General features: G+C 71.7%; 36 protein-coding genes. 14 read left to right on the forward strand and 22 right to left on the reverse strand.

Going from position 1 to position 42969, the window contains the following annotated elements; all coding sequences use genetic code 11:
* The 15 genes from bchI to bchF all read right to left on the reverse strand — a co-directional run.
* Nucleotides 1-929, reverse strand: a 929-nt coding sequence (gene bchI, locus FV230_RS04505) for a magnesium chelatase ATPase subunit I (protein ID WP_147841433.1), incomplete at its 3' end; no start/stop codon positions are given.
* A 309-nt stretch (nt 930-1238) separates the two neighbouring features.
* Nucleotides 1239-2456, reverse strand: coding sequence for a 5-aminolevulinate synthase (gene hemA / locus FV230_RS04510; RefSeq protein ID WP_147728026.1), 1218 nt, complete (start codon nt 2454-2456; stop codon nt 1239-1241).
* A 45-nt stretch (nt 2457-2501) separates the two neighbouring features.
* The gene (gene puhE, locus FV230_RS04515) at nt 2502-3365 is read right to left on the reverse strand and encodes a putative photosynthetic complex assembly protein PuhE (RefSeq protein WP_147841434.1); all 864 of its coding nucleotides are present in this window, start codon (nt 3363-3365) and stop codon (nt 2502-2504) included.
* 10 nt (nt 3366-3375) lie between these two features.
* The gene (acsF, locus tag FV230_RS04520) at nt 3376-4428 is read right to left on the reverse strand and encodes a magnesium-protoporphyrin IX monomethyl ester (oxidative) cyclase (protein ID WP_187275384.1); all 1053 of its coding nucleotides are present in this window, start codon (nt 4426-4428) and stop codon (nt 3376-3378) included.
* A gap of 20 nt (nt 4429-4448) precedes the next feature.
* Nucleotides 4449-4751, reverse strand: a complete 303-nt coding sequence (locus FV230_RS04525) for a hypothetical protein (protein ID WP_187273562.1) — start codon at nt 4749-4751, stop codon at nt 4449-4451.
* Nucleotides 4748-5221: a photosynthetic complex assembly protein PuhC gene (gene puhC / locus FV230_RS04530; RefSeq protein WP_147728029.1), complete on the reverse strand. Its 474-nt coding sequence runs from the start codon at nt 5219-5221 to the stop codon at nt 4748-4750. The genes FV230_RS04525 and puhC overlap by 4 nt, the downstream gene beginning before the upstream one ends.
* 269 nt (nt 5222-5490) lie before the next feature.
* Entirely contained in the window at nt 5491-6192 is a 702-nt protein-coding gene (gene puhB / locus FV230_RS04535) for a photosynthetic complex putative assembly protein PuhB (protein ID WP_147728030.1), read from the reverse strand.
* Nucleotides 6189-6965 (reverse strand): photosynthetic reaction center subunit H, encoded by a 777-nt coding sequence (gene puhA, locus FV230_RS04540; protein ID WP_147728032.1) that lies wholly within the window; start codon nt 6963-6965, stop codon nt 6189-6191. The genes puhB and puhA overlap by 4 nt, the downstream gene beginning before the upstream one ends.
* Nucleotides 6966-6996: 31 nt before the next feature.
* Nucleotides 6997-8427 (reverse strand): BCD family MFS transporter, encoded by a 1431-nt coding sequence (locus FV230_RS04545; protein WP_147841436.1) that lies wholly within the window; start codon nt 8425-8427, stop codon nt 6997-6999.
* The gene (gene bchM, locus FV230_RS04550; protein WP_147727571.1) at nt 8424-9131 is read right to left on the reverse strand and encodes a magnesium protoporphyrin IX methyltransferase; all 708 of its coding nucleotides are present in this window, start codon (nt 9129-9131) and stop codon (nt 8424-8426) included. Before bchM ends, FV230_RS04545 begins: the two co-directional genes overlap by 4 nt.
* 11 nt (nt 9132-9142) lie before the next feature.
* Nucleotides 9143-10036: a ferredoxin:protochlorophyllide reductase (ATP-dependent) iron-sulfur ATP-binding protein gene (gene bchL / locus FV230_RS04555; RefSeq protein ID WP_147727570.1), complete on the reverse strand. Its 894-nt coding sequence runs from the start codon at nt 10034-10036 to the stop codon at nt 9143-9145.
* Nucleotides 10033-13752: a magnesium chelatase subunit H gene (locus FV230_RS04560; RefSeq protein ID WP_147841437.1), complete on the reverse strand. Its 3720-nt coding sequence runs from the start codon at nt 13750-13752 to the stop codon at nt 10033-10035. Before FV230_RS04560 ends, bchL begins: the two co-directional genes overlap by 4 nt.
* The gene (gene bchB / locus FV230_RS04565) at nt 13727-15289 is read right to left on the reverse strand and encodes a ferredoxin:protochlorophyllide reductase (ATP-dependent) subunit B (RefSeq protein ID WP_147841438.1); all 1563 of its coding nucleotides are present in this window, start codon (nt 15287-15289) and stop codon (nt 13727-13729) included. Before bchB ends, FV230_RS04560 begins: the two co-directional genes overlap by 26 nt.
* A gap of 4 nt (nt 15290-15293) precedes the next feature.
* Nucleotides 15294-16595, reverse strand: a complete 1302-nt coding sequence (locus FV230_RS04570) for a ferredoxin:protochlorophyllide reductase (ATP-dependent) subunit N (RefSeq protein WP_147841439.1) — start codon at nt 16593-16595, stop codon at nt 15294-15296.
* On the reverse strand, nt 16592-17107 hold the full coding sequence (gene bchF / locus FV230_RS04575; protein WP_147841440.1) for a 2-vinyl bacteriochlorophyllide hydratase: 516 nt from the start codon (nt 17105-17107) through the stop codon (nt 16592-16594). The genes FV230_RS04570 and bchF overlap by 4 nt, the downstream gene beginning before the upstream one ends.
* A gap of 335 nt (nt 17108-17442) precedes the next feature.
* Here bchF and FV230_RS04580 point away from each other — a divergent pair, with 335 nt between their 5' ends.
* The 11 genes from FV230_RS04580 (at nt 17443) to FV230_RS04630 (ending at nt 30824) form a co-directional block, all read left to right on the forward strand.
* Nucleotides 17443-18273: a cobalamin B12-binding domain-containing protein gene (locus tag FV230_RS04580; protein ID WP_243932077.1), complete on the forward strand. Its 831-nt coding sequence runs from the start codon at nt 17443-17445 to the stop codon at nt 18271-18273.
* Between the two features lie 35 nt (nt 18274-18308).
* Complete coding sequence (gene ppsR / locus FV230_RS04585; RefSeq protein WP_147728497.1) at nt 18309-19757, forward strand: transcriptional regulator PpsR; 1449 nt, start codon at nt 18309-18311, stop codon at nt 19755-19757.
* Between the two features lie 203 nt (nt 19758-19960).
* Complete coding sequence (gene chlG, locus FV230_RS04590) at nt 19961-20842, forward strand: chlorophyll synthase ChlG (RefSeq protein ID WP_147841441.1); 882 nt, start codon at nt 19961-19963, stop codon at nt 20840-20842.
* Complete coding sequence (locus tag FV230_RS04595; RefSeq protein ID WP_147841442.1) at nt 20842-22209, forward strand: BCD family MFS transporter; 1368 nt, start codon at nt 20842-20844, stop codon at nt 22207-22209. Before chlG ends, FV230_RS04595 begins: the two co-directional genes overlap by 1 nt.
* Before the next feature lie 136 nt (nt 22210-22345).
* Nucleotides 22346-23530 (forward strand): geranylgeranyl diphosphate reductase, encoded by a 1185-nt coding sequence (locus tag FV230_RS04600; RefSeq protein ID WP_147841443.1) that lies wholly within the window; start codon nt 22346-22348, stop codon nt 23528-23530.
* 11 nt (nt 23531-23541) lie between these two features.
* On the forward strand, nt 23542-24009 hold the full coding sequence (locus tag FV230_RS04605) for a TspO/MBR family protein (protein WP_147841456.1): 468 nt from the start codon (nt 23542-23544) through the stop codon (nt 24007-24009).
* Complete coding sequence (locus tag FV230_RS04610) at nt 24009-24365, forward strand: hypothetical protein (RefSeq protein ID WP_147728830.1); 357 nt, start codon at nt 24009-24011, stop codon at nt 24363-24365. Before FV230_RS04605 ends, FV230_RS04610 begins: the two co-directional genes overlap by 1 nt.
* A gap of 42 nt (nt 24366-24407) precedes the next feature.
* Complete coding sequence (locus FV230_RS04615) at nt 24408-25997, forward strand: c-type cytochrome (protein ID WP_147841444.1); 1590 nt, start codon at nt 24408-24410, stop codon at nt 25995-25997.
* A 123-nt stretch (nt 25998-26120) separates the two neighbouring features.
* The gene (locus FV230_RS04620; RefSeq protein ID WP_147841445.1) at nt 26121-27515 is read left to right on the forward strand and encodes a dihydrolipoyl dehydrogenase; all 1395 of its coding nucleotides are present in this window, start codon (nt 26121-26123) and stop codon (nt 27513-27515) included.
* Nucleotides 27516-27630: 115 nt separating this feature from the next.
* On the forward strand, nt 27631-30240 hold the full coding sequence (locus FV230_RS04625; RefSeq protein ID WP_147841446.1) for a histidine kinase dimerization/phosphoacceptor domain -containing protein: 2610 nt from the start codon (nt 27631-27633) through the stop codon (nt 30238-30240).
* A complete protein-coding gene (locus tag FV230_RS04630) occupies nt 30237-30824 on the forward strand; it encodes a biliverdin-producing heme oxygenase (protein ID WP_147841447.1) in 588 nt (195 codons plus the stop codon). The genes FV230_RS04625 and FV230_RS04630 overlap by 4 nt, the downstream gene beginning before the upstream one ends.
* Before the next feature lie 13 nt (nt 30825-30837).
* Here FV230_RS04630 and gmk read toward each other — a convergent pair whose 3' ends face one another.
* The 5 genes from gmk to mutM all read right to left on the reverse strand — a co-directional run bounded on the left by gmk (nt 30838) and on the right by mutM (nt 35364).
* Nucleotides 30838-31509 carry a guanylate kinase gene (gene gmk, locus FV230_RS04635; protein ID WP_147728705.1) on the reverse strand — a complete coding sequence of 224 codons (672 nt, stop codon included), beginning with the start codon at nt 31507-31509 and terminating at the stop codon, nt 30838-30840.
* A 45-nt stretch (nt 31510-31554) separates the two neighbouring features.
* Nucleotides 31555-32418 (reverse strand): YicC/YloC family endoribonuclease, encoded by an 864-nt coding sequence (locus tag FV230_RS04640; RefSeq protein ID WP_244031353.1) that lies wholly within the window; start codon nt 32416-32418, stop codon nt 31555-31557.
* A gap of 63 nt (nt 32419-32481) precedes the next feature.
* Entirely contained in the window at nt 32482-32832 is a 351-nt protein-coding gene (locus FV230_RS04645) for a VOC family protein (RefSeq protein WP_147841449.1), read from the reverse strand.
* 49 nt (nt 32833-32881) lie between these two features.
* On the reverse strand, nt 32882-34264 hold the full coding sequence (gene mltG / locus FV230_RS04650; protein ID WP_147841450.1) for an endolytic transglycosylase MltG: 1383 nt from the start codon (nt 34262-34264) through the stop codon (nt 32882-32884).
* A gap of 173 nt (nt 34265-34437) precedes the next feature.
* Nucleotides 34438-35364 carry a bifunctional DNA-formamidopyrimidine glycosylase/DNA-(apurinic or apyrimidinic site) lyase gene (mutM, locus tag FV230_RS04655; protein WP_147841451.1) on the reverse strand — a complete coding sequence of 309 codons (927 nt, stop codon included), beginning with the start codon at nt 35362-35364 and terminating at the stop codon, nt 34438-34440.
* 206 nt (nt 35365-35570) lie between these two features.
* Between mutM and ubiE the strand changes: the two genes are divergently transcribed.
* Together ubiE and ubiB are read left to right on the forward strand one after the other, a co-directional pair.
* Nucleotides 35571-36365, forward strand: coding sequence for a bifunctional demethylmenaquinone methyltransferase/2-methoxy-6-polyprenyl-1,4-benzoquinol methylase UbiE (gene ubiE, locus FV230_RS04660; RefSeq protein WP_147841457.1), 795 nt, complete (start codon nt 35571-35573; stop codon nt 36363-36365).
* A gap of 25 nt (nt 36366-36390) precedes the next feature.
* Nucleotides 36391-37947, forward strand: coding sequence for a 2-polyprenylphenol 6-hydroxylase (ubiB, locus tag FV230_RS04665; protein WP_147841452.1), 1557 nt, complete (start codon nt 36391-36393; stop codon nt 37945-37947).
* 37 nt (nt 37948-37984) lie between these two features.
* Here ubiB and FV230_RS31185 read toward each other — a convergent pair whose 3' ends face one another.
* Both FV230_RS31185 and senA read right to left on the reverse strand, forming a co-directional pair.
* Complete coding sequence (locus FV230_RS31185) at nt 37985-40378, reverse strand: EAL domain-containing protein (RefSeq protein WP_147841453.1); 2394 nt, start codon at nt 40376-40378, stop codon at nt 37985-37987.
* A gap of 310 nt (nt 40379-40688) precedes the next feature.
* Nucleotides 40689-41978, reverse strand: a complete 1290-nt coding sequence (gene senA, locus FV230_RS04675) for a selenoneine synthase SenA (protein WP_147841454.1) — start codon at nt 41976-41978, stop codon at nt 40689-40691.
* Between the two features lie 27 nt (nt 41979-42005).
* Here senA and senB point away from each other — a divergent pair.
* Nucleotides 42006-42969: selenoneine biosynthesis selenosugar synthase SenB (gene senB / locus FV230_RS04680; RefSeq protein ID WP_147841455.1), on the forward strand; the 964-nt coding region annotated here is incomplete at its 3' end.

Below are 42969 nucleotides of genomic sequence, written 5' to 3' on the forward strand. Positions count from 1 at the left end.
ACCATGTCCGCCGGCGCGATCCGGCGGACATGGTCGATCGTCACGTCGTCCGCGCCGTCGAGCGCCGCCAGCGCGCGGGCGGTGCGCATCAGGGTGAGCTCGCCGCGCAGGCCGTCGGTGCCGAGCGCCACGCAGAGCCTCGCGCAGGCCTCCAGCACCGCGTCGGGGATCGTCACGGCACTCAGCCGTTCGCGGGCGAGCGTGATCTGCTTGGCCTGCGCCCGCTCGGCCTTGGCGTAGGTGGCGCAGAACGCTTCCGGGTCGCGCTCGTAGGCGTCGCGGCGGCGGACCACGTCGATGCGGGTCGCGATGTCGGTGGGCGTCGCCACCTCGACCGCGAGGCCGAACCGGTCGAGGAGCTGCGGCCGCAGCTCGCCCTCCTCCGGGTTGCCGGAGCCGACGAGCACGAAGCGCGCCGGGTGGCGGATCGACAGGCCCTCGCGCTCGACGGTGTTGACCCCGGAGGCCGCCACGTCGAGCAGCAAGTCGACGAGGTGGTCCTCCAGCAGGTTGACCTCGTCGATGTAGAGGAAGCCGCGGTTGGCCCGCGCCAGCAGTCCCGGCTCGAACGCCTTCTCGCCGAGCGCCAGCGCCCGCTGCAGGTCGAGTGCGCCGACCACCCGGTCCTCGGTGGCTCCGAGCGGCAGGTCGACCACCGGCACCGGCACGAGCGCGCTCTTGCGCTCCGCCTGGCCACGGCAATGCGGGCACGATTCGGCGGGTGCGGCCGGATCGCAGGCATAGGGGCAGCCGACGACCGCGCGCATCCGCGGCAGCAGACCGGCCAGCGCCCGGATCGCGGTGGACTTGCCGGTGCCGCGATCCCCGAACACCAGCACGCCCCCCACCGACGGATCGACCGCCGCGATCAGCAGCGCCCGACGCATCTCGTCCTGGGCGACGATGGCGGTGAAGGGGAAGGTGGTCACGCGCGGGGGCACTCGCGATTGCGAAGATGTTGTCACGCCGATCCGTGGCTGGGGAGGTGCGGCGCGAGCGGCGCGATCGAGAATGGCACCCTGGCCTTCGAAACGCACGGGCAGTTCCCTTCTTCCGATGCGACTCGTCAGGGCCGCACGCTATGCAGGGTCAGGCGCGGGTCCCCTCTCCCCATGGAAGAGGGGGCCCCGCGGTGCTTCGGACGCACCATCCGGCGCCGTCACGCAGAGGCGTCGGAATTTGGTAGGGCCCGAGGACGCGAGCGAAACTCGCCGCACGGATTGTCGGCGGCGTGTCCCCTACTCCGCCGCCACCCGCTCCAGCCCGATCCGGCCCCAGATCGCGGCCAGCGCCCCGACGAGGTGGTCGATGTCGGCGTCCGTGTGCAGGGGCGACGGGGTGATGCGCAGGCGCTCGGTGCCGCGGGCGACGGTCGGGTAGTTGATCGGCTGCACGTAGATGCCGAACTCGTCGAGCAGGGTGTCGGAGATCGCCTTGCACAGCACCGGATCGCAGACCATCACCGGGACGATGTGGCTGTCGTTGGGCAAGGTGGGGATGCCGGCGGCGTCCAGGCGCTCGCGCACCCGCTGCACCCGCTCCTGGTGCCGTGCGCGCTCGACGTTGCTCCGCTTGAGGTGGCGGATGCTGGCGGCCGCGCCCGCCGCCACCGCCGGCGGCAGCGAGGTGGTGAAGATGAAGCCCGAGGCGAAGCTGCGGACGAAGTCGCACAGCGTCTCGCTCGCGGTGATGTAGCCGCCATGCACCGCGAAGGCCTTGCCCAGCGTGCCCTCGATCACGTCGAGGCGGTGGGCCAGCCCCATGCGCTCCGAGATGCCGCCGCCGCGCGCGCCGTAGAGGCCGACGGCGTGGACCTCGTCGAGGTAGGTGAGCGCGCCGTGCGCCTCGGCCACGTCGCAGATCTCGTCGATCGGCGCGATGTCGCCGTCCATCGAGTAGACCGATTCGAAGGCCACGAGCTTCGGCCTGCCGGGCTCGATCATCCGCAGCTTGCGGTCGAGGTCCTCCGGGTCGTTGTGGCGGAAGATCTGGCGCTCGGCGCGCGACGCCCGGATGCCCTCGATCATCGAGGCGTGGTTCTCGGAATCCGAGAGGATGACGCAGCCGGGCAGCTTGGCGCCGAGGGTGCCGAGCGCCGCCCAGTTCGAGACGTAGCCGGAGGTGAACAGCAGGGCCGCCTCCTTGCCGTGGAGGTCGGCGAGCTCGCGCTCCAGCAGCACGTGGTAGTGGTTGGTGCCGGAGATGTTGCGGGTGCCGCCCGCGCCCGCGCCGCAGCGGTCGAGCGCCGCGTGCATGGCGGCGAGCACGTCCGGGTGCTGGCCCATCCCGAGATAGTCGTTCGAGCACCAGACCGTGACGGGCTTCTCGCCTTCGGGGCTGTGATGGGTCGCGTGCGGGAAGCGCCCGGCCTGACGTTCGAGATCGGTGAAGACGCGGTAGCGCCCCTCCCGGTGCAAATTCTGAAGCTCGGCGCCGAAGAACGCGTCGTAATCCATCGCTCGTCTCCCCGTCCTCGTTTCGATCGCGCGGGTTCTCCCGCGTCAGGCCGCGTCGCGCCGGGCCGGCTCGGCCGGCCCCTGTGTCGGTCCGGCTGCGGCGGAGGCCGCGAGCTTCACCTTCGTCGGGACGGCCGCGGCGGACGCCGCAACCTTCGGCGGGAGGCTCCAGTTCCAGAGGGCGGCCGCGGGCAGCGGCAGCATCAGGAACCAGTGCTCGAGGGTCGCCAGGCCCATCAGCGTGGTGAGGATGGTGAAGCCGACCATCGCGTGCGGCGTGATCGGCTCGGCGAGCGCCGCCTGGCCGAGCAGCACGACGATCACGGTGGCGACGCTGACCGACACCGGGAACAGCAGGTTCATCGGCCGCTTCGTCAGGTAGCAGCCGAGATAGGCCAGATGGTCGGGCAGGAACTCGGCGTTGAGGTTGCGCACCCCGAGGAACAGGTTGAGCCGGGCGCTGAGGTTCATCCCCCACAGCACGCAGTAGGTCCACAGGGCCAATCTTTGCGGGGTGTTCCAGGTGAGCGCCAGGATCGCCAGCGCGCCGAGAACGATGGCGAATTCGTGCCACAGGCTCGTCGCCACCGCCGCCCGGAACTTCTCGACGCCGCGGGCGCCGGGCCGGCAGGCCTCCGGCCGCGGGCCGGTGACGAAGCCCATGTAGTAGCTCATCTCCTGCCAGCCCCAGACCAGCAGCGCGCCGGTGAAGGCGGTGTAGGCCCCCGTCTCGGTCACATCGCCGGCGCTCGTGCCGATCGCGTAGAGCGCCGCCAGCAGCACCGCGGTGCCGGCGGCCATGCTCCACGGGAAGGTGCGGCGCGGCAGATGGTCGAGCAGGATGATCACCCCGGTGGAGAACCACCAGATCGCCACCGCATAGAGGGCCGGGACGGCGTAGGGCGACATCGCCGGCCCGCTACCACACCGGCTCGAGGCGGATGTCGGCGGGCATCGCGTTGTCGAGGGTCGGCAACAGGTAGAGCCTGCCGAAGGTGATCGCGGCCCGCGCCACCTGTACGCCGCGCTTCAGCGTGCCGACGACGCCGCCCTGCGCCCGCGCCTCGGCGATCTTCACCGAGCAGTCGAGCAGGGTGTCGAGCCGCTGCTTGAACTTCGGGTTGTCGAGGTCGAGCGTCAGCGGGAAGGTCTGCTTCGAGATCTCGGAGGTGATGCGGAAGACCGTGAAGTCGTACTCGGACGGGTCGACCCCGAGGGCGGCGTGGAAGGCCGGCCGGCAATGGTCGCGGACGTACATCGTTGCGAACACCGCCAGCAGGAAGAACTTGATCCAGTAGCGGTTCAGCCCCTGCGTCAGCTTCGGGTTGGCGCGCATCAGCAGCGCGAAGGCCTCGCCGTGGCGGAACTCGTCGTTGCACCACTTCTCAAACCACTTGAAGATCGGGTGGATGCGCCGCTCGGGGTGCTTCTCCAGCTCGCGGAAGATGGTGATGTAGCGCGCGTAGCCGATCTTCTCGGACAGGTAGGTTGCGTAGAAGATGAACTTCGGGCGGAAGAACGTGTACTTCTTCGACTTCGTCAGGAAGCCGAGATCGACGCCGATGCCGAAATCCTTGAGCGTGTCGTTGATGAAGCCGGCGTGGCGCGCCTCGTCGCGACTCATGAAGCCGAACAGCTCCTTGATGTCCTTGTTCTTGGCGCGCTTGCGCATCTCGGCGTAGAGGACGCAGCCCGAGAACTCGGCGGTGATCGACGAGACCAGGAAGTCGAGGAACTCCTTCCGGAGTTCGGGCTCCATCTGCGACAGGTCGCAGTCGAAGTCGGCGTTGCGGGTGAAGTGGCGCTTGTTCGGGTCGGAGCGCAGCTCCTCGATCAGCACGTCCCACTCGGCCCGGACCGGCTCGACGTTCGTGCGGTCGAGCTCCGCGAAATCGGTGGTGTAGAAGCGCGGGCTGAGGAAGGTCGTCTCCTGCGCGGACTTGGTCGATTCGTTAACCGGGCGGGTGGGCAGCGGATGCCTGACGGGAGCGTTCAAAGCTTCCTCCTCTCGCTGAAGCTGACTTCGTAGAGCTCGGTCAGCTCGAGATGGCCGGCGAGCTTGGTCCAGAGCCGCTCGATCCGGCCGGCCCGCGTCACCGTCGCGGTGCGGCGGACGACGAGGCGCTCGCCGTAGGGCACCGAGGTCGGCGCGTCGTGGACCTGCACCTCGTCGCCGGGCTCGATCTCGAAGTCGGCGTCGAGGCTGACATGGGCGTGCAGGCTCTCGGGGGTCTGCTCGATCTCGACGGTGCAGGGCACCTCGACCGTGCGGCGGCCGTTCAGGAATCCGATCATCGCGGGACGCTCACGTCGGGAAGGGCGTTGCCGGGTAGGAGCTTGGCGAAGGCGAGCGCGTTGGTCGGGCCGAAGGCGCCCATGTTGACGCTGCGCCCCGTGGTCTCGTCGATCAGGGCGAGCGAGCCGTCGTCGTAGCGGGTCAGGCGGAACGGCTCCGCCGGGGTCAGGCCGGCGCGCAGGCGGGACTGGCCGAAGCTGCGCAGGGTCGCGCGGACGAAGTTGTCCTGGCCGGGCTCGATGGTCTCGATCAGCCGCGCATCGGCGGCGTCCTCGATCCGGATCGACCCGTCCGGGCGGTCCAGCACGCGCAGGGCGACGGAGGCGACGGGATTCCCGCCGGGGTTTCCGCTGAGGCCGATCCGCTCGGTGCGCCCGACCACCACCGCCAGCATGGTGAAGCCGAGGAGCGCCCCGGCTCCGATCAGTGCGAGCGCCGGGATCGGCCCGCCCTCCGCCACCTCACCCATCGGCTTCCCTCACCGTCTGCCCGGACCGGTCGTCCGGGCGGCACCGCTCGGTGTCCGGCCGCGTCGCCGTTTCCTTGGCTTCACGTTAACCGGTGTCAAGTACGCTTGACAATCCTCGTTCTGGATTTTTCGGGCGGGTTTTTCGAGAGAACCGTCAAGATGCTGTTCGCGAACGACTTTTTTCGAGAAGCGAACGCCCGCCCCGGCGGTTCGGCCGGGACGGGCGGGGTGATGTCTCGTCCTCGCGGCTCCGCGGAGGCTCGGGCCGGTCAGCGCGCTCCGACGGCGACGAGGCGCGGCTTGCGCGCCGCGTTCTGCGGGCGGGCGACGAGCACCGGCAGCGCGGACTCTTCCTCGGGCGCCCGCGCCGCGACGATCGCCCGGGCGAGGATGGCGGCCACCTCGCCTGCGTTCGGGACGGAGCGGAGCATCGGCTGCGGCTCGGTCACGCGCCAGGGGCGGGCATGCGGCCACAGGTGCAGGTAGGCGACGCGGGTGCCGGCGCTCAGCCGGAGCGGCAGGTCGCCGGTGCCGTCGGCGAAGCTGTGCAGGGCGGCATCCTCCACCTGCGCGAGCGGCAGGTTGAAGGTGACCGGCAGCGCGATGCCGATCCGCATCACCACGCGGCGGTTGGTGATGGTGTAGGTCGTGGTCCAGGAGGCGAGCCAGCCGAGGCCGCCGACGACGGCCAGCGCGGCGGCGCAGGCGGCGAAGGTCGGCCACGAGGCTTCGAGGCCCGCCAGCACCGCGCCGTCGAGGGCCGCCGGCAGGATGGTCCAGGCGGCCAGCACGCCGAACCACAGCACCACGAACCCGCCGTGCATCGGGCGGGCGGCCATGCCGAAGGCGGTCGGCCGGCCCTGCCACAGGATGTGCTCGCCCGGCGGCAGCGCCTCGGGCAGGCCCTCGGGGATCCGGTCGTCGCGGACGGTGTCGTCCGAGGGCGTATCGTGGGTCCGGCGGCCGCTCATAGCAGGGTCTCCGCGCGCTGGGGCGTGGCGTACAGGGTGCCGGCGCCGAAATAGGCGATGATCTTCTCCTCCTCGAGGAGGGTCACCGCGTCGGGGTCGGCGTGGGGCGGGATGTCCGAGAACTGCCGGGCGAGCAGCGCCTCGGTCTTCACGGTGCGCGAGAACCGCCCCGTGCGGCAGAAGGTGACCGGCATCAGCACGCGGCGTCCGCCGGCGCCGAGATCGACCTCGTAGTAGCGGGCGAAGCTTTCGCCGCGGTCGACCCAGATGTCGGACACCGTTCCGGCGATCTGGCTGTCGGCGCCGAACACGCTCATGCCGATCGGGTTGGGGCCGTCCTCGTGGACCATGAAGTGCGTCGCGACCCGCAAGGGGACGATCCGTTTCTGGCCGTCGAAGGTGTGATCGAACGCGTCGTCGCGGCTGACCCAGGAGCCGGGGCCGACATGGGCGAACATCGGGTCGGCGCCGGTCGGCTCCAGCGGGGCGCCCGGCCAGGGCTCGCGCTTGCTGCCGAGGTAGTTGCGGTCGGGCCTGGTGTCGGCCTGCGGCGCCTGCTTGATCTTGCCGTCGGCGAGGTGGAACAGCTTCGGCGTCGGGATCAGGATCGGGTCGGGGCGCTTGAGGGTGCCCGTCACCTCGGCCTCGAGGGGATAGCCCTCGCGCCGGTCCTCGCGCCGGAGCCAGAAGACCAGGCCGAAGAAGAACAGGAAGAAGGCGTACAGGACGATCTGCGCGACGTCGACGTAGCCGGTGAGTGCTCCCGTGGGCAGTGCTCCTGGTGGCATGGCGATCTCCCGAGCTTCAGGTGGAGGAGGTGGACAGGGCGACGCGGGGCCTGCCCCGCGCCGCCGGTTGCGGGCTGCGGTCCCGGACCAGCGGGCCGATCGCGACCAGCGTCGCGAACAGCAGCGCGATCTCGATGTGGTAGACGACGAGGTAGCCGATCGAGGGATCGCTCATGCCCTCGCCGAGCGCCCCCGAGACGGCGAGCGCCGAGCCGACGTCCCGCACGATGCCGCTGCCGGCGATGGCGAGGCCGGCCGCCGACGCCTGGACCGCGCCCCAGGCGCCGAGCGCGAGCCCGGTATCCTCCGGCCCGGCCTTCGCCATGGAGGCGGTGAGCGTGCCGTGGGCGAACAGGCCGCCGCCGCAGCCGATCAGGCTGACGCCGGCCGCGAAGACCTGCGTCGAGCCGAGCGGGGCCGCGAACACGACGCAGGAAAAGGCAAGGATGCCGATCACGGCACCCGCCGCCGCCACCCGGAACGGGTCGCCGCCCCGGTTGAGCCAGCGCGCCGCCGCCAGCAGCCCGAGGCCGCCGCCGGCCGCCAGCATCGCGGTCAGCGCCGTGGTCGCGCCGACCGAGAGGTGCAGGATCTGCCCGCCATAGGGTTCCAGCAGGATGTCCTGCATCGTGAAGGCGGCGGTGCCGAGCCCGGTGGCGACGAGGCGGCGCCGCGCCAGCCCCTGCCCCGCATAGGCCGCCCAGGATTCGGAGAAGCTCGGCTGCGCCGCGTCGCGGGCGCGGTCGGGGTCGCGCGCCTCCTGCTTCCACAGGGCCAGCCCGTTGAGCACGATGGTGACGAGGGCCGTGCCCTGGATCACCTGGATCAGCCGCACCTTCGAGAAGTCGGCGAGCAGCAGGCCGAAGGCGACCGCGCTGACCATCATCCCGACGAGCAGCATGACGCAGAGCAGCGCGACGACCTTGGGCCTTGCATGGGCCGGTGCGAGGTCGGTGGCGAGGGCGAGCCCCACCGTCTGCGTGGTGTGGAGGCCGGCGCCGACCAGGACGAAGGCGAGCGCGGCGGCGACCTGCCCGGCCCACATCGGGCCGGTGGTGTCGCCCGACAGCAGCAGCAACGCGAACGGCATGATCGCGAGCCCGCCGAACTGCAGCAGCGTGCCGAACCAGATGTAGGGGACGCGGCGCCAGCCGAGCACCGACCGGTGCGTGTCCGAGCGGAAGCCGATCAGCGCCCGCAAGGGGGCGAAGATCAGCGGCAGGGACAGCATCAGCGCGACGACCCAGGCCGGCACCTCCAGCTCGACGATCATGACGCGGTTGAGCGTGCCGATCAGCAGCACCGCGGCCATGCCGACGGTGACCTGGAACAGCGACAGCCGCATCAGCCGCCCGAGCGGCAGCTCCTTCGTCGCCGCGTCGGCGAAGGGGAGGATCGACGGCCCGAGGGCCGCGACGTGCCGGATCAGGCGGAGGCCGAGCTTCATCGGCGGCCCCGCGCCAGCTCGATCGCGTTCGAGAGGTAGAAGCCGCTGTTGACGCGCTGCGTGCGCGTCAGCGCGAACTCGGCCAGCGCCGGCTCCCGGCCGATCCGCTTGGCCAGCGCGCCCAGCGTGATCGGCACGATCGCCGGCGCCCGGTCGGCCCTCGGGAACAGCGTGCCGGCGGCGTGCATCGCGGTGAGCAGGGCGGTGCGGGGCGCCACCGTGAACACCACCGACCCGTCCGTGCGCGCGCCGAGCGCGGCGAGCGCCCGGGCGATGTCGGCGGCGCCGTAATGGATCAGCGAATCCATCGCCACGACGTGGTCGAAGCGGCCGAGGCTCGGATCGAGCATGTCGCCGACCCGGAAGTCGATCGACCCGCCGCCCGCGATCGGCCCGGCGCGCTCGGCCGCGAGGCCGACCAGCGTCGCCGACACGTCGATGGCGACGACCTCGGCGCCGCGGCGCGCGGCCTCCAGGCTGAGCGCCCCGGTGCCGCAGCCGGCATCGAGGATGCGCCGGCCGGTCAGGTCGTCGGGCAGCCAGGACAGAAGCTGAGCCCGCATCGTGTCGCGGCCCGCCCGCACCGTCGCGCGGATCTTCGAGACCGGTGCGTCGGAGGTGAGCCGCGCCCAGGCCTCGACCGCGGTGCGGTCGAAGTAGGTGGTGAGCTGCGAGCGGCGCTCGGCGTAGGATGCGCTGGTCATCACGAGAACCCTCAATCAAATCCCAGGAACTCGAAGAGGTCGCGGTCCTTCATCGGGATCGCGGAGAGCGGTTTGCCGCCGGCGTAGAGGTAGGCGGCCAGCCGCATGTACTCAGCCTTCACGGCCTCCAGCTCCGGCGTCTCGTCCATCTCGAACAGGGTCGACTTCTTCAGGCGCGAACGCCGCACGACGTCGAGGTCGGGGAAGTGGGCGATGCGCTCCAGGCCGACGGCGGCGTTGAAGCGGTCGATCTCGTCGGTCTTGGCCGAGCGGTTGGCGATGACGCCGCCGAGCCGCACGGGGTAGTTCTTCGCCTTGGCGTGGATCGCGGCGACGATGCGGTTCATCGCGAAGATCGAGTCGAAGTCGTTGGCGGTGACGACCAGCGCCTGTTCGGCGTGCTGGAGCGGCGAGGCGAAGCCGCCGCAGACCACGTCGCCGAGCACGTCGAAGATCACCACGTCGGTGTCCTCCAAGAGGTGATGCTCCTTGAGGAGCTTCACCGTCTGGCCGACGACGTAGCCGCCGCAGCCGGTGCCGGCCGGCGGCCCGCCGGCCTCGACGCACATCACGCCGTTGTAGCCCTCGGCGACGAAGTCCTCGACGCGCAGCTCCTCGGAGTGGAACTGCACCGCCTCCAGCGCATCGATCACGGTGGGCGCCAGGCGCTTGGTGAGGGTGAAGGTCGAGTCGTGCTTCGGGTCGCAGCCGATCTGCAGCACCCGCTTGCCGAGCTTCGAGAAGGCGACCGACAGGTTCGACGAGGTCGTCGACTTGCCGATGCCGCCCTTGCCGTAGACGGCGAAGACCTTCGCCGTCGTGCCGATGGCGACGTCCAGCGAGACCTGGACGCTGCCTTCCGGCTCGCGGCGGGCGGCGACGGGGTTTCGAATCGCGATGTTCATGCCGCAACCTCCGCGGTGATGCCTTCGAGACGGTCCTCGAGCTCCTCCTCGGCGCGGGCGAGCGCGTCGCGCGTCGCCGCATCGGGAGTCCAGAAGCCGCGCTGGTGCGCCTCGATCAGCCGGTGCGCGACCTTGGCCGAGGCGGTGGGGTTGAGGGCGGCCATGCGCTCGCGCATGGCGGGGTCGAGGACGTAGGTCTCGGTGATGCGCTGGTAGATCCAGGGCGCGACGCCGTCGCTCGTGGCCGACCAGCCCATGGTGTTGGTGAGGTGCGCCTCGATCTGGCGGACGCCCTCGTAGCCGTGGCCGAGCATGCCCTCGGTCCATTTCGGGTTGAGCATGCGGGTGCGGGTCTCGAGCGAGACCTGCTCGGAGAGCGAGCGCACGGTGCCCTCGCCGCGGGTCTGGTCGCTGATGAAGATCGGCACCGCGGCGCCGCGGGCCTCGGCCACCGCCCGGCCCATGCCGCCGAGCCCGTCGAAGTAGTGGTCGACGCTCGTCACCCCGACCTCGACCGAATCGAGGTTCTGGTAGGCGAGGTCGACCTTGGCCAGCACGCTGCGCATCAGCGCGCGCTGCGGTGCCGGCTGGCCGGTGCGGCCGTAGGCGAAGCTCTTGCGGCGCGAGAAGGTCTCGGCGATCTCGTCCTCGTCCTCCCAGCGGCCGGACTCGACCAGCCCGTTGACGTTGGCGCCGTAGGTGCCCTCGGCGTTCGAGAACACCCGCAGCGCCGCGGTCTCGAGGTCGATGCTGTGCTCGGCCTGATGCGCGAGGGCGTGCTTGCGGACGAAGTTGCGCTCCACCGGCTCGTCGGCGGTGGCGGCGAGGTAGGAGGCTTCGGCGAGGAGCTTCGTCTGGAGCGGCAGCAGGTCGCGAAAGATGCCGGACAGGGTGACGACCACGTCGATGCGCGGGCGGCCGAGCGTCTCCAGCGGGATCAGGGTCGCGCCGCAGAGCCGGCCGTAGCCGTCGAAGCGCGGCGCCGCGCCGATGAGCGCCAGGGCCTGGGCGATCGGGCCGCCCTCGCTCTTGAGGTTGTCGGTCCCCCACAGCACCAGGGCGACGCTCTCGGGCAGGGCCGCGCCCTCGTCGCGGTGACGGGCGAGGATCCGGGCGACCTGCCGCGCGCCGTCGGCGACCGCGAAGGCCGAGGGCAGGCGGTAGGGATCGAAACCGTGCAGGTTGCGTCCCGTCGGCAGCACGGCCGGGTTGCGCAGCAGGTCGCCGCCGGCCACCGGCGCGATGAAGCGCCCGTCCAGCGCCTTGAGCAGGCCGGCGACCTCGTGGTCGCGGGCGAGCAGCGCGTCGGTCTCGGCCAGCGACCGGAAGGCAGCGCGGTGGGTCTCGTCGAGGGGCAGGCCCGCGGCGGCGAGCGCCGCGTCGACCCCCTCGCCCGCCACGAGCGCCGCGATCCCGGCCCGCTCCGGCACGAGGCCGGCGGAGGCTTCGGCCAATGCCAGCAGCAGGTCGACCCGCTCCTCGGGCGGCGTGCCCTGCCCCACCACGTGCATCCCGTGCGGGATCAGGGTGTGCTCCAGCTCGTGCACCGCCTGGCCCAGCGCCTGGATGCGGGCGGCGAGGTCGTCCCAGGCCGGCTCGGCCGGAGCGAGGTCGAGGGCGGCGGCCTGCGCCTGGACGAGCTGGCCGAGGTCGCGCCGCTCGGCTTCCGCCTCCGGCTCCAGGGCGCGCCAGCGCTCGATCGAGGCCTTGAGGTCGATCAGCCCGCGGTACAGCCCGGCCTGGGCGAGGCTCGGGGTCAGGTAGCTCACCAGCGTCGCGGCGGAGCGGCGCTTGGCGATCATCCCCTCGGAGGGGTTGTTGGCGGCGTAGAGGTAGACGTTCGGCAGCGGCCCGATCAGCCGCTCAGGCCAGCACGATTCGGACAGGCCGGTCTGCTTGCCGGGCATGAATTCGAGCGCGCCGTGGGTGCCGAAATGCAGCACCGCGTCGGCGCGGAAGTCGTCGCGCAGGTAGCGGTAGAAGGCCGAGAAGGCGTGGGTCGGCGCGAAGCCGCGCTCGAACAGCAGGCGCATCGGGTCGCCCTCGTAGCCGAAGCCGGGCTGCACGCCGACGAAGACGTTGCCGAACTGCGCGCCGAGGACGAAGAGGGCCGAACCGTTGCTGTTCTGGCGCCCCGGCGCGGGCCCCCACTGCGCCTCGATCTCGGACAGGTGCCGCTCGCGCCGGACGTGCTCCTCGGCGGGGATGCGGTGGTGGACGTTGGCCGGCGTGCCGTAGCGGGCGGAGTTGCCGGCGAGCACCGCGTTGCGCAGGTCGTCGACCGTGTCGGGCACCGCGACGTCGTAGCCGTCCGCCTTCATCGCCGTCAGGGTGTTGTGCAGCGACTGGTACACCGACAGGAACGCCGCCGTGCCGATCGAGCCGGCGTTCGGCGGGAAGCCGAACAGCACGATCGCCACCTTGCGCGCGGCCCGCGCGGTCCGCCGCAGGGCGACGAGGCGCTCGATGCGGGCGGCGAGCATGTCGGCGCGCTCCGGGTGAACGCGCATGTCGCGGGCGTTCTCGCCCATCGACGCGCCGGAGCGGCCGCCGAACACCATCGGCGCAGTGGCGCCGTCGAGCTCGGGGATCGCGACCATCATCGTGGCCTCGACCGGCGAGAGGCCGCGGTCGGAGCCCTCCCACTGCTCCAGGGTCTGGAACTCCAGCGCGTGGGCGGCGAGGTAGGGCACGTCGAGGTCGGTGAGCGCCGTCTCGGCCGCCGCGGCGTCGTTGTACGCGGGCCCGCCGACCAGCGAGAACCCGGTGAGCGAGACCAGCGCGTCGATGGCCGGCCGGCCGTCGCGGCGGAAGAAGGCGTCCACCGCCGGGCGGTTGTCGAGGCCCGAGGCGAAGGCCGGCACAACCGCGAGGCCGCGGCCTTCGAGCGCCGCGATCACGCCGTCGTAATGGGCGGTGTTCCCGGCCAGCACGTAGGAGCGCATCACCAGCAGGCCGACCCGACCCTTCGCAGGGCCGCTCGAAGGCCCCTTGGGCATGGGGAGCGCGGCGAGCGACTCGCCGATGCGGCCCTTCATGCGCGGGTGGTAGAGGCCGGTCTCGGGATAGCTCAGCGGCGCGGGTGCGGCCGCGATCTCGCGCCAGGCGAGGCGCGGCCCGGCGGCGTAGCGCCCGACCAGGAAGCGCACGAGGTTGGCGATGTTCTCGTCCGAGCCCGAGAGCCAGTATTGCAGGGTGAGGAAGTAGGCGCGCACGTCCTGCGCCGAGCCGGGGATGAAGCGCAGGATCTTCGGCAGCTTGCGGATCATCGCCATCTGGCGGGCGCCGTTGCCCTGGGTGCCCGGCTTGCCGCGCAGCTTCTTCAGGAAGTCGAGGGCGCCGCGCTTGGTGCCGTCCATGTCGAAGCGGTTGAGGCGGGTGGTCTTCACCACCTCGCCGGCCGAGAGGCAGCCGATCATCGCGTCGCAGTGCGGGCGGCGGGCCAGCAGCGCCGGCAGCACGGCGCGGACATGCTCGTCCATGAACAGCATCGTCGCGAGCACGATGTCGGCCCGGGCGATGTCGGCCTTGCAGGCGGACAGCCTCGCGGGCGCGGTGTCCCACTCGGCGGCGGCGTGGAAGTCGAGGACGAGGCCGGGCATCTCGCTGCGCAGCCGGAGGCGGGCGCGCTCGAGGGCGCTCGCCATGTGGTTGTCCATCGTCACGACGACGATGCGGAGCTCGGGCCGTTCAGCGACCGAAATGCGCTTTGGCATCGTACAAGGTCTCGACGGTGATGAGCGGCAGCGCCCGCTCCCTGGCGAAGGTTTCCGTGTTGGTGCGGGCTTTTCCTCGAACGAAGAACGGGATCTTCCGCAGCTCCTTCTCGGCCTCCACGGCCCAGGTCGGAGCGGTCGGGCCGGCGAGCGTCACCGAGGTGACGGGCTCGGGAACCGGCGGGGCGGGCGCGGGCGCCCCGGCGGGAGCCTTGCCGCCGAGATGGGACGGGGCGCGGTCGTTGAACTCGGGGTCCTCGCGGAACATCCCGAGCAGGTGCTCCTCCAGGCCCATCATCAGCGGGTGGACCCAGGTGTCGAACAGGACGTTGGCGCCCTCGAAGCCCATCTGCGGCGAGTAGCGCGCCGGGAAGTCCTGGACGTGGACCGGCGCCGAGATCACCGCGCAGGGCAGGCCGAGCCGCTTGGCGATGTGACGTTCCATCTGCGTGCCGAGCACCAGCTCGGGGCCGGCCGCCTGGATCGCCGCCTCGACGTCGAGGTAGTCGTCGGAGATCAGCGCCTCGATGCCGTGGAGCGCGGCCTCCGCCCGGACCTCGCGGGCGAACTCGCGGCCGTAGGTGCCGAGGCCGACGACCCGGAACCCGAGCTCGGCCTTCGCGACGCGGGCGGCGGCGATCGCGTGGGTGGCGTCGCCGAAGATGAAGACGCGCTTGCCGGTGAGGTAGGTCGAGTCGACCGAGCGCGAATACCAGGGCGCGCGCGACGGCGCCCCGGCGAGCACCGGCGCCGGGTCGATTCCGGCCAGAGCCGCGACCTCCTCGACGAAGCGGATCGTCGCGCCGACGCCGATCGGCACCGTCTCGACCATCGGCTGGCCGAAGGTCTTCTGCAGATACTGCGCGGCCGCGCGCGCCACCTCCGGGTAGAGCACGACGTTGAAGTCGGCGTCCTTCAGGCGGCCGAGGCCGGCCGGGCTTGCGCCCATCGGCGCCACGACGTTGACGGCGATGCCGAGCCGCCCGAGCAGGCCGGTGATCTCGGCGAGGTCGTCGCGATGGCGGAAGCCCAGCGCCGTCGGCCCGAGGATGTTGCAGGACGGACGCCGGCCCTCCGGCTTCGGCTCCAGGGACGGCGAGCCGGAAAGCCCGCGGACCAGCCGGTAGAAGGTCTCCGACGCGCCCCAGTTCTCCTTCTTCTGGTAGGCCGGCAGCTCCAGCGCGATCACCGGGATCGGCAGGTTCAGCGCCTTGGCGAGGCCGCCCGGATCGTCCTGGATCAGCTCCGCCGTGCACGAGGCGCCGACGATCATCGCCTGCGGCCGGAAGCGCTCGTAGGCGGCGGCGGCCGCGTCCTTGAAGATCTCGGCGGTGTCGGAGCCGAGGTCGCGGGCCTGGAAGGTGGTGTAGGTGACCGGCGGGCGGGCGTCGCGCCGCTCGATCATCGTGAACAGCAGGTCGGCGTAGGTGTCGCCCTGCGGCGCGTGCAGCACGTAGTGCAGCCCCTCCATCGCGGTGGCGATGCGCATGGCGCCGATATGCGGCGGTCCTTCGTAGGTCCAGAGGGTGAGCTGCATCGCCTCAGACCTCCAGCCGGGTGCGGCGGACGAGCGGGCGGGCGAACAGCTCGGCGAGGTCGCCGGCCTGGTCGTAGCCCTGGATCGGCGTGAACAGCAGCTCGATCGACCACTTGGTCGCGAGCCCTTCCGCCTCCAGCGGGTTGGCGAGGCCGAGGCCGCAGACCGTCAGGTCGGGCCTCTCGGCCCGGGCCCGGTCCATCTGCGCGTCGAGGCTCTGGCCCTCGACGATGTCCGTGCCGTCGGGCAGCAGGGCGAGGTCCTCGGCGAGGTGCCCGCGGTGCAGGTAGGGCGTCCCGACCTCGCACAGGCCCATGCCCAATTCCCGCGACAGGAACCGGGCGAGCGGCACCTCGAGCTGCGAATCGGGGAAGAAGAACACCCGCTTGCCGGCAAGCGTCTCGCGGTGGTGATCGAGCGCGCGGGCGGCGCGGGCCCGGCCCGGCGCGGTCGCCGCCTCGAAGCGGCCCTCAGGCACCCCCCACGCGTCGGCCGCGGCCCTGAGCCAGCGCGTCGTGCCCTCCACGCCGAGCGGGAACGGGGCCGACAGGCGCTTGGCGCCGCGGGCCTCCAGGGCCTTGGCGGTGTCGGTCAGGAACGGCTGCGCCAGCAGGAAGGTCGTGCTCGGGCCGACGGCCGGCAGCGCGCCGGCCCGGCGCGCCGGCAGGAACGCGACGTTGGCGATGCCGAGCTCGGAGAACAGCCGAAGGAACTGGTCCTCGACCACGTCGGCGAGCGCGCCCGCCACCAGCAGCGACGGGGCGGCGTCGGGCGCTTCCCGCGGCATCTCGGGCACCAGGGCCGCGAGGCAGGCATCCTCGCCCTGCGTGAACGTGGTCTCGATGCCGCTGCCGGAATAGCTCAGCACCCGCACGTCCGGCGAGAAGGTGGTCGAGAGCCGCTGCGCCGCGCGGCCGAGATCGAGCTTGATCACCTCGGAGGGGCACGAGCCGACCAGGAACAGCAGCCGGATGTCGGGGCGGCGCTCGATCAGGCGGCGCACCACCCGGTCGAGCTCCTCGTTCATGTCGGCGATGCCGGCGAGGTCCCGCTCGTCGATGATCGCGGTGGCGAAGCGCGGCTCGGCGAAGATCATTACCCCGGCGGCCGACTGGATCAGGTGGGCGCAGGTGCGCGAGCCGACGACGAGGAAGAACGCGTCCTGGATCTTGCGGTGCAGCCAGACGATGCCGGTCAGCCCGCAGAACACCGCGCGCTGGCCACGCTCCTGTCGGATCGCCACGTCGCCGCAGCCGGGTTCGGCGGTGGCTGCGACGGTCCTCGGCGGGAGGAAGGGCGCGTTCATCGCGCCACCATCGCGGTGCCGGCGACGGGGCGCGGACGCCGTGGCGCCTGCAGCCGCGCCGCCCGCAGCTTCAGCAGGAATTGCGTCGCGTTGACCGCGTAGGAGGCGTAGGCCGCGAGCGCGAGCCACATGAGGCCGGCCGTGCCGAGGAGCCCGAAGCCGAGGGCGCCGAGATAGGCGGTGTGCAGGGCCAGCACGAGCATGCTGACCACGTCTTCCCAGTAGAAGGCCGGGGCGAACAGGTATCGCCCGAACACCGCCTTCTCCCAGATCGAGCCGGTGACCATGATCGCGTAGAGCAGGAAGGTCTTGGCCAGCACCGAGAGGTTGGCCGCGGCCTCGCCCTCCCCGGTGGACAGCGTCCGCAGGACCAGCCCCAGGCTGACGAGGAACACGAGGAATTGAAGCGGGGCCAGAAGGCCCTGGACCAGGGTCCAGCGGGTCGCGTCGCGCCGGGCGCGCTCGGCCGACGTGTAGAGTGGTGGTCGTGCCGTCCGGTCGCTGGGACCCATAGCCTTACCCCATCCCTGCTGCGGCGGGCCGCCTCTCGGGAGGGCGGCTTGGGGGAAGCCTAGAAACCGTGCCAAAAAGTGTCAAGCGCGCTTTACGTCAAAACCGTATGACAATGACGTGGAAGCATTCTTATTCGATTCGACCATTGCCAAGCCGCCTCGAAAGCGTATCGTCTAGGTCAAGTCGTCCCGGAGAGGGCAACGGCACGGGGAATCCTAACCCCGGCCAAGCTATATTTTGAATACAATTAAGCCGTCAGCGACATTGGAGTTGGCCAATGGATGACTTGAGGCGCTCCGAGGGGCGAAACGCCATCCTAGCGCTCGCTCGCGAGATGGCGTCAGCCTGCGAGATCGACCAGCAGGCGCCGCCGCGCCGGCAGCAATTGTCCGATCGCTGGCACGGTCACCTCTCCCGCGTGGTCGAGGCCGAGATCATCCCCCGCCTGATGCTCGCACACCGCATGGAGGCGTCGACGCGCGGCCCGGGGCCGAGAAAGCCGACCGCCGAGGACATCGAGGCCTTCGCCTCCCTCGTGCTGGCGCCGGCCGGCGAGGTGGTGGAGGCGCGCATCGCCGCGCTCGTCGACGACGGCCTCGCCCTCGACAGCCTGCTCCTCGACCTCCTGGCGCCGACCGCGCGGCACCTCGGCGTGCTCTGGGAGGAGGACCTCTGCGACTTCGCCGAGCTGACGATCGCGATGGGCCGCCTGCAGCGGATCATGCACGACCTCGCGCGCCGCTACGGCGGCGAAACAGGAGGGCACCGGGACGGGCACAGCATCCTCCTGAGCCTTTGTCCCGGCGAGACCCACATGTTCGGGCTGTCGATGATCGAGCAGTTCTTTCGCGACGCGGGCTGGGACGTCACGAGCACGGCGCTCGCGCCGGTGGGCGAGATCCTGAACCAGGCGCGGACCGCCTGGTTCGACGTGATCGGCCTGTCGCTCGGCTGCGAGGTGCTTCTGCCGACCCTGACCAAGACCGTCCACGAGCTGCGCCGGGTCTCGTTCAATCCCGGCGTGCGCATCCTCGTCGGCGGCCCGATCTTCGTCGACAATCCGGGGCATATCGAGCGCGTGGGTGCTGATGCCACGGCCACGGATGCGCGTCGTGCTGTGGCCGCCGCCGAGTTCATGCTTGATCTCAGGGCGGGAGCCTGCTGAAAGACCCGATCGACGACTTCACGAAGCGGTGAGACTTGACCAGCTTGGCCACCCACGCTGCGCAGAACCCCTCCGCAGCCCTGAGCAAGACCCTGTCGGCCCTCGGGGGAGAGGCGGCGGGCCTTCTCGTCGCGGCCGCGACTGACCTGTCCCTGGTGGTGGATGCCGACGGCATCATCCGCGACGCGGCCTTCGCCGCCCCGGACCTCGCGGGCCAGGGCTGCGACACGTGGCTCGGGCGGCGCTGGATCGACACTGTCACCGTCGAGAGCCGCCCGAAGATCGACGCGCTGCTGCGCGACGCCGCGCCGGACGGGGTGACGCGCTGGCGGCAGGTCAACCACCCGTCCGTCTCCGGCGACGACCTGCCGATCCGCTACGCTGCGATGCGCCTCGGCACGGACGGCTCGATCATCGCGATCGGCCGCAACCTGCTCGCCATGGCCTCGCTCCAGCGCAAGCTCGTCGAGACGCAGCAGGCGCTGGAGCGCGACTATCTCCGCCTGCGCGGCGCCGAGACCCGCTACCGCATGCTGTTCCAGCTCGGCAGCGAGCCGGTGCTCGTGGTCGACGCGGCCACGCGCCGGGTCACCGAGGTCAACCCCGCCGCGGTCCGGCTCCTCGGGCGCACCGAGAAGCGGATCCTCGGGCTGGACGTGGTCGAGCTGTTCGAGGCGGCGAGCGGGCGCGAGATCGAGCTGCTGTTCTCCGGCCTGCGCGCCACCGGCAAGGCCGAGGATCTCGAGACCCGGCTCGCCGGAAGCCGCGGGCAGGCGCGGATCTCGGCATCGCTGTTCCGGCAGGGCAGCTCGGCGAGCGCGCTGCTGCGGCTGAGCGATTCCGCGATCGGCGACGCCGCGTCGCCCGAGCGGCGCGGCCCGCTCCTCGACGTCATCGAGGGCATTCCCGAAGGGTTCGTCGTCACCGACCTGTCGCGGCGGATCCTCACCGCCAACGGGGCCTTCCTCGACCTCGCCCAGGTCGCGACCGTGGAGCAGGCGCGCGGCGAGCTGATCGACCGCTGGATCGGCCGCGAGGAGACCGAGGCCGCGACCCTGTTCGCGACGCTGGCCGAGCACGGCTCGGTCCGCCACTTCGCGACTGGCCTGCGCGGCCTTCTGGGATCCGTCGAGGAGGTCGAGATCGCCGCCGTCGCCGTGCCGAACGCCCGCCCGCCCTGCCTCGGCTTCACCATTCGCGGCACGCCGCGCCGTGCCGTGGCGACGGCGGTGTCGGGCGGGCACGAGCTGCCGCGCTCGGTCGAGCAGATGACCGAGCTGGTCGGCCGCGTCTCGATGAAGAACCTCGTGCGCGAGACCACCGACCTGATCGAGCGTCTCTGCATCGAGGCGGCGCTGCGGATCACGCGCGACAACCGGGCCTCGGCCGCCGAGATGCTCGGGCTCAGTCGCCAGGGCCTCTACGCCAAGTTGCGCCGCTACGGCATCGGCGATCTCGACGGGCCCGACTATCCCGACGCCTGAGCGCGATCCGCTCGGCCTGCCTCCACCCGCGAATCGCGACGTCCGCCGCCGGAACGATCGTGAATGGACCGTCCGTCGGCGTTCGACCTCGCCCGCTTGGTTTCAGCTTGGCACTACTCCTACCTTCATGTGTCCAAGTTTTCGATCATCTGTCGTGTCATCTCTACTTGACACTTCGTAGGGCGAGATCCTAGCCTCGCACCATGGCGACACCGGCTCCCAGCGCACTCGTCGAACTGCTCAAGCCGATCACGTGGTTCGCGCCGATGTGGGCCTTCGCCTGCGGCGTGGTCTCGTCGGGGCAATCCACCCACGGGCAATGGCCGGTGATCATGGCCGGCGTCGTGCTCGCCGGGCCGCTGGTCTGCGCCACCAGCCAAGCAGTCAACGACTGGTACGATCGCCACGTCGACGCGATCAACGAGCCGAACCGCCCGATCCCGTCCGGCCGCATGCCCGGCCGCTGGGGGCTCTACGTCGCCGGGGCCTGGACCGGGCTTTCGCTCCTCGTGGCCGCCGCGCTCGGGCCCTGGATCCTCGGCGCGGCGATCTTCGGCCTCGTCCTGGCGTGGCTCTACAGCGCGCCGCCGATGCGCCTGAAGAATAACGGCTGGTGGGGCAATTCCGCCGTGGCGATCTGCTACGAGGGGCTGCCGTGGTTCACCGGCGCCGCCGTGATGGCCGCCACCGTGCCCGACCGCCGCGTCCTGATCGTCGCGGCGCTGTACTCGATCGGTGCCCACGGGATCATGACCTTGAACGACTTCAAGTCGGTGGAGGGCGACACCCTCACCGGCATCCGCTCGCTGCCGGTCCAGCTCGGCATCCCCGGGGCCGCCCGCTTCGCCTGCCTCGTGATGACCGTGCCGCAGGTGGCCGTCATCGCGTTCCTCTACGGCTGGAGCCGGGGGTGGCACGCTGCGATCGTCGCGCTGCTGCTCGTCGGGCAGATCGCGCTGATGCGCCGGCTGCTCGCCGCGCCGCGGGCGAAGGCCGCCTGGTACAACGGCACCGGCACCACCCTCTACGTGCTCGGCATGCTGGTTTCCGCCTTCGCGCTCCGCCCGCTCGTGGGAGCCCCGTGATGGCCGCGCCCGCCTCATCGTCATTCACATCTTCGTTCTCTGGGGCGCAGATCGTCCGTCTCGGCCTCGTCCAGACCGCGCTGGGCTCCGTCGTCGTGCTGATGACCTCGACCATCAACCGGGTGATGGTGGTGGAGCTGGCGCTGCCCGCCATCGTCCCGGGCGCGCTGGTCGCCTTGCACTACGCGGTGCAGGTGCTGCGCCCGCGCTGGGGCTACGGCTCGGATGTCGGCGGCCGCCGCACGCCGTGGATCGTCGGCGGCATGGCCGCTCTGGCGCTCGGCGGCTTCCTCGCCGCGGCGGCGACGGCGCTCGCCGAGACGAACCTCCCCGCCGGCCTTTCGCTCGCGATCCTCGCCTTCTTCTCCGTCGGCATCGGCGCGGGCGCGGCGGGAACCTCGCTCCTCGTCCTGCTCGCTACCGGCGTCGAGGATCGGCGCCGGGGTGCCGCCGCCACCATAGTCTGGGTGATGATGATCGCCGGCTTCGCCGTCACGGCGCCGCTGGCCGGGCACTTCCTCGATCCGTTCTCCGGCGCGCGCCTGGTCGCGGTCTCCGGCACCGTCTCGCTCGCGGCGTTCGTCCTCGCGTGCCTGGCCGTGCGCGGGGTCGAGCCAACCGTCGCGCCGGTGCGATCGGAGACCGCCGGCTCTGCGAAGGCGCCGTTCCGGGCGGTGCTCACCAAGGTCTGGTCCGAGCCGGCCTCGCGCCGCTTCACCGTGTTCATCTTCGTGGCGATGCTGGCCTACAGCGCCCAGGAGCTGATCCTCGAGCCGTTCGCCGGCCTCGTTTTCGCGATGACGCCGGGCACCACCACCAAGCTCGCCGGCCTCCAGCACGGCGGCGTACTCGCCGGGATGCTGCTGGTCGCCGGGCTGACGATGGGCGTCGGCGGTCCCTGGCTCGGCTCGCTCAAGCTCTGGACAGCCTTGGGCTGCGCCGGCTCCGGCGCGATGCTCGTCGGGATCGCGGCCGGCGGCCTCGTCGGGCCGGAGTTTCCCTTGCGCGCCGTGGTCTTCGGCCTCGGCCTATTCAACGGCGTCTTCGCGGTCGCCGCGATCGGCTCGATGATGGGGCTCGCGGGCGCCGGCGGCGAGGCCGAGCGCGGCACGCGCATGGGCGTGTGGGGCGCGGCGCAGGGCGTGGCCTTCGGCGCCGGCGGCTTCCTCGGCACCGTCGCGGTCGACCTCGCCCGCCTCGTCACCCCGGAAGCCGTCCACGCCTACGCCACCGTCTTCCTGGCGGAGGCGCTGCTGTTCGTGCTCGCCACCCTGATCGCGCTGCGGATCGAGCATGCGGGCGCCACCCGCGTGCCGCGCGCGCAACGCCGGGCGGCGCTCGATCTCCGGTTCGAGCCGCGGTTCTAGGGCGTCTTCAGGCGAGGTGGATGCCGGCTCGCGTGAAGGACATCCGACCCGACGACGAGAGAGCGTTTTTTTGATCCGGCGATCTGGGAAGACGCTCCAAGCGCCGGCCGCCGAAACCAACGCCAGGGAGCACAGCATGTCCGAAGCCCCCGAATTCTTCGATTGCGTCGTGGTCGGCGGCGGTCCCGCCGGCGCGACGGCGGCGACCGACCTGGCGCGGATGGGCCGCAGCGTGCTGCTCCTCGACAAGCCGGGGCGGATCAAGCCCTGCGGCGGCGCGATCCCCCCGCGGGCGATCCGCGATTTCGCCATCCCCGACGCGCAGATCGTCGCCCGCATCAAGCTCGCGCGGATGATCGCGCCCTCCGACACGGCCGTCGACATGCCGGTCGGCGACGGCTTCGTCGGCATGGTCGACCGCGAGCATTTCGATCCGTGGTTGCGCGACCGGGCCTCGCTCGCCGGCGCCGACCACCGCCCCGGCACCTACGAACGCATCGTCCGCGACGGTGCCGGCACCACGGTGCATTACCGCGTCGGCGACGCGGCGCGCACGGTGCGGACCAAGCTGGTGATCGGTGCCGACGGGGCCTCGTCCCCGGTCGGCCGGGCCGAGATCCCGGGCCATGCCGGGATGCGCCAGGTCTTCGCCTACCACGAGATCGTCCGGCCGCCGGCCGACGGCAGCGGAGCCTACGCGGCCACGCGCTGCGACGTGTTCTACCAGGGCAAGCACTCGCCCGATTTCTACGCCTGGATCTTCCCGCACGGCGAGACGATCAGCATCGGCACCGGCTCGGCGCGGAAGGGCTTCTCGCTGCGCACCGCGATCCGCAACCTGCGCGAGTCGACGGGGCTGGCGGCGGGCGAGACGGTCCGCCGCGAGGGTGCGCCCCTGCCGCTCAAGCCGCTGAGGAAGTGGGACAACGGCCGCGACGTCCTGCTCACGGGGGATGCCGCCGGCATCGTCGCCCCCGCATCCGGCGAGGGCATCTACTACGCGATGCTCGGCGGCCGGCTCGCCGCCGACGCGGCCGACGCGTTCCTCAGGACGGGCGATGCCCGCGCCCTCGCCCAGGCCCGCCGTCGCTTCATGAAGCTGCACGGGCGGGTGTTCCTGATCCTGCGGATCATGCAGTCGGTCTGGTACCGCAACGACGCCCTGCGCGAGCGCTTCGTCTCGATCTGCCGCGACAAGGACGTGCAGCAGCTCACCTGGGAAAGCTACATGAACAAGGAGCTGGTGCGGAAGAAGCCGATGGCGCACGTAAAGATCTTCTTCAAGGACATGGCGCACCTGTTCCGCTGGGTCTCGCCTTGAGCGAGGTCTGGATGCCGGCGGCGATCGCCACCCTGTCCGCGCTCGTGGTGGCCCTGGCTGGCGGCGTGCTGACCACCACCGGCCCGTGGTACCGCGCCCTGCGCAACCCGGCCTGGAAGCCGCCGGACTGGGCGTTCGGCCCGGTCTGGGCGACGATCTTCGCGCTCTGCGTCGTCTCCGCCGTGATCGCCTGGAGCGAGGCCGACGAGCCGCAGCGCGTCGTGCTGCTCGCGGCCTACGCCGTGAATGCCGTGCTCAACATCGCCTGGAGCGCGCTGTTCTTCCGCGCCGAGCGGCCGGACTGGGCGTTCTTCGAGCTCGTCCTGCTCTGGCTCTCGGTGGCGGCGCTGATCGCCGTCACGCTGCCGGTCTCGGGCGTCGCGGCGGTGCTGCTGGCGCCCTACCTCCTCTGGGTGACGATCGCCGGGTTCCTCAACCGCGCCATCGTGCGGCTCAACGACCCGTTCGGAGCCGCGTGATGGCGGAGTGGTTCGCAACCGGCCGGATCGTCGACGCGATCCTCGTGCTCGTCGCCGCCGAGGCCGCGATGCTGCTCGCGTTCCGGCGGCGGACGGGGCGCGGGCCGGCGCCGGTGCCGCTCCTGTGCAACCTCGTCTCCGGGGCGGCGCTGATGCTGGCCGTGCGTGCGGCCCTGGTCCAGTCGCCCTGGCCGGTCGTCGCCGGCTGGATGCTGGTCTCGCTCGGCGCCCATCTCGGGGACCTCGTGCCGCGCCTGCGCAACCCGGCCGGCCTGACGCTTGGTCGCACCGGCGCCCCTGGCGTGCCAGGAACTTCCGACGCGGCGGCCGCGTTCAACGCGCGGCCGCGAAGCTGAATTATTATGCTTCTTACCTGCCACAACCGGAGATTAGGCATCATGCGTGGCTTCCTCGCTCTGGCCGCGACCTCCGGTTTTCTGCTGGGTTCCAGCCTGCCGATCGCGGCCTTCGCGCAGGAGGCTGCCGGGGGCGCGAGCCAGGATCTGGTGAAGCGCGGCGAGTATCTCGTCACCGCCGGCGATTGCGTCGCCTGCCATACCGGCCCGAGCGGCAAGCGGCTGGCCGGCAACTACGTCCTCAACACGCCGATCGGAAAGATCCGCACCCCCAACCTGACGCCCGACGACGAGACCGGCCTCGGCAAGTGGACGGAAGCGGACTTCGTCAAGGCGATGCACGAGGGCATCGACAACGAGGGGCACTACCTCTACCCGGCCTTCCCCTTCGCCTGGTACACCAAGGTGACGACCGACGACGTCAAGGCGATCTGGGCCTACCTGCGCTCGCTCGAGCCGGTGAAGGAGCCGCGCAAGGACAGCGAGATCCCGTTCCCGTTCAACATCCGCACCGCCCTGATCACCTGGCGCACCGCCTTCTTCACGCCGGGCGAGTGGAAGCCCGATCCGAACGCCACCGCCGAGGTCAACCGCGGCGGCTACCTCGTCGAGGGGCTCGGCCACTGCGGCATGTGCCACAACGAGAATAAGATTGTCGGCAACAGCAGCCTCGCGGGCAAGCTCGGCGGTGGCGTGATCGACGGCTGGTACGCCCCGAACATCACCCCCGACGGCCACCAGGGCATCGGCGCCTGGACCGAGGAGCAGGTGGTGACCTACCTCAAGACCGGCACCGCCCCGGGCGACAAGCCCGGCGTCGCCGCCGGCCCGATGCGCCAGACCATCGAGGAATCGCTTTCGAAGATGACGGACGCCGACCTCAAGGCCATGGTCGCGTATCTCCGGACCTACCAGGCCAAGCAGACCTACAAGTCCAAGGACCTGCAGGCCTACGACACCACCGGCGCGCCGGGCGCGGGCGTCTACCTCAGCTACTGCTCGTCCTGCCACCAGCCCGACGGCAAGGGCGTCGAGGGTGCGATCCCGGCGCTCGCCGGCAACACCTCGGTCCAGTCGGCCGGCCCGGAGACAGTGCTGCGCGTGATCTACGGCGGGCTCGGCGCGCAGAGCGGCTACGCGCCGATGACCGCGATCGGCCAGGGCATGACCGACCAGCAGGTCGCCGACGTCACCGACTACATCCGCAACTCCTGGGGCAACAGCGCTCCCGTCCTGAAGTCCGGCGTCGCCGCCGACGCGCGCAAGGCGACGAGCACCATGCTCGCCGGCAATGCGCCCTGCGCCGAGATCGAGCAGCCGGACGTGGCCAAGGCCGTGGCCGACGCCGGTGCCGCGGAACAGCTGAAGGGCCTCAAGCAGGAGGACTTCATCCCGCGCATCGATGCGCTCCTGCCGAAGATCAAGTCGGCGCTCCCTGCAGGACGGGACGACGACATCGTCAACGGCCTGACCACGGCATTCTGCAAGGCCGCCAAGCCGGAGACCGACGACGTGAAGCTGCCCTGGCACGCGACGATCGGCAGCTTCAGCAACCTCGTCTACAGCCAGCTCAAGCACCCCGAGCGGCAGGCCAGCACGATGCCGGCTCCGGCGATGCCGAAGCCGAACTGAGCCACGGGCAACCGGTCGCGGGCGGCCTGACGAACCAGCGCGCGATTGGCGCGTTGGCCGGCCGCGCCGACGAGGGGATGTCGCGGTGTCGCTCGATTCCGCAATCCCGGTCTTTTCAAAACCATGACGCATCAGACCTGTGACGTCGCCGTCATCGGGGCCGGCACGGCGGGGATCGCCGCGTTCCGTGCCGCCGAGGCGGCGGGCGCCGACGCCGTGCTGATCGAGCGCGGCCCCGGCGGCACCACCTGCGCACGCGTCGGCTGCATGCCTTCGAAGCTGCTCGTCGCGGCCGCGGCGGCGGCCCACGACGCGCGCCGCGCCAGCCTGTTCGGCGTCGCGGTGTCGGGCGTATCGATCGACGGCCCCGCGGTGATGGCGCGTGTGCGGGCCGAGCGCGACCGCTTCGTCGCCGGGGTGCGCGACGGGCTCGACGCGATCCCGTCGGCCAAGCGGCTCGCCGGCGAGGCGCGGTTCCTCGACGCCCGGACGCTCGCGCTCGGCGACGACCGCCGCGTCGCGTTTCAGGCGGCGGTGATCGCTACGGGATCGAGCCCGAGCATCCCGAAGCCGCTCGCGCAGCTGGGCGACGCCGTCCTGACCACCGACACCGTGTTCGAGCTTCCCGACCTTCCGGCGTCGCTGGCGGTGATCGGCGGAGGGCCCGTCGGCATCGAGATCGCCCAGGCGATGGCGCGCCTCGGCGTGCGCGTCGACCTCTTCGACACCGGGTCGGGCCTGGCCGGCCTGAGCGAGCCCGGCCTTCGGAAGGACGCGGCCGCGATCTTCTCCGACGAGATGGCCTTGCATCTCGGGTCCGAACTCGTCTCGGCCGAGCCCGTCGACGGCGGGGCGCAGCTGACCTGGGCGGAGGCCGACGGCGCCCGTCGCACCGGCACCTTCGCCCGGGTGCTCGCAGCCGCCGGCCGCCCGCCCAACGTCCGGGGCCTCGACCTCGCGCAGGCCGGGCTTCGTCTCGACGAGAATGGCATGCCGGCCTTCGACGCCCGGACCCTGCTCTGTGCGGGAGCGCCCGTGTTGATCGCGGGCGACGCCAACGCGGTGCGACCGGTCCTGCACGAGGCGAGCCGCCAGGGCGGGATCGCGGGGCGGAACGCGGCGGCCCTCGTCGCGGGCCGAGCCCTCGCGGCGCCGGAGCCCTGGCCGGCGCTCGCCATGGTGTTCACCCACCCGCAGGCGGCGAGCATCGGTGCGCCGTTCGATCCCGAGGCGGGCGACGGGCGCGTGGTCGGCGGGATGTCGTTCGACGACCAGGGCCGGGCGCGGGTCGAGGGCGTCAACCGGGGCGGCATCCGGCTCTGGGCGGACCGGGACGGGCGCCTGCTCGGCGGCGAGATGCTCGGGCCGTCCTGCGAGCACCTCGCCCATCTCGTGGCGCACGCGATCGGCGACGGACGGACCGTCGACGACCTTCTGGTGCGGCCGATCTACCATCCCACCGTCGAAGAGGGACTTGCGAGCGCATTGTCCGATCTTATACAACCGCTGAAGGGATGATCGCCGGACGCCGGACGGTCGTGACCGATCCTTCATCTTGCCGCATCGCGGATACCATTGCGCCCGCCCGTCCCACGGGTCATACCGGGCCGCAGATGACGCGGTCCCATTCCTGATGTCCACGATCGTTGCCGCGGGCAATGCGATCGACCTCGACGCCCTGACGGCGGAAGAGCGCGATGGCCTCGATATCGGGGTGATCGGGCTCGACGCCGCCGGGACGATCGTGTCGTTCAGCGAGGGGGCGAGCGCGCTCTCGGGCCTCGCCAGCGCCGCCGTGATCGGCCGCAACTACTTCCGCGAGGTGGTGCCGAGCACCAACGTCCCCGGGTTCTTCGGCCGCTTCCTCGCGGGCACCCGCCGCGGGCACCTCGACGAGAGCTTCGACTTCGTGTTCGGGCGCATGCCGCAGCCCCTGCGCGCCCGCGTGCGGATGCGGAGCGGCAAAGGTGTCACCTGGCTCACGATCACCCCGGTGGAGACCCTCGGCGCGGGCCAGTCGCGCGAGGCGGTGATGGCCGCCATCGGCCGCCGCGTCCGGGCCGAGCCGGTCGATCCCCAGCTCTGCGAGCGCGAGCCGATCCACATCCCGGGCTCGATCCAGCCGAACGCGGTGATGCTAGCGGCCGATGCCGGCACGCTCGAGATCCTGGCCCACAGCACCAACGTCCGCGACGTGCTCAGCCGCGCGCCGGAGCGGATCGCCGGCCTGCCCCTGGCCGAAGTCCTGCCGACCGCCTTCGTCGAGACGATCCGCCAGCGCCTCGCCAGCGCTACCCTCGACGACGGGCGCTCGATCCGCCGCACGCTCAAGCTCGCGGGCGACGACCATGCCAGCTACTACGCCATCGTCCACGCCCATTCCGGCCGGGTCATCGTCGAGCTGGAGCTCGAGCCTGAGCATCCCGAGGACTTCCGGGTCGCGACCCAGACCGATTCGGAACTCGCCGTCACCCGCCTCCGGGCCGCCGAGACGCTGAGCGGGGCCGCCCGCATCGCCGCGCTCGAGGTCCGGGCGCTCACCGGCTTCGAGTGCGTGCTGGTCTACCGCTTCGACGCGGACTGGAACGGCGAGGCGATCGCCGAGGACAAGGTGCCGGATTGGTCGCGCGCCCTGCTCGGGCTGCGGTTCCCGGCCTCGGACATCCCGGCCCAGGCGCGCGCGCTCTACACCAAGGCCAAGAGCCGCTTCGTGATCGATCGCGATTCGGTGCCCGTGCCCCTGGTCGCGGCGCCGGCGGCCGGCAACGGCCCGATCGACCTCACCTTCGCGCAGCACCGCACGCTCTCGCCGATCCACCTGGAGTACCAGCGCAACCTCGGCGTGAACGGCTCGATGTCGATCTCGATCATGGTCGAGGGGCGGCTGTGGGGCCTGATGATCGGCCATCACCGCCACCCGCACTACGTCGCGCCCGAGACCCGCGCCGCCGCGACCGTGCTCACCGACGCCTTCGCCATGCGCGTGCAGGAGATCGAGGCGCGCCGGCTCTGGACCGAGCGCAAGGCCCATCTCGACACCGAAGGACGCCTGGTCCGCGGCCTGACCCGGTCGGACGACTTCGTCGCGGCGCTGACCGGCGGCTCGACCACCCTCCTCGACCTGTTCGGGTCGACCGGCGCGGCGATCGTCTCCGGCGCGCGCGCGACCCTGATCGGCACGACGCCCCCGGACGAGGCCGTCCGCGCGATCGGCGACTGGCTGAAGGAGATCCTGGCGCCGGGCGAGACCACCTATGCCAGCGCCAACTTCTCCGCACAGTGTCCCGCCGCCGCCCCGCACCGCGAGATCGCGAGCGGCGTGCTCGCCGCGTTCGTCGACGAATCCCGCGAGAACCTGCTGCTCTGGTTCCGCCCGGAGGTGTCGAGCACGGTGACGTGGAGCGGCGATCCGCGGAAACCGGTGCTCGCCGGCAACGGGCCCGTCGCGGTGCTGCCGCGGCGCTCGTTCGAGCGCTGGGTCGAGGAGCGCACGGGCTTCGCCAGCCCCTGGGCCGACTGGCAGGTGTCGCTGGCCGGCTCCCTCGCCCACGCGGTGGAGGGCGTCGTCCTGCGCCAGCGCCGCAAGATCGACGAGCTCACCGGCCTCCTCGCCGAGAAGGAGCGCCTGCTCGCCCAGAAGGATCTCCTGACCCGCGAGATCGACCACCGGGTGAAGAACTCGTTGCAGATCGTCTCGGCCTTCCTGCAGATGCAGCGGCGTCAGGTCTCCGATCCGGCTGCCCGGCAGGCCTTCGCCGACACCTCCGCCCGGGTGATGAGCGTCGCCCGCGTCCACGACAGCCTGTATCAGGCGGAGAACGTCGAGGAGGTCGACCTCGGCCAGACCATCGAGGCGCTTTGCACCGACCTCGCCGGCATGGCGGGCGGCGGCCATGCCGTCGACCTCACCGCCGAGCCCGGCCTGATGGTGCCCTACCGCAAGGCGGTGGCGCTCTCGCTGATCGCCACCGAGCTCGTCACCAACGCCTTCAAGTACGCCGCCAAGCCCGAGGGCGTCGGCCGCGTGGCGGTCACCGTCTCGGGCCACGGCCCCGGCAGCGTGCGGCTGCGCGTCTGCGACGACGGCGAGGGCCTGCCCGAGGGCTGGTCGGAGACCAAGCCCCGCGCCAACGGCACCGGCGTCGGGCTCGGGATGAAGCTGATCCGGGCGATGCTCGACCAGATCAACGCCCGTCTCGACGTCGACAACGCGCCCGGCGCCTGCTTCACGATCACGGCGTGAGCCTGCACCAGCGGCTGCGCGCCGCCACCGCCTCGTCGCATCAGGGTCTCGAGGACGCGCTCGACTGGCGGGCGCGCGTCGCGACGCTGCCCGGGTATCGCGCCCTGCTCGCCCGCTTCCATGGATTCCATGCGGCCTACGAGCCGGCGATCGGGCTTGCGCTCGCCGACGAGGCGTTCTGGGGCCCGCGCCGGCGCTTCGCCGCGCTGGCGGCGGACCTCGCCCATCTCGGGATGCCGGACGCCGAGATCGCCACCCTGCCCCGGCCCTCGGCCGTGACGTTCGCGGACGAGGCCGCGGCGATGGGGGCGCTCTACGTGCTCGAAGGCTCCACGCTCGGCGGCCAGGTCATCGGCCGGCACATCGGCGCGGTGCACGGGCTGACGCAGGCGGGCCTCGCCTATTACCGCGCCCATGGCCGGCAGACCGGCGTGATGTGGAACGCCTTCCGCGCGCGGCTCGATCGCCTGTCGGGCGATCCGGAGGCGGAGGCGGCCGCCCTGGCGACCGGCACCGCGACGTTCGACGCGCTTCGGATCTGGCTGTGCGCGCCGGATTCGTCCGCCGCGTGCGGGGCCGGCTGAGGCGCAGGCCGCCTCAGCCCTCGCGATCCCGCCCGAGCAGCCCGTCGACGAAGGCTTCGAGGCCGATCCGCCGCGTGCGCTTGAGGCGCTCGGCGGCCAGGATGCCGCGCAGGGCGTCGAAGGCGTTCTGCAGGTCGTCGTTGACGATGACGTAGTCGTACTCGCTCCAGCGCTGGATCTCGACGCGGGCGTTGGCGAGGCGCTTCTCGATGGTCTCCGGGCTGTCCTCGGCGCGGCGCTCCAGGCGGTGGCGCAGCTCCTCCAGGCTCGGCGGCAGGATGAACACCGTCACCACGTCGTCGGCGAGCTTGGAGCGGACCTGGCGGGTGCCCTGGTAGTCGATGTCGAAGATCATGTCCCGGCCGGCGCTGAGCACCTTCTCCACCGGGCGGCGCGGCGTGCCGTAGAAGTTTCCGTGGACCTCGGCCCATTCGAGCAGGTCGTCGCGGCTGCGCAGGTCGTCGAAGGCCTCGCGCGCGATGAAATGGTAGTGGCGCCCGGCGATCTCGGACGGGCGCCGGGCGCGGGTCGTCACCGAGATCGACAGGTCGAGACCCCAGCCGCCGTCATCGGCGATGGCGCGCGTCAGGGTGGTCTTGCCGGCGCCCGACGGCGAGGACAGGATCAGGATCAGCCCGCGGCGGGCGATCGAGTCCGAGACCGATGGGGAGGGGGCGTCCGTCATCCGCGTGCCCCGGCCGTGTCTCGCGCGCCCATCGCCTCAGTCCCGCTACTCGACGTTCTGAACCTGCTCGCGGAATTGCTCCACCACGGCCTTCAAGTCGAGTCCGATTCGCGACAGCGCCACGTCGTTGGCCTTGGCGCACAGGGTGTTGGCCTCGCGCCCGAGCTCCTGGGCCAGGAAATCGAGGCGCCGCCCGATCGCGCCGCCCGCCGCCAGGAGCTCGGACACCGCTTCGAGGTGGGCGCGCAGGCGGTCGAGCTCCTCGCGGACATCGGCCTTGGCCGCCATCATCACCGCCTCCTGATGCAGGCGCTCGGGATCGAGGCCGCCGGCGTCCAGCAGGCCCGCGACGGAGGCCGCGAGACGGGCGCGGATCGCCTCGGGCTTGCGCGCCGGGCAATCCTCCGCGGCCTGCGTCAGCACGCCCATCCGCGCGACCTGCGCCGCGACGATCTCCGCAAGCGCCCGGCCCTCGGCGCGGCGCGCCTCGACGAGGTCGGCCACCAGTCGCACGACGCCCTCCGCGAGGTCGCGCGCCAGCGCGTCCGGCTCGGTGGCGGCCTCGTCCTCGGCCTCGACGACGCCGCGGATCGACAGCAGCCCGTCCATCGTCGCGGGCGCGATCCCCTCCGGCACCGGCACGCGGGCGACGGCCTCGGCGAGCCGCGCCAGCAACGCCTCGTCGATCCGCACCCGCGCCTTGCTCTCCGGCTTCGTCAGGTTGAGCGAGAGCTGGCACTGGCCGCGGGCGAGCGTCTTCTGCAGGGCGGTGCGCGCGACCTCGCCGACGGAATCGTATCCGTTCGGCACCCGAAGCCGCACGTCGAGCCCACGGCCGTTGACGCTGCGGACCTCCCAGGCCCACTGCACCGGCCCGGTGGTGCCGGCGGCCCGGGCGAACCCGGTCATGCTCGCGATCATGGTCTTGCGATGCCCTGCGTTGCGGCGCCAAGGTTTCGTCGTGCGGGACGCCTACACGAAGGCGTTGACCTCCACCGTGAACCCGCCCGGCGCCTGGAAATAGAACGTCACCCGCCCGTGCTCCTCGCGCGGGGTCTCCGGGGCGAAGCCGCCTTCGGTCAGCCGTGCGTGGATCGCGTGGACCTGCTCCACCCGCTCCTGGATGAAGCCGATGTGGAAGATCTTGGGGTAGGTCGCATCCTTCACGCGGAACAGGCTGAGGATGCCGCCGCCGTCGTCGGCGAGGAAGGCCATCTTGTCGTTCACCGGCATCGCGGTGCGGCGCAGCCCGAAATAGGTCTCGAACATCGCGACCGTGGCCAGGACCTCGGTGACGCCGAGGTTGACGTGGTTCAGGTGCATCGGCTCGTCCTGATGGCGCGTGCGAGCGGCGCCGCAGCGCCGGGGACGATCACGGTTGCTTCAGCACCGGCACGGTCTTGGGCGAGCCGAGGTCGTAGGTCCTGTTCTTCAACGGATCGAGCTTGGTGCCCTCCGAGGCGTCGAAGGCCTTCGGCCGCGGCCCGCCCGCCCCGACGGTCGCCCCGTCCAGCGCGTAGGCGCTCGTCGGCGGGGCGAAGGCCGAGGCCCGGTTCGGCACCGCGGCGGGATCGGCGGCCGGCTCGGCCTTGTCGACGCCGGCGGCATCCGGCGTCGTAGCCAGGCGGGCCTTCTCGACTTGGCGCCAGCGCGCGACGTTCTTCTGGTGGCCGTCGAGGCTCTCGGCGAAGGCGTGCCCGCCGGTGCCGTCGGCGACGAAGAACAGGTCCTTGGTCCGCGACGGATTGGCGACCGCCTCCAGGGCGGCGCGGCCGGGATTGGCGATCGGGCCGGGCGGCAGGCCCTCGATCACGTAGGTGTTGTAGGGCGTCGCCCGGTCGATCTCGGAGCGCTGGATGCCGCGCCCGAGGGTGCCGCGCCCGCCGACCAGCCCGTAGACGATGGTCGGGTCCGATTGCAGCTTCATCCGCTTGTTCAGGCGGTTGACGAACACGCCGGCCACCCGCGGCCGCTCGTCGGCGCGCCCGGTCTCCTTCTCGACGATCGAGGCCAGCGTCACCATCTCGGCCGGCGTCCGCACCGGCACGTCGGCGCTGCGGCGCAGCCAGATGTCGTTGAGGACCTTGCGCTGCTTCTCGCGCATCAGGTTGACGATCTGCTGGCGGCTCGCGCCGCGCTCGAACTTGTAGGTGTCGGGCAGCAGCGAGCCCTCGGGCGGGATCTCGCCGACCTCGCCGGTGAGCACGTCGTTCTCGTTGAGGCGCATCACGATCTGCTCGGAGGTGAGCCCCTCGGGGAAGGTGATCGCGTGCTGGACCTGCCGGCCCGTGGTCACGGTGTCGATCGCATCGCTGATGCTGGCATGGGCCTTGAAGGTGTACTCGCCGGCCTTCAGCGGCGGGCGCCCGCCGAAGCGGGCGGCGAACTCGAACAGCCCGACATGGTCGATCACGCCCTCGCGCTTCAGGATCTCGGCGATCTCGCCGGTGCCGCTGCGGGACGGGATCACGACCACCTTGTCGGCGGCGAGCGGGCCGGGCTCCTGCACCTGCCGCTGGAACAGCGTCAGCCCGAGCATCACGGCGATGGCGATCACCACCGCGAAGGTGAGCAGCCCGCTGATGGTGGCGAGGAGCCCGCCGCGGCGGCGCTCGGGCCGCTCGGGCGGCGGCGGGGCCGCGGTCGGCTTGATCGCCTCGTTCGGCGAGCGGGGGGAGAGGCGCTGCGGCTGGGCCGGCTCGTCGAAGGTGAGCGGCTGCGGCGGCACGTGCGTCTGGCGTCGACGGAAGAACATCGGGATCCTGCTCGGGCTCGCGCCGGCGACGAGGGCGGTGCCGGGCGCGCATGCGCGACGGGGCGGCGATCACGAAGGATCGCCGCAGGGTACCGGAAACTACGCCGGTTTGTGGCGAAATTGCCGTTGCGCGCTGCACGCGCCCCGGCTGGTCGACAGACAGGCCGATCCGGTCAGCGCGGTTTCGGGGGCGTCGGCGCGATCCGCGTCCCAGAAGGCTGGCAGGTCGCGCAGAAGAAGGTCGAGCGGCCGGATTGCACGATCCGGCCGACGGTCCCGCCGCAGCCCTTGGTGCGGCAGGCCTCGCCGACCCGGTCGTAGACGCGGAACGCCTGCTGGAAGGCGCCCGACGTGCCGTCGGTGTGGGCGTAGTCGCGCAGGGTCGAGCCGCCGGCGGCGACCGCCTCGGTGAGCACCTCGCCGATCACCCTGGCCAGCAGCCGGGCCTTCGGCGTCGGCGCGCCGTCGGCCTTGGCCAGCGTGCCCGCGGCCGCCTCGGGGTGGAGGCCGGCCCGGTGCAGAGCCTCGCAGACGTAGATGTTGCCCAGGCCCGCGATCAGGCGCTGGTCGAGGAGCGCGGCCTTCAGCGGCGTGATCTTGTGGCGAAAGAGCCGCGCGATGATCTCGGCCGTCAGATCCGCGCTCAGGGGCTCGATGCCCATGCCGGCGAAGTGCCGGCACGCGGCGAGCGTGTCGGTGGGCACGAGGTCCATGAAGCCGAAGCGGCGGGCGTCGTTGTAGGTCACGGTGGCGCCGTTCCCCATCGCCATCACCACGTGGTCATGCTTGGGCGTGCCGAGCGCCCCGTCGAGGTAGAAGTCGCCGGGCGACGTGTTGCTGCCGTCGGGCATCGCCACGTCGAAGCGGCCGCTCATGCCGAGATGCATGATCAGCGTCTCGCCCGAATCGAGGCCGGCCGTGAGGTACTTCGCCCGCCGCGCGAGGCCGGTGACCCGGCGCCCCTCCAGGCGCGCGCAGAAGCGCTCGGGGAACGGGAAGCGCAGGTTCGGCCGGCGCAGGGTGACGCGGCTGAAGGTGGCCCCGACCATCGCCGGCGCGAGGCCGCGCCGCACCGTCTCGACCTCTGGAAGCTCGGGCATCGTCCTGTGGCCGTCCCTCGGCAAATCGGATGGTGGAAGGCGGATCGTGGAGGCCGGGTATCGGCCCGGGCCGCCGCCGCCGCAATCCCGGCCGACGGGCGAGGCTTCGCCGCCCACGGCCGGCCGTCCCCACCGCGTCTTACGACGCATGGCGGATCGCGTCCGGCTTCGCTATGAGGCGCGAGGGCGCAGACGGGCAGGACTTCATGACGGTGGCGGACGAGACGACGGGCGCGCGGGACGGCACGACGGGGGCGCAGGAGACCGATTTCGGCTTCGAGCGCGTGGCCCTGGCCGAGAAGCAGGCGCGCGTCGACGACGTGTTCCGCTCGGTCGCCAAGCGCTACGACCTGATGAACGACCTGATGTCCGGCGGCCTGCACCGGGCCTGGAAGGCGCAGCTCATCGCGATGCTGCGCCCGTCGCGCACGCGGCCGTTCCGCCATCTCGACGTGGCCGGCGGCACTGGCGACGTCGCCTTCCGCGTCCTCGAGGCCGGCGGCCCGCAGGCCTCGGTCACCGTGCTCGACATCAACGAGGCGATGCTGCGGGTCGGCGCCGAGCGCGCCGGGGCGCGCTTCGACGGGCGCATCGACTTCGTCACCGGCAACGCCGAGACCTTACCCCTGCCGGACGCGACCTTCGACGCCTACACCATCGCCTTCGGCATCCGGAACGTGCCGCGGATCGAGCTGGCCCTGCAGGAGGCCCGCCGCGTGCTGAAGCCCGGCGGCCGCTTCCTGTGCCTGGAATTCTCCAAGGTCGACCTGCCGGTGCTCGACAAGATCTACGACGCCTACTCCTTCCACGTGATCCCGCGGCTCGGCGCGCGGGTCGCGGGCGACGCGGAATCCTACCGCTACCTCGTGCAATCGATCCGGAAGTTCCCCTCCCCCGGGCTGTTCGCCGGGATGATCGAGCAGGCCGGCTTCCGCCACGTCACGCACCGGCCGCTCTCGGGCGGCATCGTCGCGATCCATTCCGGCTGGAAGGTCTCGTGACCGACCCGAGCCGCCGGGCGGCGCGATGATCGCCGCCGCGGTCAACCTCTTCCGCGGGGCCCATGTCGGCTTCGTGCTGGCGCGCGAGGGCGCGCTGGCGCTCGTCGACGCCTCCGAGCTGCCGCCGCACCTGCGGCTCGGGCTGCGGATCGTCCGGTTGCTGGAGCGGCCGGGCCTCGGCACCGGCGCGGCCCGGCTCTCGGCCGGCCTGACCCGGCTCGGCCCGTCCTACGTCAAGTTCGGGCAGTTCCTCGCCACCCGCCCCGACATCGTCGGGATGAGCGCGGCCCGCGACCTCGAGATGCTGCAGGACCGGGTGCCGCCCTTCCCGCAGGCGGTGGCCGTGAAGGTGGTCGAGGCCGCCTTCGGCAAGCCGATCTCCGCCCTGTTCGTCGCCTTCGGCGAGCCGGTGGCCGCGGCCTCGATCGCGCAGGTCCACAAGGCGGTGGTCCACGATGCCGACGGTACCCAGCGCACGCTCGCCGTGAAGATCATGCGGCCGGGCGTGCGCGAGCGCTTCCAGCGCGACGTGGAGGTGATGCGCCTCCTCGCGCGCATCGTCCACGTGCTGTCTCCGCAAGCCGAGCGCCTGCGCCCGCGCGACGTGGTCGAGATCCTGGCCCGCTCCGTGACCATGGAGATGGACTTCCGGCTCGAGGCCGCCGCCGCCTCGGAGCTCGCGCAGAACACCGCGGAGGACGACGATTTTCGCGTGCCGCGGCCCGAATGGGAGCTGATCGCCCGCGACGTGCTCACCTGCGAATGGATCGACGGCACCCGCCTCCACAGCGCCGCCGCGCTTCGGGAAGCCGGCCACGACCCGCACGCGATCGGGCGCACGGTGATCCAGAGCTTCCTGCGCCAGGCGATCCGCGACGGGTTCTTCCACGCCGACATGCACCAGGGGAACCTGTTCGTGGACGCCGCCGGCAAGCTCGTCGCGGTGGATTTCGGCATCATGGGCCGGCTCGGGCGCAAGGAACGGCGGTTCCTCGCCGAGATCCTGCTCGGCTTCATCATGCGCGACTACCGCCGCGTGGCGCAGGTCCACTTCGAGGCGGGCTACGTGCCGGCGCACCACTCGGTCGACGACTTCGCCCAGGCGATCCGCGCCATCGGCGAGCCGATCCACCAGCGCCGCGCCGACGAGATCTCGATGGCGAAGGTGCTGACGCTGCTGTTCGACATCACCGCCCTGTTCGACATGAGCACGCGCACCGAGCTGGTGATGCTGCAGAAGACCATGGTGGTGGTGGAAGGCGTCGCCCGCAGCCTCGATCCCAAGCTCGACATGTGGACCTCGGCCGAGCCGGTGGTCCGCAGCTGGATCACCCGCAACCTCGGCCCGGCCGGGCGCCTGGAAGGGGCGGCCCACGCCGCGCGCACCCTCACCGACATCGTCGCCGACGTGCCGGACCTCGCCCTGCGGCTCCGGCGCCTTATCGTCCATGCCGACGAGGCGGGCACGGGCGACGCACGCCGCCTGGAGCGCATCGCCCGCAACGAGCGCCGCAACGCGCTGTGGCAGACGCTGGCCCTGTGGGCGATCGCGGCGGGCGTGCTGGTGGCGGCCTTGCGATAGGCCGGGACGGCGAAGCCGCCCGCTTTGGAGCGTTCCGTCAGGCGGCGCGACCCTGTCGCGGCGCATCCGCGACGGCGGCTGCGCAGGGGTCGATCCCGTGCGTGTCGACGGGGCCCGGGCGACCGAACAGGTAGCCCTGCACCTCGGCGCACCCGGCCGCTCTCAGGAACGCGAGTTCCGCGACGGTCTCGACGCCCTCGGCGACCACCGGCAGGCCGAGCCCGCAGCCGAGCCCGAGGACGGCGCGCACGATCGCCGCCGTCTGGGCGTTGGTATCGACGTTGCGCACGAAGGACCGGTCGATCTTGATCCGGTCGAAGGGGAATGCCCGGAGGTTGGCCAGCGACGAGTAGCCCGTCCCGAAATCGTCCATGGCGATGCCGACGCCGAGCGTCCGCAGCTGGCGCAGCGTCGCCACCGCAGGGTCGAAGTTGCGGATCAGCGCGGTCTCGGTGATCTCCAGCTCCAGCCGCGCGGCCGGCAGCCCGGTCTCGACCAGAACCGCGTGCACCTGCGCGGCGAAGGCCGGATCGTGGACCTGGACCGCCGAGACGTTCACCGCCACCCGCAGGGGCGACGCCCAGGCCGCGGCCTCGCGACAGGCGGTGCGAAGCACCCACATCCCGATCGCCGAGATCGTTCCGCGCTCCTCGGCCACCGGGATGAAGACGTCGGGCGGGACGAGCCCTCGTGTCGGATGGGTCCAGCGCAGCAGGGCTTCGAAGCCGAGCAGGGCGCCGCCCGCGGCCGTGACCTGCTTCTGGTAGACGAGGTGGAACTCGCCGCGCGCCAGGGCCTGTTCGAGGTCGCGTTCCAAGGCGTGACGCTCGCGCACGGCGATGCCCATCTGCGGCTCGAAGAAGCGGTAGGTCCCCCGGCCCTCGGCCTTGGCGCGGTAGAGCGCCGTATCGGCATGGCCCATCAGGCCCTGGCGCTCCACGGCGTCCTGCGGGCACAGGGCGATGCCGATGCTGACCCCGACGATCGCGTCGGCGGGCCCGCCCGAGGCCTGCGCCGCGAGGGACGCGAGAATGGACTTCGCCAGGCGCTCGGCAGCGTCCGGCCCGGTCCGTCCGGCCATGAGGATGGCGAACTCGTCGCCGCCGAGGCGTGCCAGGATCTGGTCGGGGCCGAGCAGCCCGGTGACGCGGCGGGCGACCCGATTCAGCATCGCGTCGCCGGCCGCATGGCCGAACAGGTCGTTGACCGCCTTGAACCGGTCGAGGTCGAGGCAGAGCACGGCGATCGGAACGCCGGTCTCGACCGCCGCGCCCACGGCGCGATCGAGGCGCGCATTGAAGGCGGAGCGGTTGAGCAGGCCCGTCAGGGCATCGTGGTGGGCGAGGTACCGGATGTGCCGCTCGGCGTGCTTGCGCTGCCGGATGTCGCGGACCGCCAGGGCATGATGCGGCTTGCCCACGAAATCGATCCGCCGAAGGATCACCTCCGCCTCGATGACCGAGCCGGCGCCGTCGCGCAGGCTCAGCTCGACCGGCTGCCCGATGACGTAGGCGAGCCGATCCCAGGTCCGGGGCTCGTCGAGGAAGGCGGTGACCGACAGGCCCGTCATCGCTTCGTGCGAGAGGCCGACGAGCCGGCTGAAGCTGATGTTGGCCGTGACGATCCGGCACCGGTCCAGGACGATCAGACCCTCGACCGCCGCGTTGGCGAGGCCGCGCATGCGCACCATCTCCGCGCGCGCGCGACGCTGCTCGCGAAGGCTGAGCGCGTAGGCCGTCGCCGTGAGGACGAACACGATGAGGCTGGCCACCGCGACGGCGCCGGCGAGCCAGCCCGGCGGCATCGCCTGGGGCGACAGGGTCGCCAGCGGGTTCTCGGTGATCGTCACCCCAGCCATGCCCACCCCGTGATGCGCGCCGATCGCCAGCGCGAGCAGGCCTGCGCTGCCGAACAGGGAGGTGAGCGAACGGGCATGCACGGCGATGGAGACGGCGACGGCGGAAAGGAACTCACCGATCAGGATCGACGCGAACACGAAGGCCGGATCCCAGCGCAGACGTCCCGTGACCTCGAAGGCCGCCATGCCCGTGTAGTGCATCGCGGCGATGCCGAAGCCGACCACGCCCCCCCCGAGCCAGGACGCCCGCGGCGTCTCGGACAGGGCGATCCGCAGGCCCAGGCCGGTGAGGCCGATCGCGAAGACCAGCGAGAGGACGGTCAACCCGGAATCGTAGGCGCTCGGGATGCTCGGCTCGAACGCCAGCATCGCGATGAAGTGGGTCGCGAAGATGCCCGACCCGCTGGAGATCGCCGCGACCACGAGCCAGGTCGATCGCGCGCGGCCGCTGGCGGTGCCGGCGTGGCGGAGAAGCCGGATCGCGGTCAGCGCCGCGATCGCGCAGATCACGCCCGCCAGGACGACGAGGCGGAGGTCGTGCCGGGCCGTGAAGCAACCGAGGACGGTCAACATGCGCGCAAGTCCGAAATCGCCTCGGCCGAGCCCCGGGCGGCGCGGTCCGATCCTCCGGCCTCTCCCGAACGGATCGAGCCTGCGAGACGACGACGCTGCGTGGTGCGACCTTGGGGCGGTTCGAGTAGCAGGGTGCGATAATTTTCTTAAATATGTCTTGCCGCTCAGATTTCGTGCGTGAGGCGCAAGTCGAGGACGTTGCCCGCGGTTTCCGCGTGCGGCGTTCCACTTCCTGTCATCTACAGTGTAAGGAACGAGTACCCATCGGGTGAGGTCAGAAGTTGTAATTCAACTTCTGAGAAGTACGATCCTACACGGCCGCCGTGCGAAAGCCCGCGAAGATGTCGCGGCGATCCGGCCCGAAGAAGTTGCGGTAGGCGTTGTCGACCATCCGCCCGCGGGTGATCCAGGCACCGCCGCGCAGCACCTTCCGCGTGCCGAAGGCGGGCTCGGAATACTCGCGGTAGGCATCGGGCGAGAAACCCGGATAGGGCAGGAAGTCGCTCGCGGTCCATTCCCAGACGTTGCCGATCATCTGGCGGCAGCCCCAGGCGCTGTCGCCCGCTTCGTGGGCGGCCACGTCGACGCAGCCGAGGCGGCCGCCGTCGAGGTTGGCGCGGGTCGCATCCGGTGCCGCCTCGCCCCAGGGATAGCGGCGTTTCACCTGCCCCATCGCCCCGCCCGAGGTCGGGGCGGTGGAGGCCGCGACCTCCCATTCGGCCTCGGTCGGCAGGCGGCGGCCGGCGAAGGCGCAGTAGGCGGCGGCCTCGTACCAGCTGACATGGACCACCGGCTGGTGCGGGGCGAGGTCGGAGACGCCGTCGAAGCGGCGGACCCGCCAGCCCGCCCCGTCCGGCTGCCAATGCGCGGGGTGCTCCGCACCGCTCCGGCAGCGCCAGCGCCATCCCTCCACGTCCCAGAACGACGGCTCGCGATAGCCGCCGGCGGCGACGAAGGCGGCGAACTCCGCGTTGGTCACCGGCGCCCGCGCGATGCGGAACGGCGCGACCTCGACCGGGTGCGCCCACTTCTCGTTGTCGAACACGAACGCCTCGCCCGGCTCGGCGCCAAGCCGGAAGGTGCCGCCGGGGATCGCCGCGTCGCCCGGCCACGGCCCCTCCGCGACCGGGGCGAGACCGGCCGAGGCGGCGAAGGACGGCGCCGGGTATCCGAGCGTCTGGCGCGAATAGGTGAAGGCCTCGCCGTGCATGTCCTCGTGGTAGGTGGTCAGCCGGTAGCGGTAGGCTTCCTCGGCGGTCGGCGAGCCGTCGAGGCGCCGGACCAGCGCGTCGTGGACGCGGCCCATGTAGCCGAGCGTGACGTCGAGCGGCGGCAGCGCGCGCACCCAGCGATCGTCGTGGGCGAGCACCGCGGAATTGTAGACCGCGTCGGCATCCGCGATCGCGGGTTCCGCCCCGTCGAGGGCGCGCAGGATGAAGTGCTCGTGGAACCAGGCGAGGTGCCCGATCTCCCACAGCAGCGGGTTGACGATGTCGAGCCGCGGCCCGATCAGCCGCTCGGCATCGAGCCCGGCCACCAGCTCGAGGGTCCGGGCGCGGCTGTCCTCCAGCATCGCGATGAGTTGTGTGGCGTCGGTCATGGCACCCATCCGATAAGCGATCGACCCATGGACATCATCCTGATCACGCCGGCGCCGAAACGTTCGCGGGCCGGCAACCGCACGACGGCCCTGCGCTGGGCCGGCATCCTGCGCCGGCTCGGCCACCGCGTCGTCGTGGCGACCGCCTACGCCGACGCGCCCTGCGACCTGATGATCGCGCTGCACGCCTGGAAGAGCGCCCCGGCGATCGCGCGATACCGGCGCTTATACCCGGAGCGCCCCCTCGTCGTCGCGCTGACCGGGACCGACATCAATCACGATCTCGCCGCCGATCCCGGCACCACCCTGCGCTCGCTCGATCTCGCCGACGTGCTCGTCGGCCTGCACGACCTCGTCGCCGACGCGATCCCGGAATCCTACCGCGACAAGCTCGCGGTGATCGTGCAGTCGGTGCCGGCGAGCGAGGAGCGCCTGCCGCCCACGACGCGCACCTTCGAGATCCTCGTCGTCGGCCACCTGCGCGCCGAGAAGGACCCGTTGCGCGCCGCGCTCGCCGCCCGCACCCTGCCGCCCGCCTCCCGCATCCGCGTCGTCCATCTCGGCGGCGCGCCCGACCCGGCGTGGGCGGATCGCGCGCGGGCCGAGATGCAAATCAACCCGCGCTACGATTGGCGCGGCGAGGTCTCCGGCGCGCGGGTGCGGCGGTTCCTGCGGCGCGCGCGGCTGATGGTGCTGAGCTCGCTGAACGAGGGCGGCGCCAACGTGATCTCCGAGGCGATCGCGGCCGGGCTGCCGATCCTGGCCTCCGAGATCCCGGGCAATGTCGGCCTGCTCGGCGCCGACCACCCGGGCTACTTCCCGGCCGGAGACCAGGCTGCGCTCGCGCGCCTGATGCTGCGCGCGGAACAGGACCCGGCCTTCCTCGAGCGCCTGCGCGCGCACGGTGCGGCGCGTGCGGCGGCGTTCGACCCGGCGCACGAGCGGGAGGCCTGGGCCGTCCTCGTCGCGCGCGCGGCCGGCGCGGCGAGGA

Source organism: Methylobacterium sp. WL6 (assembly GCF_008040095.1).
GTDB lineage: Bacteria > Pseudomonadota > Alphaproteobacteria > Rhizobiales > Beijerinckiaceae > Methylobacterium.

Excerpts from the sequence above, each read along its gene's own strand:
- FV230_RS04615 (WP_147841444.1), top strand. The coding sequence starts at position 24,408 with ATGCGTGGCTTCCTCGCTCTGGCCGCGACCTCCGGTTTTCTGCTGGGT.
- senA (WP_147841454.1), bottom strand. The coding sequence starts at position 41,978 with ATGACCGACGCCACACAACTCATCGCGATGCTGGAGGACAGCCGCGCC.
- FV230_RS04605 (WP_147841456.1), top strand. The coding sequence starts at position 23,542 with ATGCCGGCGGCGATCGCCACCCTGTCCGCGCTCGTGGTGGCCCTGGCT.
- hemA (WP_147728026.1), bottom strand. The coding sequence starts at position 2,456 with ATGGATTACGACGCGTTCTTCGGCGCCGAGCTTCAGAATTTGCACCGG.
- FV230_RS04570 (WP_147841439.1), bottom strand. The coding sequence starts at position 16,595 with ATGAACGCGCCCTTCCTCCCGCCGAGGACCGTCGCAGCCACCGCCGAA.
- FV230_RS04595 (WP_147841442.1), top strand. The coding sequence starts at position 20,842 with ATGGCCGCGCCCGCCTCATCGTCATTCACATCTTCGTTCTCTGGGGCG.
- mltG (WP_147841450.1), bottom strand. The coding sequence starts at position 34,264 with ATGTTCTTCCGTCGACGCCAGACGCACGTGCCGCCGCAGCCGCTCACC.
- FV230_RS04625 (WP_147841446.1), top strand. The coding sequence starts at position 27,631 with ATGTCCACGATCGTTGCCGCGGGCAATGCGATCGACCTCGACGCCCTG.
- FV230_RS04620 (WP_147841445.1), top strand. The coding sequence starts at position 26,121 with ATGACGCATCAGACCTGTGACGTCGCCGTCATCGGGGCCGGCACGGCG.
- FV230_RS04560 (WP_147841437.1), bottom strand. The coding sequence starts at position 13,752 with ATGCCAAAGCGCATTTCGGTCGCTGAACGGCCCGAGCTCCGCATCGTC.
- FV230_RS04610 (WP_147728830.1), top strand. The coding sequence starts at position 24,009 with ATGGCGGAGTGGTTCGCAACCGGCCGGATCGTCGACGCGATCCTCGTG.
- chlG (WP_147841441.1), top strand. The coding sequence starts at position 19,961 with ATGGCGACACCGGCTCCCAGCGCACTCGTCGAACTGCTCAAGCCGATC.
- mutM (WP_147841451.1), bottom strand. The coding sequence starts at position 35,364 with ATGCCCGAGCTTCCAGAGGTCGAGACGGTGCGGCGCGGCCTCGCGCCG.
- FV230_RS04645 (WP_147841449.1), bottom strand. The coding sequence starts at position 32,832 with ATGCACCTGAACCACGTCAACCTCGGCGTCACCGAGGTCCTGGCCACG.
- puhB (WP_147728030.1), bottom strand. The coding sequence starts at position 6,192 with ATGAGCGGCCGCCGGACCCACGATACGCCCTCGGACGACACCGTCCGC.
- puhE (WP_147841434.1), bottom strand. The coding sequence starts at position 3,365 with ATGTCGCCCTACGCCGTCCCGGCCCTCTATGCGGTGGCGATCTGGTGG.
- FV230_RS04580 (WP_243932077.1), top strand. The coding sequence starts at position 17,443 with ATGGCGTCAGCCTGCGAGATCGACCAGCAGGCGCCGCCGCGCCGGCAG.
- puhC (WP_147728029.1), bottom strand. The coding sequence starts at position 5,221 with ATGGGTGAGGTGGCGGAGGGCGGGCCGATCCCGGCGCTCGCACTGATC.
- bchM (WP_147727571.1), bottom strand. The coding sequence starts at position 9,131 with ATGACCAGCGCATCCTACGCCGAGCGCCGCTCGCAGCTCACCACCTAC.
- bchL (WP_147727570.1), bottom strand. The coding sequence starts at position 10,036 with ATGAACATCGCGATTCGAAACCCCGTCGCCGCCCGCCGCGAGCCGGAA.
- FV230_RS04545 (WP_147841436.1), bottom strand. The coding sequence starts at position 8,427 with ATGAAGCTCGGCCTCCGCCTGATCCGGCACGTCGCGGCCCTCGGGCCG.
- gmk (WP_147728705.1), bottom strand. The coding sequence starts at position 31,509 with ATGACGGACGCCCCCTCCCCATCGGTCTCGGACTCGATCGCCCGCCGC.
- bchF (WP_147841440.1), bottom strand. The coding sequence starts at position 17,107 with ATGGGTCCCAGCGACCGGACGGCACGACCACCACTCTACACGTCGGCC.
- FV230_RS04600 (WP_147841443.1), top strand. The coding sequence starts at position 22,346 with ATGTCCGAAGCCCCCGAATTCTTCGATTGCGTCGTGGTCGGCGGCGGT.
- FV230_RS04640 (WP_244031353.1), bottom strand. The coding sequence starts at position 32,418 with ATGACCGGGTTCGCCCGGGCCGCCGGCACCACCGGGCCGGTGCAGTGG.
- ubiB (WP_147841452.1), top strand. The coding sequence starts at position 36,391 with ATGATCGCCGCCGCGGTCAACCTCTTCCGCGGGGCCCATGTCGGCTTC.
- FV230_RS31185 (WP_147841453.1), bottom strand. The coding sequence starts at position 40,378 with ATGTTGACCGTCCTCGGTTGCTTCACGGCCCGGCACGACCTCCGCCTC.
- FV230_RS04525 (WP_187273562.1), bottom strand. The coding sequence starts at position 4,751 with ATGATCGGATTCCTGAACGGCCGCCGCACGGTCGAGGTGCCCTGCACC.
- ubiE (WP_147841457.1), top strand. The coding sequence starts at position 35,571 with ATGACGGTGGCGGACGAGACGACGGGCGCGCGGGACGGCACGACGGGG.
- bchB (WP_147841438.1), bottom strand. The coding sequence starts at position 15,289 with ATGCAGCTCACCCTCTGGACCTACGAAGGACCGCCGCATATCGGCGCC.